The organism is Bradyrhizobium monzae (assembly GCF_021458635.1).
Classification (GTDB): Bacteria; Pseudomonadota; Alphaproteobacteria; order Rhizobiales; family Xanthobacteraceae; genus Bradyrhizobium.
In genome coordinates this window covers 800,304-857,974 of the sequence record NZ_JAIRDQ010000002.1, presented here as the reverse complement: position 1 = coordinate 857,974, position 57,671 = coordinate 800,304, and the positions used below count along the sequence as shown (strand labels likewise).

The following is a 57,671-nucleotide window of genomic DNA, read 5'->3' as shown; positions in this document are numbered from 1 at the left end:
CGCTCCGCGGTGCCGCTGTCGCTGGCGGCGATGGCGACTGCGGCCGGCTTCCTCTGTTTCCTGCCGACCGACTACAAGGGCATTTCCGAGCTCGGCCAGATCGCCGGCGTCGGCATGTTGGTGGCGTTCGTCTCCAGCATCACCGTATTGCCCGCGATGTTGAAGCTGCTGAATCCGCCCGGCGAGATGGAGCCGGTCGGCTATGCCTTCCTGGCGCCGCTCGATCATTTCCTCGAGAAGCACCGTGTGTTGGTCGTCGGCGGCACGCTGCTGCTGGCGGTCGCCGGCCTGCCGCTGCTCTATTTCCTGAAGTTCGACTTCAACCCGATGAACTTGCGCAATCCGAAGGCGGAATCGATCGCGACCTTCCTCGATCTGCGCCAGGATCCGAACACCGGCGCCAATGCCATCAACGTGATGGTCAAGTCGGAAGAGCAGGCCAAGCAGGTCGAGGCGAAGCTGGAGAAGGTGCCGGAAGTGCTGCGGGTGATGTCGCTCGACAGCTTCGTGCCGGAAGATCAGCAGCCGAAGCTGAAGCTGCTCGCGCAGGGCGCCAAGGTGCTGAACCCCGCGCTCAACCCGGACCAGATCGACGCGGCGCCTTCCGACCAGGAAAACGTCGAGTCGCTGAAATCATCGGTCGACAATCTGCGCCGCACCGCCGGCGACGCCAAGGGCGCAGGTGCGGTCGCCTCGCGACGGCTCGCGGACGCGCTCGAGAAGCTCGCCAATTCGGATGAGGCGACCCGCAACAAGGCGCAGGACGTGTTCGTGACGCCAATGAAGATCGTGTTCGACCAGCTCCGGAACGCGCTGCAGGCCGAGCCGGTCACCCTGAAGTCACTGCCGCCAGATCTCGTGAGCGTCTGGAAAAGCAAGGACGGCATTATTCGCGTCGAAGCTCAGCCAAAGGGCGATCCCAACGACAACGATACGCTGCGCAGATTCGCGGCGGCCGTCCTCGAGGCCGAGCCGACCGCCATCGGCGGGCCGGTCTCGATCCTGAAATCCGGCGACACCATCGTGAACGCGTTCATCCATGCCGGCATCTATGCGCTGCTGGTGATCGGCCTGTTGCTGTGGCTGACGCTGCGCCGCATCGTCGACGTGCTGATGACGCTGGTGCCGCTTCTGGTCGCGGGCGCGGTGACGCTCGAGATCTGCGTATTGATCGGCCTGCCGCTCAACTTCGCCAATATCGTCGCGTTCCCGCTGCTGCTCGGCGTCGGCGTCGCGTTCAAGATCTATTATGTCGTGGCATGGCGGTCCGGCAGGACAAACCTGCTTCAGACCAGCCTGACGCGGGCGATCTTTTTCAGCGCACTAACCACGGCGACGGCGTTCGGCAGCCTGTGGCTGTCGAGCCATCCGGGCACGTCCAGCATGGGCAAGCTGCTCGCACTTTCTCTGGTGACGACGCTTGCCGCAGTGCTGCTGTTTCAGCCGGCCCTAATGGGCAAACCCCGCAATCTCCGGGAGTAGGCAGATATCGCCGACGGAATCGGCGGCTGCGCTCTTCTGGCCAGGCTTGGCGGCGACTGCGCTCTTCGGAGCCGCCGTCGCCGGCGCAGGTGCTGCGGCGCCTGGCGCTGGCGCAGCCTTGGGCGCCGCTCCGGTGGTTTTTGGCGCACCCTTGGCCATGGCGTTGGCGGTGCTCAAAGGGATCGGCGGACCAACGCGGGTCCAGGTCTCTCCGCCGCATAGAAAGCCCATCACGCAGCCCTTGATTTCAAGCTTATCGGCGCCTGTGGGCGTGATGGTCGCGCTGTAGAGCTGGCCATCCTTCGCGTTGTAGACTTGGCCTTCCCACTGCTCGGCGCCGGCCGTTTTCTTCATGTCGATCAGGATCGCCATGCCCAGTGTCGGCCTGTTCTTTTTTGAGACATCCGGGTTGTTCTCGTCGCGTCCGCCGGACTGCTTTTCCCAGGAAACCGCGCCCCACATGCTGCCATTGCATTGAGCGACACGGACATTGGCAACGCCATCGGCGACCCGCCAGTCGCCGGTGGGATCGGCGGCGAGCGCCGGTGTCAGGCTGGCGTAACCGCCTGCCAGTATTATTCCGGTGTAAATGGCCAAACGCATGAGTGTTCCTTGGCAGTGCAACATGGTTTAAAGCTGTGCTTGCGAAGATGGTCCGAAAAAGGGCAAAAGGCCGCACAGACCCTTTTCCGTTTGCTGACCGTTTTCAGTTGACGAAGCGGCCCTCAACCGAAGTATGTAGCGGATGAACAGTCCAAATCCAGACATGTCTCAGTTGTTCGCGGACCGTCAGGCCCAGCGCAGCACCCTGCATAATCGGTATCTGAACGAGCAGTTCGTCCGGGTTCTCAAGACCATCGGCTACGATGTCGGTTTCCAGAGGGGGCAGGGGCAGTACCTCTACGATCGCGAGGGGGCGCGTTATCTCGACCTCTTGTCCGGCTTTGGCGTGTTCGCAATCGGGCGCAATCATCCGGTGATGCGCGACGCCCTGAAAAGCGTGCTCGATGCCGATCTGCCCAATCTTGTCCAGTTCGACGTTTCGGTGCTGGCCGGCGTGCTCGCCGAGCGGCTGTTGAAATACGTTCCCTACCTCGACAAGGTGTTCTTTGCCAATTCCGGCGCCGAATGTGTCGAGGCGGCGATCAAGTTCGCCCGCGGGGCTACGGGCCGCCCCGGCATCGTCTACTGCGCCCACGGCTATCACGGCCTGACCTATGGCGCGCTGTCGCTGACCGGTGATTCGAACTTCCGCACCGGCTTCGAGCCGCTGCTGCCGGGCTGCACCTCGGTTCCTTTCAACGATCTCGCCGCGCTCGAGAAGGCGCTGGCCTCGCGCGAGGTCGCGGCCTTCGTCGTCGAGCCGATCCAGGGCAAGGGCGTCAACATGCCCTCCGACGAGTTCCTGCCGGGCGCGGCCGCGCTCTGCAAGAAGTACGGCACTCTGTTCGTCGCCGACGAGATCCAGACCGGCATGGGCCGCACCGGCCGTTTCCTCGCCGTCGAGCACTGGAACGTCGAGCCCGACATGGTGCTGCTGTCGAAGTCACTGTCGGGCGGCCACGTGCCGGTCGGCGCGGTGCTGACGCGCAAGAGCATCTTCGACAAGATCTTCAACCAGATGGACCGCGCCGTGGTGCACGGTTCGACCTTCTCCAAGAACGATCTCGCGATGGCCGCCGGCATCGCCGCCCTCGACGTGATGGAATCGGAGAAGCTGATCGAGTCCGCCGCCAAGCGCGGCGCCGAGCTTCGCCTCGCGCTCACCCGCATGGTGCCCGGCTACGAGCTGATGAAGGAAGTGCGCGGCAAAGGCCTGATGATCGGCATCGAGTTCGGCCCGCCGAAATCGCTGCGGCTGCGGGCGTCCTGGAACGTGCTGGAGGCCGCCAACAAGGGCCTGTTCTGCCAGCTCATCACGGTGCCGCTGTTCAAGGATCACAAGATACTGACGCAGGTCGCCGGCCACGGCAGCCACACCATCAAGCTGTTGCCGCCGCTCACCATTACCGAAGAAGACTGCAGCTGGATCGAGCGCGCCTTCGACGACGTCATCGCCGGCAGCCACAAGGTCCCCGGTGCGATCTGGTCGCTCGGCAAGACGCTGGTGGATAACGCGGTGCGGCGGTCGGCCTGATCACTTGCCGAGGCGTCTCGGCCATCGTCATTGCGAGCGCAGCGAAGCAATCCAGAGTCTTTCCGCGATGACGGTCTGGATTGCTTCGCTTCGCTCGCAATGACGAGGTGACTGACGCTACCCCGCCACACTCGCCTTCATCCCAGCCTCGAACTTGTCGACGAATTCGGTGAGCTCGTCGCCGCCGATATCGCTGACGGCCCAGAAGTTCAGGCCGCGCTCGCCCCAGCGGCGGCAGTTGAAACCCTGCATGGTCTGCGTCTTCGGCGGCCGGTGCTCGCTGCTCGCGGTCTGCGAGACGAACAAATTGATGATGTGCTGCCGGCGTCGGTAGACGACGGCGCCGATAGCGCGCGCATCGACATAGTCGAGCCGGCCGCCGACCAGCGTAAAACCTTGCGCGGTGAGGTCGATCACGGGCGGGGCGACGTCGAGCTTGCCGTTGAACCAGGGCTTGACCGTGTGCTGGTCAGTCGAGACGACGTCGATGAGGTGGCCGGCCTGGAGCGAGCGCAGATGCGCGGAGACGACTTCCTCGAGGACGCGCTGCTGGTCGTCCTGGCGCAGCACGACGGCGACGACGCCGGAGGCGGCGAGCGCCGAGACCGCCGAGCCCATCGCGAAACCGCGCAGCACGGAACGTCGGCTCGGCTGCGGTCGCGCCTGCGGCATCGATGCCTCGATACGCGCGCGCAGGCTTGCCGGCGCGGTGTAGTGCAGCCTGGTATCGGCCAACACGCGCTTCATGTCGCGCTGTGCCGCCAACTCGGCCGTGCACGCTGGGCAGCCGGCGATATGGGCTTCGACCTCGCGCGCATGGCCGGCATCGAGTTCGTTGTCGAGCAGCGCGTGAAGCAGGATTTTTGCTTCGTCGCAGGTCATTTCGAGTGCTCCTCTTCCGCCGTCCAGGCCGCGCGCAGCATGGCGCGGGCGCGGGCGAGGCGGGACATCACGGTGCCGACGGGGGCACCGACGGCTTCTGCAATTTCACGATAGGACAGGTTATTGATCTCCCGCAGCACGAAGGTTTCCTTGAATGGCTCGGCGAGCGCGTCGATCATCTTGCGAATGGCGCCGGCGTCGCGGCTGCGCAGCACCTCCGTCTCCGGGCTCGCCTCGTTCTCCTGCCACATCGGCGTCTGGTCGGCGGCGGCGGGCGTGTCCTCGATCGCGGCGTGCGAGTGCGCGCGTCTGGCATATTCGGCGTTGCAGACATTGCGCAGGATCGCGAACAGCCACGGCTTCATCGCCGGCCCGCGATAGCTGTCGAAGTGCTTCAGCGCGCGCAAATAGCATTCCTGCACCGCGTCCTCCGCGTCGGAGGCGTCGCGCAGCAGGTAGCGTGCGAGCGTGTAGACGTCGTCGAGATAGGGGAGTGCCGCCTCGCGGAAGCGCTGCGCCTTCTGGAAATCGTCGCTGACGGGCATCGCCTCTCGCTTTGCCTCTTGCTGCGTTTCGTACGTCGTTGCGTGCTTCGTGTCGGTGTTGGGTTTGACCGAAGGCACGCGAGCCCGGCCGGCGTGGGACCACCGGCCGGGCAAGACAGAGATGCCTTGGTTGGAGACGTTACTCAACCTTGATCATCCCGGTCATGTGCGGGTGCAACGAACAAAAATACTTGTAGTCGCCCGCATTGGTGAAGGTGAACGTGAACTTGTCGTCGGTGTCCAGGGTCTTGGACCTGAACTTGCCGGCGGACACCACGGTGTGGGGGATGTCGTCCCGGTTGGTCCAGGTCACGGTCGTGCCGACCTTGATCTTGAGTTCCGGCGGCTGGAAGACGAAATTGTCGATATGCACCTCCATGTTGGTGTCGTCGGCACGAGCGGTCGTGACGGGTAGCAGGATGGCCGCGGCCACAGCGACCCCGAAGTCGCGGCGATTGAGTGTCTTCATTGTCAGCTTCCGTTCAACCCTGCAGCGGCGTGTCGATGATCGCGAGCCGCTGCTCGTTCTGCTTGAAGTTGATGCTGGCGACCCCGAGCATCGAACGGAGCTTGGCGTCCTCGACCTTCATTGGTCCGGGCGAGGCGGCGGTGCCCGGCGCCGGCTGCGGGAAGGCGGTCGAGCGCGCGGTGTGGAAGGTGACGTTGCCCTCGACCTTCTGCATCACCTGGTGGATGTGGCCGTTCAGTACCGTGACCGAGCCGAAACCCTTGACGTATTCGAGCGCGCGACCGCCGTCCTCGGTGCCCCAGCCCCATTCCGGATAGACGGTCCAGAGCGGAATGTGCGCAAACAGAACGACAGGCGTGGATTTCGACTTGCCGCGGAGGTCGTCTTCGAGCCAGGCGAGCTGCTCGGCGCCGAGATTGCCGAGACCGCCGCCCTTGAGGTCGACGACGTTGACGAGACCGACGAAGTGCACGCCGCCGGCGTCAAACGAGTACCAGCCCGCACCCTTGGTGCCGCGGCCGTAGCGATCGCGATAAAACTTCACTTCCTCGTCGAGGAAGTCGTGCTCGCCGGGCACGTAGTGCACGTCCAGCTTGGACTGCGAGATGATGCGATCGGCGTTGTCGAACTCGGAGGCTTTCGACAGATGGGTGATGTCGCCGGTGTGGATCATGAACGATGGCTTGACCGGCATCGCATTGATCTTGTTGACGGCTTCCTCCAGCGTACCCAGCGCATTGGGGTTGGCCGGCTTGTCGAAGCCGACATGGCTATCGCTGATCTGGAGGAAGGTCATGCCGGGCGCGGTGGCGGTTGCGGCCTCTGCGGAATCGATGATGCCGAGCGAGCGCGGCACGCCGCCCGTGATGGTCCAGAGCACCCCGGTGCCGGCCCAAGTCATGCATTCCAGCACCTTGCGGCGGCTGACGCCGTCTTCCCCGTGATCGTGTCCGCTCATCGCACGTCTCCTTTTGCCCGGAATTGGGCGTCGAGGAGGTGATCAGGGGAGGGGTGGGTTTATTCCTGGAGGCGATGACGTTTTCGTGAGGTGGGATCACACACGCCGTTTGAGCCCGTGGGGACATGAGCGGGGATCTACGCAGAAAATTCCCGGACCGCCTGCAGCACGAGGGGCGGGGGCTTCCTGCGCCACACAGTGGCCGGCGCCTTCGAAAGCAAGGGTCCGGGCCTGCGGGATGAGCGCCACGGCGCGCGCCGCCATCTCCTTATAGACCAGCCCCGAGGTCTCGGCGGCGGTCACCATCACGGGGCATTCGATCTCCCCGAACCAGGCGAACGGATTGCCGCGCGCGTCGCCGACGTAAACCTGCTCCATCGCCTCATAGATCGGACGCAGCATCGCCGACTCGATCTCAGGCGTGCAGCAAAGCCGCACCCGGCCATTGTCGAGTGGCGCAAAGCCGTGCCGCACATAGGCCCAGAGCGAAGCCTCGGTCCAATCCGCAAAAGCGGGCGCGGCACGGTAGCGCTTGAAGACGGCGTCGTGACTGTCGAACTCCGCCTGCCGGCGCAGCGCGCCCTGCACGCGGGACAGCGATTGTTCGCTCAATCCCACGGATGGATCGCGTGCCGCGTGTGGGCTCATCACGGTCGGCTCCATCACGAACAGGCGTGTGAAACATCCCGGCAGCAGCTTCGCTGCCAACAGCAGATCGGTCGCTCCTGCGCTGTGGCCGATGCCGTAGACGTCGCGCAAGCCCAGCGCATCGATCACCCGGCAGATGTCGTCGGCATAGTCCGCAAAGTGATAGGTGCGGGGCTTGTGGCTGGCGCCATGGCCGCGGCGATCGAGCCCATAGACGGTGTAGGTCGATGCGAGGTCGCGCGCGACCTCGTTCCAGACGTCGGCGACGAAGCCGGTGCCGTGCACGAGCAGAGCGGGTGGCTTGCCGCTCTCGCCCCACCGCAACATGGCGATCTCTGCGCCGGCCGGGCCGATGGAAAAGCGCTGACTGATCATGGTGATTGGATGCTACTTCGCATCCTCCATGATCATCGCAGCGCCCTTCTCGGCGATCATCGCGGTCGGGGTGTTGGTATTGCCCGAGGTGATCGTCGGCATGATCGAGGCATCGATGATGCGAAGGCCGCTGAGGCCATAGAAGCGCAGGCGCTCGTCGACCACGGCCATGGGATCGCTCACCGAGCCCATTTTCGCCGTGCCGACGGGATGGAAGATGGTGGTGCCGATATCCCCGGCGGCTTTTGCCAACGAGGCATCGTCATCGCCGACGGTGGGGCCGGGCAGGTATTCGCTCGGACGATATTTTGCCAGCGCCTTCTGCTGCATCAGGCGGCGCGTGGTGCGGATGGCGTCGGCGCCAACCCGGCGGTCGTCATCGGTCGACAGATAGTTCGGCGCGATGATCGGCTTTTCGTCCGGCGTCGCCGAGCGCAGCCGCACAGTGCCGCGCGAGGTCGGCTGGAGGTTGCAGGCGCTCACCGTGATCGCCGGGAAGCGATGCAGGGGATCGCCGAACTTGTCGAGCGACAGCGGCTGCACGTGGAACTGGATGTTGGCGCGCGCGCGTGTCGCGTCGGAACGTGTGAAAATGCCGAGCTGCGACGGCGCCATGGTCAGCGGGCCGCGGCGGCGGAAGGCGTAGTCGAGCCCCATCAGGCCGCGGCGGAACAGGTTGTAATAGGTCTCGTTCAGCGTCCGCACGCCCTCGACCTTGTAGATCGCGCGCTGCTGGAGATGGTCCTGCAGATTGCGCCCGACGCCGGGCTTGTCCATCACGATGTCGATGCCGAGCGGCGACAGCCAGTCGGCGGGCCCGATACCGGAGCGATGCAGCACCTGCACCGAGCCGATCGAGCCTGCCGAGAGAACCACCTCGCGCTTTGCACGCGCCTCGATGATCTCGCCCTTCTGGATGAAGCGCACACCGACGGCGCGGCCCTGCTCGATGATCAGGCGGTCGACCAGCACGTTCTTCTCGAGCCGCAGGTTCGGCCGGTTCAACGCCGGCTTGAGGAAGCCGCGCGCCGACGACCAGCGCCGGCCGCGCTTCTGGTTGACGTGGAAATAGCTCGTGCCTTCGTTGTCGCCGGTGTTGAAATCCGGGATGCGCTTGATGCCCATTTCCTCGGCAGCATCACCAACGGCATCGAGAACGTCCCAGGACAGCCGCGGCGCCTCGATGCGCCAGCCGCCGCCGGCGCCGTGATGCTCGCTTGCGCCCAGGAAGTGATCCTCGAGCCGCCGGAACAGCGGCAGCACGTCATCATAGCCCCAGCCGGTCATGCCGAGCTGGCGCCAGTGATCGTAATCGGCGGCCTGGCCGCGCATCGAGATCATGGCGTTGATCGCGGAAGAGCCGCCGATCACCCTGCCGCGGGGATAGGCGAGCGCGCGGCCGTTCAGCCCCGGCTCGGCCTCGGTCTTGAACATCCAGTCCGAGCGCGGATTGCCGATCGCGAAGAGATAGCCGACCGGAATATGGAACCAGATCCAATTGTCATCCCCACCGGCCTCGATAATGAGGACGCGGTTTTTGGGCTCGGCCGACAGCCGGTTGGCAACGATGCAGCCGGCCGTGCCGGCGCCCACGACAATGTAGTCAAACTCACCTTCGAGCCGCCTTGGCATTCTGCTTCCACCCGGATGATCTCTAAACGTTCCATCCTAATAGGCAGACGAAGACGACCGGGACAAGTCCGGCCATGCCGCATGGGCAGAGCTAGACCCGATTGCCGGCAGTTGGGTGGACTGGTGGTTGCATGGTAGACAGGCCTGCAATTTCAACAAAGCTCGAGTCCCTCCATGCCCATCGTGAATCGCGTCGCCGACCTTCAACCCGATATCCAGGCCTGGCGGCGGGACATCCACCAACACCCCGAGCTGCTGTATGATGTCCACCGCACCGCAGCATTCGTCGCGGATCGCCTGCGCGAGTTCGGTTGCGACGAGGTCGTGACCGGCATCGGCCAGACCGGCGTGGTGGGCGTGATCAAGGGCAACAAGCCGGCCGGCGAGGGGCTCAAGGTGATCGGCATGCGGGCCGACATGGACGCGCTGCCTGTCGACGAGCAGACCAACCTGTCCTACGCCTCCAAAACTCCTGGCAAGATGCACGCCTGCGGCCATGACGGCCACACCGCGATGCTGCTCGGCGCGGCGCGCTATCTCGCCGAGACCCGCAACTTCGCCGGCGACGCCGTCGTGATCTTCCAGCCGGCCGAGGAAGGCGGCGCCGGTGGCGCGGCCATGGTCAACGACGGCATGATGGAGCGCTTCGGCATCGAGCAGGTCTACGGCATGCACAACGGCCCCGGCATTCCGATCGGCTCGTTCGCGATCCGGCCCGGCCCGATCATGGCGGCGACCGACGAGGTCGATATCATGATCGAGGGCCTCGGCGGCCACGCCGCGCGTCCGCACAAATGTGTCGATTCCGTTCTGGTCGGCGCACAGCTGATTACCGCGTTGCAGTCGATCGTCGCGCGCAGCGTCGATCCCCTGGAATCGGCCGTGATCTCGATCTGCGAATTCCACGCCGGCAACGCCCGCAACGTCATCCCACAAACCGCCACGCTGCGGGGCACCATCCGCACGCTGACGCCGGAAGTGCGCAAGCTGGTCGAAAAGCGCGTGCGTGAAGTCGTGGCGGGCGTGGCGCAGATCACGGGCGCGAAGATCGATTTGCACTACAAGCGCAACTATCCCGTGGTGAACAATCACGCCGCGGAGACCGAGGTGGCGTCGCGGATTGCCAAACAGGTCGCGGGCGATTCCAATGTGCTCGAGATGTCGCCGCTGATGGGCGGCGAGGACTTTGCCTACATGCTGGAAGCGCGTCCCGGCGCGTTCATCTTCTGCGGCAACGGCGACAGCGCCGGCCTGCATCACCCCGCCTACAATTTCAACGACGCGGCGATCGTGTTCGGCACCTCGTACTGGGTCAAGCTGGTCGAGGAACAGCTCGCGGCGTCCTAAGCCAAAGACGCAGGCAGGAATGAAAAAGGGCCCGTGCGTCCCACGGGCCCTTTGACGTTTGCAAGCGGCGGTCTCTCAGAAGAGGTGAGAGAACAGATAATACAACGTGCCCGAGATGATCATCGCGGCGGGCAGGGTCAGCACCCAGGCCATCGCGATGTTGCGGATCGTGGCCCATTGCAGACCCGAGCCGTTGGCGGCCATCGTTCCGGCGATGCCGGACGACAGCACGTGAGTGGTCGACACCGGCAGGCCGTAGATGTCGGCGGCGGCGATGGTGGCGGCCGCAGTGATCTCGGCGCATGCGCCCTGTGCGTAGGTCAGGTGCGTCTTGCCGATCTTTTCGCCGACGGTGACGACGATGCGCTTCCAGCCGACCATGGTGCCGAGGCCAAGCGCGATGGCGACCGCGATCTTCACCCAGCCGGGGATGAACTTCGTGGCGCTGTCGAGCGAGCCCTTGTAGGCGTTGAGCACGGCGACGTCGTCGGCGCTGAGCTCGGCTTCCTTGTCCTTCATCAGGAAGCGGAGCGCTTCCGAGACGAGGTACATGTCGTTGCGGGTGTTGCCGACGAGGTCGGCCGGCACCTTGGCAAGCGAACCGTAGGTCGTCACCTGCTTGGCGATGTCGCGCACGAGCACGGCGAGCGACGGGAACGTGCCGCCGTTGACCTCATGCTGCGCGACATAGTTGGTCACGGCGGGCCGTGGATTGCCGATCACGCTGTAGCCGGCGGCCTTGCCTTCGATGATCTTGCTGGCGGCGTCCGAGTTCTGGATGAACGCAGCGATCTGGCTCTCCGGCAGCGCGCGGTTGAGCGCGTAGGCGGTCGGCACGGTGCCGATCAGGATCAGCATGATCAGGCCCATGCCCTTCTGACCGTCATTGGAACCGTGGAAGAAGCTCACCAGCGTGCAGGTGAGGACCAGGATGCCGCGGATCCACAGCGGTGGCGGCTGGTCGCCCTTCGGCTCGCCGAACAGGGCCGGCGTGGCGCGCAGCAGCGCGGTGCGCAGGATCAGCAGCAGGCCGGCGGCAAGGGCAAAGCCGAACAGCGGCGAGAGCAGCAGCGCCTTGCCGATATTGGTGGCCTGGGACCAGTCGACGCCCGAGGTGCCGCTGCGGCCGTGCAGGATTGCGTTCATGATGCCGACGCCCATGATCGAGCCGATCAGGGTGTGCGAGCTCGAGGCCGGCAGGCCGAAATACCAGGTGCCGACGTTCCAGATGATGGCGGAGATCAAGAGCGCGAACACCATCGCGAAGCCTGCGCTGGAGCCGACCTGGAGGATCAGCTCGACCGGCAGCAACGAGACGATACCGAACGCGACTGCACCCGAGGACAGCAGCACGCCGAACAGGTTGAACATGCCGGACCACACCACGGCGACGTGGGCGGGCAGCGAGCGGGTGTAGATCACGGTCGCGACCGCGTTGGCGGTGTCGTGGAAGCCGTTCACGAACTCGAAGCCGAGTGCGATCAGAAGCGCGACGAAGAGCAGGAGGAAGGGAGCGAGGCTCTTGACCTGCGCGCCGGCAGCATCGACGTCGACCCAGATGCTGTAGGCGACGAAGAGCAGTGCGGCGGCGATCACCCCCATGTAGATCACGCCGGTGAGCGGGTGGAATCCGCGATTAAGGTCTGGCCCCTTACTCAAGGCCGGCTCGATGGAGCCTGGCAAAGCAACGTCACTCATTGGAAATTCTCCTGTCCCAAGGCCCCGATCTTGCGCGCGGCATGTGACAGGCGGTTGAAATGGCCGGCAGGCAATTGAAATGACGGCGCTTATCAACGCTCTGTTGCTGTGCGTGACAGCCGTCTCAGGCGGCGTGGGCGGACTTCTTCTGCAAGCCGGCAGCGATCGTCAGGTCTTCGACAAAGCGCTGATATTCCAGCACCTTCGCTTCCGGATCGGGCAGCCGCAGCAGATAGGACGGATGCACCGTCACCAGAGCCTTGCGTCCGTCGGGGAGGTCTATGAGCCGGCCGCGAGTCTTGCCGATGGGCGTGATCTTGCCGAACACGCTTTGCGCGGCGGTGGCGCCCATCGCCACGATGAGCTCGGGCTGGATTGCCGAAACTTCCCGCTCATACCACTGCCGGCACGCTTTGATCTCCGGCGTTGCCGGTTTCTGGTGCAGGCGGATCTTTCCGCGGGGCACGAATTTGAAATGCTTCACCGCGTTGGTGACGTAGACCTTCTTGCGATCGACGCCGGCTTCCGCGAGCGCACGGTCGAGCATCTGGCCGGCCGGGCCGACGAAGGGATGGCCCGCGAGGTCTTCCTTGTCGCCGGGTTGCTCGCCGACCAGCATGATGGTCGCGTCTTTCGGGCCTTCGCCGAACACGGTCTGCGTCGCGTCCTTGTAGAGCGGGCAGGCACGGCAATGCGCGGCCTCCTCGCGGAGCGCGTCGAGATCGTTGACGGCAGTCTTGCGTGACATCGGAGCCTCCGGCCGCTTCTGGGGCTTGTGCGGATCGGTTGCGGCATTGGCGATCATGGCGCCGGTCATGCGCTCGGCGTCCTCGATCAGAGGTTTAATGATCGAAGCCTCGGGCAGGTTCCTCCAGTATTTCTTCGGCATCTCCGTCTGCATTGCCTTCACCTTCAACCGCGCCGGATTGAAGATGCTGGCGTAGTAACGCCGCCAGGTTTCCTCCAGCCGGTCTTCACCTGGTGCCTCGCTCTTGCTCACGCCCGGCGTGAACGACAGCGCGTGGCCATCCCAATGCGCGCAGAGATCCGGCGTCAGGATCGACCAGGGCATGTCGGCAAAGCGCTTGGCGAAGAACGGCGCGGCGAGCTCGACGATGTGATGCTCCGGCTCGAACCAGGCGACGTAATGCGCGGCGCGTTCGCGGCCGATCTCGCGGAAGCGCACGAAGGCGTGCATCTTGTGCTCGTCGCGATGGACCGCTCTTGCCATCGCCGTCACTAACGTGATGTCAGGATCGGTCGCGACCTCGATGAGATCGTGATTGTTCCTCAATCGCCATAGCAAGCGATAGAGGATCGCAAAGCGCTCGGGATCGCGATGCAGGATGGCGGACTGGGCGAGGTCGACGAATTTGCCTGATACGTTGAAGGTGCCGTCGTTCACCTCGAGGATCGGCGATGGCGCGGGCGGCGCGAACAACTCGGCTTCGCCGCCTTGCACGGCCCAGCTGACATCGGTGGGCTTCACATGATGAAGCACGAGCGTGCGGGCGGCTTTGCGCCAGCCGTCGAAATCGGTTTCGGTGTCGAGGGTGATGTACTGCATCAGAAGCCAAACCCCAGTTGCGTTGCTTTCGGCTTGAACCGTTCGATCAGCCTGGCAGCATCGAGATGCTGCGGCGTCGGCCGGTGATCGCTGAGCACGATGAACGGCAGCGCCTTGTTGCGGGGCACGTGCAGCCGCGCCAGATCGCAGAGACGGATCGTGGTGGTGCGCCGCGTGGCGATGATGCGCTCGACCGCCTTGGTGCCGAAGCCCGGCACGCGCAGCAGCTCCTCGCGGCTGGCGCGGTTGACGTCGAGTGGAAAACGGTCGCGGTGGCGCAGCGCCCAGGCGAGCTTTGGATCGATGTCGAGCGGCAGCATGGCGCTGTCGTCGACGATCTCGCCGACGTCAAAGCCGTAGAACCGCATCAGCCAGTCGGCCTGGTAGAGCCGGTGCTCGCGCAGCAAGGGCGGCTGTACCAGCGGCAATGCGCGGCTGGCATCGGGGATCGGGCTGAACGCGGAGTAATAAACGCGCCGCAGCCGGTATGAGCCGTAGAGATTGGCGCTGGTGTGCAGGATGGTGTGATCGTTCGCACTATCTGCGCCGACGATCATCTGCGTGCTTTGGCCGGCCGGCGCGAAACGCTGCGGTTTTGTCTTCATCTTTGTGCTGCGGCCTTCCTCCGCTTCATCGAGCTTCAACCGCAGCCGGCCCATGGTGCGGCGGATAGCGCGCACGTCCTTCTCCGGCGCGAATTGCTGCAGGCTGGTCTCCTCGGGCATCTCGATGTTGATGGAGAGACGGTCGGCATATTTGCCGGCTTCCGCGATCAGCGCGTCGTCGGCCTCCGGAATGGTCTTGAGGTGGATGTAGCCGCGGAAGTGATGCTCCTCGCGCAGTTTTCGCGCGACGCTGATCACTTGCTCCATCGTGTAGTCGGGGCTGCGAATGATGCCGGAGGAAAGGAACAGTCCCTCGATGTAATTGCGCCGGTAGAAGTCGAGCGTCAGCTTGACCACCTCGTCGATGGTGAAGCGGGCGCGCGGCACGTTGGAGGAGGCGCGGTTGACGCAATAGAGGCAGTCGTAATTGCAGGCGTTGGTGAGCAGCACCTTGAGCAGCGAGATGCAGCGTCCGTCCGGCGCGTAGGAATGGCAGATGCCCATGCCGGGCGCGGTCGAGCCCATGCCCTTGCCGTCGCTGGAATCCCGCTTCTCGGTGCCGCTGGAGGCGCACGACGCGTCGTATTTGGCGGCATCGGCCAGAATCTCCAGCTTGCGTTGTACGTCCATCCCGGAATCCCTTTGATTCATTTGATGAATCCGGATGAGCACCAATTCGATTGACTCACCGGCCGCCGTTAGCTTTATATTAGAACATATCATGAACAAATGAGCCAGCCGCAGGTTCTTATTTTTGAGAATCTCGGCAATCACCCCTGAAGGAGCGGCGAGCATGAGCGGCGCACGCACGAGCGCGCTTGCGACCTTGCGCAGCCAGATCGAACGGATCGAGACGGCGGAGGTCGTGCATCATCGCGACCGCGTCGCGCTCGGCCACGGCGAGGTGGACCGTGCGCTGAAAGGCGGGCTCGCACGCGCGGCGATCCACGAGGTGTTTTGCGAGGGGCGTCAGGGCGCGGCCGCGACGGGCTTTGTCTCCGGGCTTGCAGGCCGCGTCACGGTGCGCCGGCCGCTGCTGTGGGTGCGGCAGGATTTTTCGGAACTTGAAACCGGCGCGCTCTCGATGAGCGGGCTCGCCGAGCTCGGCCTCGATCCGCGCCGCGTGGTGATGGTGCGTGCGGCTGACGTGGAGAGCGCGCTGCGCACCTCGGCCGATGCGCTCGCCTGCGATGCGCTCGGCGCCGTCGTGCTCGAGCTTTGGGGCGAAACCAGGCAGTTCGATCTGGTGGCGAGCCGCAAGCTGACGCTGGCCGCGCAATCGTCCGGCGTCACCGGTCTGTTGTTGCGGATGGCGGCGCAGCCGCTGCCCTCGACTGCGGAGACGCGATGGATGCTGCGCGCCGCGCATTCGCCGCCGGGCGCAGCTTCAATGCCTGCGGCGCCGTGGAGTGCCTGGGGCGCGCCGCGCTTCGATGTCGAGCTGTTGCGCAATCGTCATGGCCCGTGTGGCCGGTGGATCATGGAATGGAAGTGTCATGAGTGCCAGTTCTCTGAACCGTCGGCGTATCCTCAGCCTGTGGCTGCCGCGCCTGCCCATCGACCGGATCCAGCGGTTCTTCGGCGCGCTGGGTAAAGCCAATGATCCCAGCATTGTCGTCATCAAAGACAACAACGCGCTGGTCATCCATGCGCTGGATGAAGCTGCCGAGCGCCTCGGCCTGCACATCGGCCAGCCTCTGGCCAATGCACGAGCGATGTGCCCGGATTTAAAAGTGTTCGACGCCGATGTCATGGCCGATGCGAAGACGCTCAGCGATATTGCCGACTGGTGCGACCGCTTCACGCCGCTGGTGGCGCTCGATCCGCCGCACGGGCTGTTCCTCGACATCACCGGCTGCGCGCATCTGTTCGGCGGCGAGGCTGCATTGTTGCAGACGCTGGTTCGCGCGCTCGCGCGCCAGGGCTTTGCCGTCGGCGCCGCGATCGCCAGCACCTCGGTCTGCGCGCGCACGCTGACGCGGCAGACCCCTGGCGTTATTGTTGCCGACGGCGGGGAGGCGGCGGCGATCGACCGGTTTCCGGTGTCCGCGCTTGGTGCGGACGAGACGATCACCACCGGTCTGCGCCGGGCCGGGCTGAAGACGATCGGCGATGTCGCCTCGCGCACGCCGAGCGAAATCACGGCGCGGTTCGGCGCGCGGTTCTCCACGCTGCTCGCGCATGCGCTGGGACATGGCGATGCGCCGATCAATCCGCGAAAACCGCTGCCCGACTACATCGTCGAAAAGCGCTTCGCCGAGCCGATCGCGACCGACACCATGATCGCGATGACGCTGTCGCGGCTGGCCGACACGCTGATCGCCTCCATGGAGAAGCAGGGCAAGGGTGCACGACGCCTGGAAGCCGCGTTCTTCCGCACCGATGGCGTGGTGCGCGCGATCATGGTCGAGACCGGGCGTCCCGTGACGCGAAGTGCTGTGATCGATCGGCTGTTCCGCGAGCGTCTCGATGCGCTCGCCGATCCCCTCGATCCCGGCTTCGGCTTCGACATGGTGCGCCTGTCGGCAAGCCGCACCGAGATCGTGGTGCAGGAGCAGCGCGATCTCGACGCTCATGTCCATGACAATGACGAACTCGCCGCGCTGATCGACCGCATCGCCGCGCGCATCGGCGGAAAACGCGTCGTCGTGCATCTGCCGCAGGACACTCATATTCCCGAGCAGGCGGTGCTGGCCGCGCCAGCGCAGCATCATCTCGCCGCCGCCATGCAGGCCGAATGGCCGGCGCGCGCCGAGAGCGAGCCGCCACTGCGTCCCCTGCGGCTGTTCGACAAACCGGAGCCGGTCACGGTGCCGTTCGCGACCGTGCCTGATGGCCCGCCGCATCAATTCACCTGGCGGCGCGCCAAACATGCGGTGGTGCGGGTGGAAGGACCCGAACGCATCGCGATGGAATGGTGGCGGCAGGACGGCAAGCAGCTGACGCGGGATTATTTCCGCATCGAGGATGCGGAGGGCCTGCGCTTCTGGATCTTTCGCGATGGTCTTTACGAGGGGGAGGTGTTTGACGCCGAAGGCAAGCCCGCTTCTCCCGGTTGGTATGTGCACGGTCTCTTCGCATGAATACGCCTGCTTATGCCGAGATCGGCATCACCACGAACTTCTCCTTCCTGCGCGGCGGCTCGGACCCGCGCTCCTATGTGCATCAAGCCAGCAAGCTCGGCATTCCCGTGATCGGCATCGCCGATCACAACACGCTGGCCGGCGTGGTGCGGGCCTGGAACGAGCTCGACAATGACAAGGTGCTGCACAAGCCAAAGCTCCTGATCGGCGCGCGTATCGTCTTCGTCGACGGCACGCCCGACATTTTCGTCTATCCGCGCGACCGCGCCGCCTATGGCCGGCTGTGCCAGCTCCTCACCAGAGGCAAACGCGGCGACGACATCACGCGGATCGAGAAGGGCGAATGCCGTCTCAGCTTCCCCGATCTTCTGGAGTTTTCGGAAGGTCAGCTCCTGGTCCTGACGCTGCCGCATCGGTTTGAGGATGCGAAAACGCTGGATGTACTTTCACAGCTCAAGGCCAGCCGCGCCGAAGGCGTGTGGCTGGCCGCGAGCCTGGTCTATCGCGGCGACGACCGTCGTCGCCTGGCGCGGCTCGACGATCTTGCCGCAAAAGCAAAAGTGCCGCTGCTCGCGACCAACGAAGTGCTCTATCACGATCCCGGCCGTCGTCCCCTCCAGGACGTGCTGACCTGCATCCGGGAAAAGACCACGATCGAGGCGGTCGGACGCAAGCTGGAAGCCAATGCCGAGCGCTTTCTGAAGACGCCCCGCGAAATGGTGCGGCTGTTTCGCGATTTTCCCGAGGCGATCGCGGAGACCATGCGCTTTGCCGACAGGATCGACTTCACGCTCGACCAGCTCAAATACCAATATCCGGACGAGCCGGTGCCGCCGGGCAAGACCGCGCAAGGGCATCTGGAGGATCTGACCTGGGCGGGCGTCGATAAGTATTTTGGTGGCATAACCAAGATCGACGCGAAGCTTCGCGCGACCTTGGAGAAAGAGCTCGCGCTGATCGCCGAGCTGAAATACGCACATTATTTCCTCACCGTGCACGACATCGTCCATTACGCGCGAAGCCAGAACATTCTGTGCCAGGGGCGGGGATCGGCGGCGAATTCGGCCGTGTGCTACGTGCTTGGCATCACCTCGGTCGATCCGACCAAGGTCGATCTGCTGTTCGAGCGCTTCATCTCCAAGGAGCGGCTGGAGCCGCCTGATATCGACGTCGATTTCGAGCATTCGCGGCGCGAGGAGGTGATGCAATATGTCTATCGCCGCTATGGTCGCCATCGCGCCGCGATCATCGCCACCATCATTCATTATCGTCCACGCAGCGCCATCCGCGATGTCGGCAAGGCGTTCGGGCTGTCCGAGGACGTCACTGCCGCGCTCGCCGACACGGTCTGGGGCAGCTGGGGCAAGGGCCTCAACGACATGCAGGTCAGGCAGGCCGGGCTCGATCCCAGCAATCCCATGATCAACCTCGCGGTCGAGCTTGCAACCGAATTGATCGAATTCCCGCGCCATCTCTCCCAGCATGTCGGCGGCTATGTGCTGACGCAGGACCGGCTCGACACCTATGTGCCGATCGGCAACGCCGCGATGGACGACCGCACTTTCATCGAATGGGACAAGGACGACGTCGATGCGCTCAACATGATGAAGGTCGACGTACTCGCGCTGGGCATGCTGACCTGCATCCGCAAGTGTTTTGATCTGATCGATCAGCACAAGGGCGAGCGTTGGGTTCTGGCGAGCGTCCCGCAGGACGATCCCAAGGTTTACGACATGCTGTGTGAAGGCGAGTCGCTCGGCGTGTTCCAGGTCGAGAGCCGCGCGCAGATGAACATGCTGCCGCGGTTGAAGCCGCGGACCTTCTACGATCTCGTTATCGAAGTCGCGATCGTGCGTCCGGGGCCGATCCAGGGCGACATGGTGCATCCGTATCTGCGGCGGCGGAACGGTGAGGAGAAGGAAAATTATCCGGCTCCGTCGCCTAAGTATGGAGAGGCAGACGAACTCTATAAGGTGTTGCACAAGACATTAGGGGTGCCCCTATTCCAAGAGCAGGCCATGCGGATCGCGATCGTGGCCGCAGAGTTTACCCCGGAAGAGGCCAACGGATTGCGGAGGGCCATGGCGACGTTTCGCAACGTGGGGACCATAGGAAATTTTGAAGAAAAGATGATCGGCAACATGATTCGCCGAGGCTACGATCCTCAATTCGCCAGAAATTGCTTTGACCAGATCAAGGGCTTTGGTTCCTACGGCTTTCCGGAGAGCCATGCCGCGAGCTTCGCGCAACTCGTCTACATCTCCTCATGGCTGAAATATCATCATCCTGACGCCTTCTGCTGCGGTCTTCTAAACTCGCAGCCGATGGGCTTTTACGCGCCGGCGCAGATCGTCGGCGACGCCCGCAAGAACGGCGTCGAGGTGCGCGAGATCGACGTGTCCTACAGCTTTGCGCAGAACACGCTGGAGAACACCGACAAGAAATATTGCGCCGTACGTCTCGGCTTCCGCCAGATCGACGGCTTCCATTGGCTCGATCCCGATGAGGAGTTCCTCAGAAAGCAGCAAGCGGAGCGCCAGGGCAAGACATATGTCGCGCAGGAAGACTGGGCCGACCGCATCATCAAGGCCCGCGACCGTCAGCGATTCACCTCGCTCGAAGACTTCGCCCGCGACACCCGTCTGCCCAAGCGCGCGCTGATCCTGCTCGCGGATGCCGATGCGTTCCGTTCGCTCGGGCTCGATCGCCGCGAGGCGCTATGGCAGGTGCGGCGGCTGCCCGACGACGTAGTTCTTCCATTGTTCGAGGCGGCCACCGCGCGCGAGCAGCCGGACGAACAGGCGAAACCATTGCCGGTGATGCCGCGTCCCGAGCAGGTCGTCGCCGACTACCAGACCATCCGGCTGTCACTCAAAGGCCACCCGATGGAATTTTTGCGCGAGACGTTTTCGCGCGAGCGGATCGTCGCCTGCAAGGAGATCAGTCATGAGAACGAGCGGCGCCGCGTCCGCTGCGCCGGCGTGGTACTGGTACGGCAGCGGCCTGGCAGTGCCAGCGGCGTGGTGTTCATGACGCTGGAAGACGAAACCGGCATCGCCAATGTCGTGGTGTGGCCCAAGGTCATGGAGCAGTACCGCAAAGAGGTGATGGGCGCGCGCCTGATCCTGGTCGAGGGCTATATCCAGAGCAGCCCCGAGAAGGTGACGCATCTGATCGCCCAGCGCATGATCGACCGCTCGCACGACCTGGTTGGGTTGGCCAATGATGCGCTGAGCCGCAAGCCTCCTGTCCCGGCAGGCGCCGCCGTGGTCGAGCCGCTCAACGAAGACCCCCGCGCCCTCGCGGACATGCCCGCGCAAAAAATCCGCCACCCCCGCAACGTCCGCATCCTGCCGCCGTCGCGGGATTTTCATTGAGAGGGAGTGCGGGATGTCGCCACACCTGTCATTGCGAGCGTAGCGAAGCAATCCAGACTGTCCCCGCGGAAGGATTCTGGATTGCTTCGCTGCGCTCGCAATGACGAGGGGAGAGTACCTTTTAGAAATTCACCCGGTTCGAGATCGCGCCGTCCACGACGAGATTGGAGCCGGTCGTGAACCCTGACACCGGGCTTGCCAGAAACACCGCCGCGCTCGCGATTTCCTGTGGCGTGGCCATGCGTCCCGTCGGATTGCGGCTCATCGCATCCTCGTAACGCTTGGGCATGTTCTGCTCGATCATGTTCCAGACGCCGCCCTTGAAATACACGGTGCCGGGCGACACGACATTCACACGGATCTTCTTCTTTGCGTATTGCCGCGCCAGTCCCTTGGCCATGTGGATCAGCGCCGCCTTGATCGGGCCGTAGGAGCTCGCGACATCGGCTTGCGCCGCCGAGATCGAGGAGATGATGACGAAGGCGGCATCGCCGCTCGTCTCGCCGCTGGTCTCGAGGAATGGCCGCGCGGCGTCGAACGCATGCACGGCGCCGAGCACGTCGAGCCGGAAATTCTGCTCCCATGATGCAGGATCGTGGCCTTGCGCCATGGCGCCGGCATTGGCGAACAGCAGGTCGATGCCGCCGAGCTCCTTTGCCGCGCCCTCGACCCACGCCTTCAACGCCGCGCCGTCGGTGACGTCGACCGTGCCGCCGGTGGCGCGGATGCCGCTGGCCTTCAGCTCAGTAACGGTGGCCGCGATTTGCTCCGCATTGCGCGCGCACACGGCAACATTGCTGCCTTCACCAGCCAGCGTCGCCGCAATTGCCCGCCCGATGCCGCGCGTGCCGCCGAGCACGATGGCGTTTTTCCCTTTGAGACCGAGATCCATTGTTTGGGTTTTCCCTTTTTGTTGGTCGTAACGAGTGTAACCGCGGAGGCGGAGAAAGTCCTCCCCTCACTCCGGCGAAGCCCCCACCGGCGGGCCGCCGGGCGGACGGTGCAGGAAGGTCAGCGAGGCGTAGGCGCCGACCCAGGAGCCGATCGCCGCGAAAGCGACATAGAAGGCGTTTTCGGTGTAGCTGATCACCGCGTAGGAGGAGAGCAGATACCAGACTGCGCTCCAGTTCGCCGCCGGGACGCGCTTGCGCGCAATCACGGCCGACGTGAACATCACATAGACTGCGTCGGTAGCCGCCGTCGCGACGAACACGGCGCCTGCGGTGAGGGGATCGATGGCGGCCATTGCATTTCCTCATGTGCTCATGAATGGTCGCAAAAACTAAGGGAGAGAAGAGGCCATGCAAAGCCCTACCGACATTCTCAGGAACGTCTGGACCTCCGCCGGCGGTGACCTGGCCGCGCTCGCGCGCGTGCGCCTGACCGGCGACGAGCCGCAGATCCCGTCCTCGTTCCGTGTCGCCGTCGCCGGGCAGACGACAATCGCCGCCGCAGGTCTCGCCGCTGCTGAAATCTGGCGGCTGCGCAGCGGCGAGGTGCAGGACGTGACCGTCGACATGCGTCACGCCGTCGTCGAATGCCGTTCCGAGCGCTATCTGCGCCTCGACGACAAGCCACCGCCGCCGGCCTGGGACGCCATCGCCGGCGTCTACAAGACCGGCGACAACCGCTTCGTCCGCTGCCACACCAATTTTCCGCATCACCGCGACGCCGTCTGCAAGGTGCTTGGCTGTGTGCCCGAGCGCGAGAAAGTGCAGGCTGCGCTGATGCAATGGAAGGGCGAGGATTTTGAGGCCGCGGCCTATGCTGCCGGCGGTGTCGTCGCGCTGATGCGTTCCTACGACGAATGGTCGGCGCTGCCGCAGGCGCGCGCGCTCGCCGAGCTGCCGCTGATCTCGATCGAAAAGATCGGCGATGCCGCGCCCAAGCCTTGGCCTGACGGCGATCGCCCGCTCTCTGGTCTTCGCGCGCTCGATCTCTCCCGCGTCATCGCCGGTCCCGTCGCGGGGCGCACGCTCGCAGCGCACGGCGCGGATGTGCTGCTGGTCTCGGGGCCTGAGCTGCCCGCGATTCCGTGGCTCACCATCGATACCGGCCGCGGCAAGCTCACCACCTTCATCGAGCTGAAGAGCGAAGCGGGCCAGGCGCAGATGCGCGCGCTGTTGAAGGACGCCGACATTGTCTCGCAAGGCTATCGCCCGCGGGCGCTCTCGGCCCTCGGCTTCTCGCCGGAGCAGGCCGCCGAGGTCAATCCCGGCATCGTTTACGTCACGCTGTCGGCCTATGGCCATTCGGGTCCTTGGGCCGAACGGCGCGGTTTCGATTCGCTGGTGCAGACCACGACCGGCTTCAACGATGCGGAAGGAAAGGCTGCCGGCATCGACGGTCCCAAGGAATTGCCGGCGCAGATGCTCGACCACGCCACAGGCTATCTGATGGCGTTCGGCGCGATGATGGCCAAGGCGCGCCAGGCCCGTGAAGGCGGCAGTTGGCACGTGCGCGTGTCGCTGGCGCAGACCGGACGCTGGCTGTGGAATCTCGGTCGGCTCGAGGGCGGTCTCAATACCCCGGATATTACGGGCGAAGCTGTACATGCAGCGTTCATGGAGACCGTGTCATCTGGCTTCAGCATGTTGACGGCAGTGCGCCATTCGGCCGTGCTGTCACGGACGCCGGCGCAATGGAGCCGTCCGGCAATGCCTCTCGGCAGCCATCCGCCGCAATGGCCTGCGCAAAGCTGACGTGAAGCTGACGTGTCGCAAAATTTTAACGCAAACCGAAGGACGGCCAGCGTTTTTTAGGTTGTTTGAAATCTCAATTCGGCACTATTAGCGCGATCGATGAGGCAGTTGTCTGCCGAGATCGTCGCAGACATAACCGGGCCCCATGGTAGCTGAAAATACCAAGCGATTGCAGGTGCTTACAAAACGGCGGGTGATCGCATCCGTAGTTTTACTGGCGCTTGCCGGCGCCGGCGCCTACGGCTTCCTGTTTGCGGGCGCCAATGACAAGAAGCACTCCGAAATCTCCAGCCAGTCGCGCAGGAATGCCCAGAATTTTACGCCGACGCCGTCTGAATGGGCGACGCTGACGATCGAGCCGGTCAATGCCAAGGCCTTCCGCGCCGAGTACGTCACCGAAGGCAAGGTCGCGGTGGATGAGGACCGCTCGACGCCGGTGTTCTCGCCCTATGCGGGCCGCGTGACCAAGCTGCTCGCCAAGCCGGGCGAGAGCGTGACCCAAGGTCAACCGCTATTTACAATCGAGGCCGCCGACACCGTGCAGGCCCAGAATGAATTCATCGCGGCGATGACGTCGCAGAACAAGGCAAAGTCGGCGCTCGAGCTCGCCGACATCCAGTACCGGCGCGCCAAGGATCTCTACGAGGGCCGCGCCATTCCGCTCAAGGATTATCAGCAGGCGGAAGCGACCCAGGTCCAGGCGCAGAATGACATGCGCTCTTCGGTGACGGCGCTGGAGGCCGCAAACAACAAGCTGCGCATCCTCGGTTTTACCGACGAGACGATCAAGGCGTTCCAGAGCAAGGGCACTATCAATCCGGAGATCACGATCTATGCGCCGATCTCGGGCACGGTCGTGCAGCGCAAGATCGGCCCCGGCCAATACGTCAATTCCGGTGCCAGCGATCCGGTCTTCGTGATCGGCGATCTCTCCACGGTCTGGCTCACCGCGTTCGTCCGCGAGAGCGACGCTGCCCAGGTCTGCGTCGGGCAGGACATCAGCGTCAACGTGATGGCGCTGCCGGGCCGTCCGCTGACCGCCAAGATCAACTACGTCGCCGCCGCGATCGATTCCAATACCCGCCGTCTGCTGGTCCGCGCCACCATCGACAACAAGGATGGCCTGCTCAAGCCGGAAATGTTTGCCAACGTCACGATCTATTCGGCCGGCGACCGCGCGGCGCCTGCGGTGCCGAAGCAGGCGCTGATCTACGAAGGCGACCAGGTCCGCATCTGGGTCGCGCGCGAGGACAAGTCGGTCGAGCTGCGCCAGATCAAGATCGGCCTCATCAACGGCAACCTCGTCGAGGTGACCAGCAACCTGAAGCCCGGCGAACGGATCGTCGTCAAAGGCAGTCTGTTCATCGACCGCGCGGCGTCCGGCAGCTGATCGACGACCCAAGAAACTGAAGCCAAACTGAAGCCCTGAATGGATCGCCTCGTCGCCCTTGCCGTCAACCGGCGCTTCCTGATGGTCGGCATGTTCGTCGCCGTGCTCATCGGCGGCCTGATCGCGTTCAACCAGCTCAACATCGAGGCCTATCCCGATCCGACCCCGCCGATGGTCGACATCGTCACGCAGAGCCCGGGCCTGTCGGCGGAGGAGATCGAGCGCTACATCACGATCCCGATCGAGACGCAGGTCGCGGGCCTGAAGAACCTCACGACCATCCGCACCATCTCGCTCTACGGCCTCTCCGACGTCAAACTGCAGTTCTCCTTCGCCTACACCTATGACGAGGCGTTGCAGCAGGTCCTGAACCGCCTGGCGCAGCTCGCGCCGCTGCCGGGCAATGTGCAGCCGCAGATCTCGCCGCTGAGCCCGATCGGCGAGATATTCCGCTATCGGCTGGTCGGCCCGCCGAACTACAGCGTGCTCGACCTCAAGACCATCCAGGACTGGATCCTGCAGCGCCGCTTCCGCGCCGTGCCTGGCGTGATCGACGTGACCGGGTGGGGCGGCAAGAGCAAGACCTATGAGCTTCAGGTCGACAACAACAAGCTCGTCGCCAACGGCCTGACGCTGCCGCAGCTGCTCCAGGCGGTCAGCAACTCCAACGTCAATGTCGGCGGCAACACCGTCAATATCGGCCAGCAATCAGCCGTGGTGCGCGGCGTCGGCCTGATCAAGTCGATTGACGACCTCGCCAACACCATGATCGCCCAGACCAACGGCAATCCGGTGCTGGTCAAGGACGTCGCCACCGTCACCGTCGGCCAGAGGCCGCGTCTCGGCATCGCCGGCATCGACGATTCCGACGACATCGTGCAGGGCATCGTGCTGATGCGCCGCGGCGAGCAGAGCTCGCCAACCATCAAGCGCGTCCACCAGCTCGTTCAAACCATCAACGAGTCCAGCATCCTGCCGCCCGGCGTGCGCATCGAGCGCATCTATGACCGCGGCGACCTGATCGAGCTCACCACCCACACCGTGCTGCACAACATGGTGGTCGGCATCCTCCTGATCGTGCTGTTGCAGTGGATCTTCCTGGGCGATCTGCGCAGCGCGCTGATCGTCGGCGCCACGATTCCGTTCGCGCTGTTTTTCGCCGTGATCATTCTGGTGTTGCGTGGGGAATCGGCCAATTTGCTGTCGGTCGGCGCCATCGATTTCGGCTTGATCGTGGATGCCACCGTCATCATGGTGGAGGCCATCTTCCGCCGCCTGACGCAGACCACGCCGCTGACGGAATCCGAGCAGATGTCGCCCGAGACGCTGTTCGGCATGAAGAGCCACGCCATCCTCAGCGCCGCGGCCGACGTCTCGCGCTCGATCTTCTTTGCCGCCGCGATCATCATCGCAGCCTTCCTGCCGCTGTTCACCCTGTCCGGCGTCGAGGGCAATATTTTCGGTCCGATGGCGCGCACCTATGCCTATGCGCTCGCCGGCGGCCTGCTCGCGACCTTTACCGTCACGCCGGCGCTATCCGCGATCATCCTGCCTGCACATGTCGAGGAAACCGAGACCAGGGTGATGCAGATCCTGCATCGGATCTATATGCCGGTTCTGAATTGGGCCGTCGCCAACCGCAACATCATGCTCGGCGCCTCGGTCGGCCTCGTGCTGATGACGGTCGCGCTCGGCCGGTTGCTCGGCCTCGAATTTCTGCCCAAGCTCGAAGAGGGCAATCTCTGGATCCGCGCTACGCTGCCGCCGACCATCTCGCTCCAGGAGGGCAACTCCTACGTCAACGAGATGCGCAAGCTGATCCGCGCCCGGCCCGAGGTCGAATCCGTGGTCTCGCAGCACGGCCGTCCCGACGACGGCACCGACGCCGCCGGTTTCTTCAATGCCGAGTTCTTCGCGCCGCTGAAGCCTGCGAGCGAGTGGCCAGGCACGCATGATAAAGAGGTGCTGACCGCGGAGCTGCTCAAGCAGCTTGACGATCGCTTCCCCGGCGTCGAGTTCAATTTCTCGCAGTATCTCCAGGACAACGTCTCCGAAGCCGTCTCCGGCGTGAAGGGCGAGAACTCGATCAAGCTGTTCGGCAACGATCTCCAGGCGCTGACCGACACCGCCAACAAGATCAAGTCGGTGCTGGCAACCGTGCAGGGCGTCACCGACCTCGCGGTCTTCACCTCGCTCGGGCAGCCGACCGTGCAGATCGACATCGACCGCGCCAAGGCGGCGCGCTACGGGCTCGCCCCCGGCGACATCAACGCCACCATCAAGGTCGCGATCGGCGGCGACACCGCGGGCGATATCTATGAGCCGGGCTCCGATCGCCACTTCCCGATTATTGTTCGCCTCGCGCCGGAATATCGCCGCAGCGCCGAGGCGATCCAGAACATACGGATCGGTGCGCCCGGGCCGAACGGCTCCGTCACCCAGATTCCGCTCAGCGAAGTCGCCACGATCAGCCTCGTCTCCGGCGCCGCCTACATCTATCGCGAGCAGCAGGAACGCTATCTGCCGATCAAGTTCTCGGTGCGCGAGCGCGATCTCGGCAGCGCCATCCGCGAGGCGCAGCAGAAGATCGCCGACCAGGTTCAGCTGCCGCCCGGCTCGCACATGGAATGGGTCGGCGAGTTCGGCAATCTCCAGGACGCGATCCGACGGCTGTCGATCGTGGTTCCGATCTCGCTGGCGCTGATCGGCATCCTGCTCTGGTTCAATTTCGGCTCGATGACCGACACCCTGCTCGCCATGAGCGTGATCCCGATGGCGATCTTCGGTGGCGTGCTCGGCCTGCTGATCACCGGCACCGCCTTCAGCGTCTCGGCAGCGATCGGGTTCATCGCGCTGTTCGGCATCGCGGTGATGGACGGCATCATCATCCTGTCGCAGTTCAACCAGCTGATCGACGAAGGCATGGACCGCGTAAGCGCGGTGATCCGCACCGGCGAATTGCAGCTCCGGCCCGTGCTGATGACGTGCGTCGTCGCCGGCGTCGGCCTGCTGCCGGCCGCGCTGTCCGCGGGCATCGGCTCGCAGGTGCAGAAGCCGCTCGCGGTCGTCGTCGTCACCGGCATGATGCTGGCGCCGATCGTGATCCTGGTGACGCTGCCAGTGCTGATCTCCTTCTTCTCCCGCCGCGCGCGCTAGTCTAGAGACCCTCAGAAGCCGTAGAGTCGCGCCGGATTGTCGACCAGGATTTTCTTGCGTACATCGGCATCCGGCGCCCACACCGGAAGCTGGTTGAGCAGGCGGCCATCGTCGATCGCGTGGAACGGTGCGAGGTCGGTGGCCTTGCGGCCCTCGACTTGCGCCGAATCCGGATGGGGCCAGTCGGTGCCCCAGACGATGCGATCGGGGTTCGCAGCGATGAGTGCGCGCGCAAAAGGCAACATGTCCTGATAGTCGGGCGCGAGATTCGACGAGCGATAGGCGCCCGAAATCTTCACATAGGCTTTGCCGGATTTGACCAGCGCGACCAGGTCGGCAAAGCCGGGCTGCTCCAGTCCGCGCGAGGCCGCGAGCCCGCCAAAATGGTCGAACACCGCGGGCACAGGTGAGGCCAGCACGAGATCCTTGATGGCCGAGATCATCGACAGCGTGGTGTAGAGCTGCACATGCCAGCCGCGCGCCGTCATGCGCTCGATGGCGGCGGTGAAGCGGGCGCGGCCGACTTCGGGATTGTTGACGCCGTCGGTCGCAAGATTGATGCGGATGCCGCGAAAGCCGTCCGCATGCATCGCATCGAGCTGAGCTTCCGTGGTCTTGTCGTCGATCACGGCCACCCCGCGCGCGGTCGCGCCGCGCGCTTTCATCCCGAACAGGCTGGAGGAATTGTCGGTGCCGTAGACGCTCGGCGTGACGATCACCACGCGCTCGATATGCAGCGCCTTGTGCAGCGCCGCCATCTCTTCGGGGCTTGCCGGTCCCGGCGTATAGACGCGCCCCGTGAAGAATGGATATCTCTCGACGTCGCCATGAATATGGGTGTGACAGTCGCAGGCATGCGCCGGCACGTCGAAATTGATCGGCGTCGCGGGTTGCGCTGCGTGCGCGTAGATTTTGTCGATCATGGCTGCTCCGGCGGCGGGGAAGGCGCGCGCACGTTATCACATCAGCCGGGCAGTCCCGCCACGTCGGCGCATAGCTGCTCGACCAGCTCCGCAACCGGCCGCGCGCCGTCGACGCGGACGAGCGGGCAGGGCAGACCCGCAAGCCACGCCTCATCTTTTGCGAGGCTGCGGCCGTCGCGATCACCGGCTTCGTAGTGCGCGGCCCAATCGACGAACGACGCCGTCTCCTGGTAACGCCAGCCGCCCTGTGCGACGGCATCAGCACCGAAATGCGCAGCCTCACGGGCACGCAGGCGCTGCATACGAAGCTCGCGCGGCGTGGTCACGAAGACAACGAGATCGAAGAGCGGGACGAGCTCGTCGCCCCAGCCGGTGACGGTTCCGCTCAACACCCAATCGAGACGCGGCAGAAACATCTCGCGCATCAGGCGCAGGCGGTCGGCGGCGGGGCGTGTCGTCTGGTAGGGCGGCGCCGTCGGCAGCCAGAAATAATCGTCACTGTCGTGATGCGGCAGCGCCAGCCGGCCGGCAAGCGCACGTCCGAGCGTCGTCACGCCGGATCCCGAAGCTCCCATCAGATGGATGCGGCGGCTCTTCATGGGTGTCGGCCGGAAGACTTGAAGTTACTGCCCGGACGGCGTGCGCAGGCCGTGCCAGGCGTCGCGGACCTGGTGGTAGTGCACCTCGGGCAGATAGTCTGGCGTGTTCAGGCTCAGCGTCTTGACGTCGAGATGGCCGACGGCGCTGAGCAGGGTGTAGGAGGCGATCACGCGGTCGCGCAGCGCGCCGATCAGGCGGGCCCTGGCCTGGATCAGATCGGCCTGCGAGTTCAGCACGTCGACAGTCGTGCGCTGTCCGCCGGCGGCCTCGCGCTGCACGCCCTGGAGCGCGACGGTGGCGGCCTTCACCTCGGACTCCGAGGCCGAGACCGCGATCTTGGCGCCTTCATTGGCGACCCATGCGCTGACCGCTGCGGTGCGCGCCTGGTTGCGCACCTGGTCGAGCACGAGCCGGCTCTGCGCCGTGACTTCCTTGGCCTGCCTTGTCTGCGCGGCGGCCTGGCCGCCGTCATAGATCGGCACGGTGACGTTGGCGACGATCGAGGCTTGGTCCTCGGCGAAAGTTCCGAGCGTCGGGTCGTTGTTGCGGCTTTTGCTGGCGCTGCCCTGGACGCTGGCGCTCGGCAGCAGCGCGCCTTCGGCGACTCGGATATTGGTCGAGGCGACGTCGACGTCGAAGCCGGCGGCCATCACCGCCGGGTGCTCGCGAATCGACATCGCGATCGAGTCCTCGCGGGTCTTCGGCAGATAGCGATCGACCACTTCGGCGGGGCGAAGAGCCGAAGGCGCATTGCCGATCACCTGGGAATAGGTCGCCTGGCTCACTGCGAGCGCGACCTCGGCCGCATTGAGATCGGCAAGGCCGCGATTGAGGCGCGCCTCGGCCTGGGCGCTGTCGGTCGGGGTGACGTCGCCGGCGTTGAGGCGGCGCTGGGTGATGGACAGCGTCTCGCGCAGGAAGGCGACGTTGGAGCGCTGGGCCTCGACCAGCGACTGATTGGCGAGTACGTTGGTGTAGGCCGTGACGGCGTCGAGCAATACGCCCTGGCCGACATTGCGCAGCGCCTCGCGGCCCGACTGCACCTGGAGCTCGGCGGCGCGCACGTTGTTGGCGGTGCGGAAGCCGTTGAAGAGGGTCTGCGTCACGGTGACGCCGATGATCCACGGCTTGAGATTGGCGGTCTGGATGGTGTTGTCCGGAAGCAGGTTGCGCACCGCCTGCAGGCCGGCGCTCAGGCTCGCCACGATCTGCGGCCGGTAGCCGGCGAGCGCCTGCGGCACGGTCTCGTCGGTGGCGCGCTGTCGCGCTCGCTCGGCATTGAGCGCCGGGTTGGTCTGGTAGGCTTTGACCAGCGCCTCCGGCAGGGCCTCCGCGTAGGCCGCAGCGGGCAGCGCGCAACAGAGCACCACCGTGGTCCATGCCGTCAGGACAGGACCCACGCCCGATCGACGCCGCGTCAACACGCGACCAGCTCTGGCGGCACGCCCAATCATGTAATCCCGCAAAATCCCGGCTGTCCGCCCCCGCCGACGGCGGCTCTCTTAACTGTTTACCCAGCGCCGGTCCCGCAGGCAAACTGCCGCGGGGGAAACCCCCATGAATTCCGTGCTTGTTGCAGGTGCGTCACACACGAATCCTGCACCGAATGCGCTATAGGGACCTTTGGCGGTTTCAATCCGTCAGGCGCCTGTCATTCTGGTCCGGACTCTACGGATGAAGCCGAAATTCTTCTCCGATCCCGATGCGCTCGCGGAGGAGATCATTCGCGACGTCGGAACCGATCTGGTGGTCGGTTTGCCGCTCGGTCTCGGCAAGGCCAATGATGTGATCAACGCCCTCTATGCGCGGGCCTGCGCGGATCCTTACATCAAGCTGACGTTGCTGTCGGCGCTGACCCTGGAAAAGCCGAAGCCGAAGGCCCTGATCGAACGCCGGTTCATCACGCCCGTGATCGACCGCCTGTTCGGATTGTACCCCGATCTGGCTTATGCCGCGGCGCTGCGCGAAAATCGGCTGCCGCCCAACATCAGCGTGGTCGAATTCTTCTTTCTTGCCGGACGCTGGCTGCATGTGCCGGTGGCGCAGCAGAATTACATCTCGGCCAATTACACCCACGCGGCAAGCTATCTGCTGACACGCGGGATGAACGTGGTGACACAACTGGTGGCCAAGCGCGTCGTCGATGGCGTGCCGCGCTACAGCCTGTCCTGCAACACCGATACGACGCTGGACGTGCTGCGCGAGCGGCACGCCGGACGCGCGTCGTTCAAGCTGGTCGCGCAGGTGAATTCCGAGCTGCCGTTCATGCCGGGCCCTGGCGATCTTCCAGCCGAGGAGTTCAGCGCCGTGCTGGACAGCGCGGCGACCGACTTCCCTCTGTTCGCGCCGCCGTCCGAGCCGATCTCCGATACCAAATACGCCATCGGCCTGAACGCGGCATCGACCGTGGCCGATGGCGGCACGCTTCAGATCGGCATCGGGCAGATCGGCGATGCGCTCGCGCAGGGCCTGATCCTGCGTCATCGCAATAGCGCAGCGTTTCATGATGTTGTCACGCGGCTGTCTCCGGCGCGACCGGCCGTTGCGCAGGAGGCCGGCGCCTTCGAGGCTGGCCTCTACGGCGTCAGCGAGATGGTGACCGAGGCATTCATCGGCCTGATCGACGCTGGCATTCTCAAGCGCGCCGTCGATGGCGTGGTGCTGCACGGCGCCTTCTTTCTCGGTCCCAAATCCTTCTATCGCGCGTTGCGCGAGATGCCGCCGGACCAGATCGCGCGCATCCAAATGATGCCGGTCTCGTTCACCAACGAGCTCTATGGCGAGGAGGATCGGAAGCGCCGCGATCGCGTCGATGCACGCTTCATCAACAACGCGATGATGGCGACGCTGCTGGGCGCAGCGGTCTCCGACGGTCTCGACGACGGCCAGGTCGTGAGCGGCGTCGGCGGGCAATACAACTTCGTGGCACAGGCCTTCGCGCTTCACGGCGCGCGATCGGTTCTGACGCTCGAAGCCACGCGGCAGGGCGGCACTGCGCTGAAATCCAACATTCTCTGGCGCTACGGACACGAGACCATTCCTCGCCATCTGCGCGATGTCTTCGTCACCGAATACGGCGTTGCCGACCTCAAGGGAAAGTCGGATGCCGATGTGATCGCGGCCATGCTCGAGATCGCCGACTCGCGCTTCCAGGACGAGCTCGCGCGTGTTGCGAAGGCCGCCGGCAAACTGCCGCGGGGCTACGAAATTCCGGCGGCCCATCGCGAAAATCATCCCGAGCGGATCGCGGCAGCGCTCAAGCCCGCGCGCGAGGCCGGGCTGTTGCCGTCGTTCCCGTTCGGCTGCGATTTCACCGAGGTGGAGCAGCGCCTCATTCCGGCGCTGGAGATTCTCCAGGGCGCGCAACATTCGCTGCGCGCGCTGGCGGATCTTCTGTGGCAGGGCTTGTTGCAAAAGCCTGATACAGACGCCGAGGCGTGTCTCGCACGCCTCGGCCTCGATCGCCCAAAAACGTGGGCCGAGCGATTCTATCGCGCGCTGGTCAGCGCGGCGCTGCTGCAGAGTCGCGCCGCATGAAGCCTACCGGTTCTTGTTCACCGGCTTTCGCTTCTCGATGAACGCCGCCATGCCTTCGGAGCGGTCTTCGAGCGCGAACGTCGAGTGGAACAGATTGCGCTCGACGCTCATGCCTTCGGCAAGCGTGGTCTCGAAGGCGCGGTTGACCGCTTCCTTGGCCATCGCCACCGCGGGCCGCGACATCGAAGCGATCTTCTCGGCCGCCGCCATGGTCTCGTCCATCAGCTTGTCGGCCGGCACGATGCGGCTGACGAGGCCCGAGCGTTCGGCCTCAGCTGCATCCATCATGCGGCCGGTGAGGCAGAGATCCATCGCCTTGGACTTGCCGATCGCGCGGGTGAGGCGCTGGGTGCCGCCGATGCCGGGAATGGTGCCGAGCGTGATCTCGGGCTGGCCGAATTTGGCGGTGTCGGCGGCGATGATGAAGTCGCACATCATCGCGAGCTCGCAGCCGCCGCCGAGCGCATAGCCGGCGACCGCGGCAATGGTCGGCTTGCGGCAGCGTGCGACGCGGTCGCCGCCGATCGCGGCAAAATCCTCGGAGAACATGTCGATGAAGCCCTTCGGCTGCATCTCCTTGATGTCGGCGCCGGCGGCAAAGGCCTTCTCGCTGCCGGTCACGACGATGCAGCCGATGGCGTCATCGGCTTCGAGATCATCGACGGCCGCCGCGATCTCGCGAAAGACGCCGAAGGAGAGCGCGTTGAGCATTTTCGGCCGGTTCAGCTTGATGATGCCGACCGCGCCTTTGCTTTCGACGATGATGTGTTCGAACGTGCTCATGCTCCACCCACGCGTTTGATTGGGCGGGCAATGTGCCCGCTGGCGCGGATGCCTTCAAGGGGGCCAAAAGCCGCCGGGACGCGCACGCAACGCGCGCGCCCTCAAAATGAGCCGTAGGCCAAGACCTCGGGCCAAGACCTCGGCCGAGACCCAGGCCGAGTATTAGGCCATGAACATGCGCGCGGCCGAGGCCAGCGTCAGCAGCGTACCGACGCCAATGAAGATCTTGCCGATCAGGGAGCTCTGGTCCCAGGCCGAACTCGGCTGGCTGCTTGCCATCATGGGCGCCGGACGCGGCTGGGCGTCGGTCGCGGCGACCACCGCTTTCTGCGCGGGCGGATTGTCCTGTTGCAGGGAGCGATCGAGGTCGTTGAGCTGGTCAGGTGGGACGACCTGGTTTTCGGCGCCGGGCGCGGCGGGACTATCAGCCGCGGCCTGCACATTGTCGTTGGCGCGGCCTGTCATCGCCGAGGCTGCGGCCGCAGGCGGCGTGTCGGCCGCCGCGAGTTGCGCGTTCGCATTGGCGACTTCCGGCGGCATCTGGCCCGAGGCCGGGACGTCGGTACTGGCCTCCTTGCCGGTCTTGTTGGCGGCCTTGGCTTCGTCGACTTGCGTCGTGGCAGCCGTCTTGTCGTCGGATTTCTGCGCCGTCTTGCTGTCGGTGTGGCGGCGCGACGAATGGCGTTGCTGCTTGCCCGGCTTGACTGCTTCGGCCTGTTTGCTTGCGCCGTCCGGGTTGGTGCTCGCAGAGCTCGGCGCGGCTTGCACCGAAGCTCCAAACAGCAGCAATAGTCCGGCAAGAGCGACCAATGCCGCGCGCGCGCTGGCTTTCATCATGTTGACGATCTCCCCAATTCGCCCGTCCCGGGAGCGAACAGAGACCCCGGCCCATGACGACAGCGGGGCAAAAAATGGGAATCTTCGGGCCACACTGGGCAAAACCGGGGCAAACCCGCCGGGCGTATCGGCCCGCCGGGTGCGGCAGGGACCGATCGGTGTTATGAGCCCTGACAGAGTTTCTGCGGCTGCTTCGGGGGCACGGATCAGTGTTGATCACGATTTCGTGATTAAGCGGATCGCGGCGTAACAAATTGAAAGAGCGGCCGAATTGCAATGGTGAGGGGCGCGCGTGCGCGGACGTGAGGACGAGTGGACCGGCCTGATGCGGTCGGCCATGGCAGGCGATGATGCGGCGTATCATCGCTTGTTGAGAGAAATCACGCCTGTGCTGCGCGCTGCCGCGAGGCGCGGTTTGGCGCGTGCCGGGCAGCCTCCCGACCAGGCCGAGGATATCGTGCAGGAGATTTTGTTGGCGGTGCATCTGAAGCGGCACACCTGGGACAGCGAAGCGCCCTTCGCCCCCTGGCTGTTCGCGATCGGGCGCAACAAGCTGATCGATGCGCTCCGGCGTCGCGGCCGCCGCGTCTTCGTCAACATCGACGATTTCGCCGAAACGCTGCCCGGCGAGACGCCGCAGGAGACGGCCTCGGCAGGCGAGGTCACCGCGCAGCTCAACACGCTGCCGCAGCGCCAGCGCGACGTGTTGCAATCGATCGCAGTCGACAGCGCCTCGATCAAGGATACGGCGACAAAGTTCTCGATGAGCGAAGGTGCCGTGCGGGTCGCACTGCATCGGGGGCTCGCGGCCCTGACTGCCAAACTACGGGACCACTAGTCATGGAAACCGACCAACTCATTCGTAGCCTTGCGGCCGATAACACCCATCGCGCCCCCCGTGTCGGCGCGATGCTGACCATGGCTCTTCTCGTGATGGCGCCGCTATCGATCCTGATCTTTGCGACGTTCCTCGGTGTGCGGCCGGACGTGACGAGCGCCATGCACAACCCGTTCTTCGACATGAAGTTCGCAGTCACGCTGTCGCTGGCGATCCCCGCGATCATCATCAGCCTGCATCTGTCGCGGCCCGAGGCCTTGATGCGCGGTTGGGGCTGGCTCTTGCTACTCCCCGTCGGGCTGCTTGCGGTCGCGATCGGCAGCGAGGCGATGATGGCGCCGGCCATGCCGGTGACGATGCGGCTCGTCGGTAAGAACTCGCGGTGGTGCATGTTGGCGATCCCCGCGATGTCGCTGCCGCTGCTCGCCGGCGCCCTGTTCGGTCTGCGCCACGGCGCGCCGTCGCGGCCGGCGCTTGCCGGCGCGCTCGCCGGCCTGCTGTCGGCCGGGCTCGCCGCGACGCTCTATGCGTCGCATTGCACGGACGACTCGCCGCTGTTCGTCGCGACCTGGTACACGATCGCGACCGCGGTCGTGACCGCGATCGGCGCGGCGGTCGGGTCGAGAGTCCTGCGGTACTGAGGCGACGACCACGTCGAGACGCTCTTCGAAAGGAGAGCGTCGGTGCATGCTTCGGTTTTGTGACCGCGCGTCTGGTTGTAAATCCTTGATTGGAGTTTGCTGATACCCTAATACCGCTACGGACAGGTACGACACGGGTGCGGTGGTGAGGACGATCATTGCTGACGACCACGCCATCATGCGGGAAGGCCTGAAGCAGCTTCTGTCGACCGTGGACGAGTTTGCTGTCAGTGGAGAAGCGGCGGACGCTGAAGGTGTCCACCGGTTGCTGAATGAACGCGGCGCCGATCTTCTCATCCTCGATCTCGGCATGCCGGGTGTGAGCGGGTCTCAGTTCATAGCCAGCCTGAGAGCCGCATGGCCGGAGCTGCGGGTTCTTGTCCTCACCGCCAATGTCGAGCCGCGTTCCGTTCGAACAGCTCTTTCCGCAGGCGCGAATGGCTACTTGACCAAGAGCGGCGATCCATCCGAGCTGATAGCTGCGATCGATGCCATCCGAAAAGGCAACATCTACGTCGCGGAGGAAGTTCGTTTTGCGGTGGACCAGCATGACGGCGCGGGCGAAACCATGGAACTTGCGGGTGCGGTCATGTCTCCCGTCACGCTCACACGGCGTGAGCGGCAGATCCTGGGGATGATCGCTCACGGCGTCACCAGTCGCGACGTCGCCAGCCGTCTCGGCATCAGCCCGCTGACCGCCCGGAAGCATCGCGAGAATCTCATGCGCAAGCTTGATCTGCATAGTGGTGCTGAATTGACCGCCTATGCGGTTCGTCTCGGCCTTCCGGCGGGCTAGCCCGACGGCAATTCGCGAACGAAGCCGCCGCATCCGCCGGCGTGCGGAGAGATTTCGATGCAGGACGACAAGATACGCGCAGCGCTCGTCGAGCTCTTGTATCGCAATTCCTATGGGGTGGTGGTCGCCAACGTCCTCATCTCGCTGACGGCAGCGTACGTGCTGAAGGGCACGGTAACGGCGAGCTGGCTGATCGGATGGCTCGGCGCGGTATATCTGCTCACCGCCATACGCGTCCTGGCGGCGCGCCGGTTCTTCAGTCGGGATCGAGAGCCGGCGTCCGTGTTGCGATGGGCCTGGCTTGCGGCTGCATTTTCCTGCGTGTCGGGCCTCCTGTGGGGGATGCTCGGCTGGGTTGGGTTTCTTCCTCAAGAGCCCGTTCCGTTTTCATTCACCGTCATTGCTTTGACCGGCTTGATCTGCGGCACGGTTCCGTCGCTCTCGGCGTTTCCGCCGGCTCTCGTCGGTTCGATCATCGCAACGGTGCTTCCGATCACGGTCCGCTCCATCACCAATGGCGGGGATATCTCCGGCGCATATCTCGCCCTGCTTGCGGGGCTTGTGACCATTAATTTCTATTACTGCCGCACAACGTACCGGATGCTGCGCGAGTCCATCAGGTTGCGCCTGGAAAATGTCGAGCTGGTCAGCCACCTCCAGGAAGAACGCGACCGCGCGCAAGCCGCCGATCGTGCGAAAACGCGCTTCCTTGCAGCCGCCAGTCATGACCTGCGCCAGCCGATCCATGCCTTGAGCCTGCTGATCGCAACGCTCGCGGCGCTGGGCCAGCGCGGCGTCGTCCAATCCGGCGATGCACGCGATCTGGCCGGCAAGGCCAAATCCATTGTTGGAAACCTCGGCGCCCTTCTGAATGGACTGCTCGACATCTCCCGGCTCGATGCCGGTGTCGTCACCGTTGCCAGGGAGACAGTGAATCTGTCCCAACTGTTCTCGCAGCTCGGCAACGAATTCGCGTCGGCGGCGAAGGATCGTGGCCTTGATTGGCGCGTCGTCGAGAGCCGTCTACAGGTGGACAGTGATCCCATGATGCTGAAGCGGGTCCTGGGCAATCTGCTGTCGAACGCCTTTCGATACACGGGATCCGGCGGCGTCCTGCTCGGCTGCCGCAGGCGCGGCACGTCGGTGGAAATCCAGGTTTGGGATACCGGTCCCGGCATCCCCGCAGATCAACAAGCCATGGTGTTCGAGGAGTTCGTGCAATTGCACAACCCGGCGAGGGATCGCACGCAAGGCCTTGGCCTCGGCCTCGCCATTGTTCGCCGCACTGCCGTGTTGCTGCAACATCCGCTGAAGCTGGTCTCCGTCACCGGGCGTGGTTCGATGTTTTCCGTTACGGTTCCGAAAGCCAGCGCGGTGGCAGCTCCCTTGCGCGATGGCAAGCCATCGCCCGCAGGCATCGCCGTAGGCATCATGGTCGTGGAGGACGAGAAGGATATTCTCGATGTCATGGTGCACTTGCTCACGCTGCAGGGGCATCGGGTCTATGCCGGCCGATCTGCCGCCGAGGTGCTGCAGCGTCATGCAGAGGCGATGATGGCCGGCGATGCACCGGTCGATTTGATTGTCGCCGACTACCGCCTCGGAGATGGTGTTACGGGCCTCGACGCAATCGAGGCTCTTCGCGCCGATATCGGCCGGCGGGTTCCTGCCGTTATCGTGACCGGCGATACTTCGCCGTCGCGCATCAAGGAAGCCACCGCCAGCGGTCATCGCATTCTGCACAAGCCGGTTACCGGTGAGGAATTGCACGAAGCGATCGTTGCGACCTGCCTTGGCGATAAGGAACTTGGCGACACGGAATCGGTCGACAACGGTCGCTAACGAGAGGACTGGCTGTCCCCAGCCTCCTCATCGGCGGCGAAATACGACATCTGCCGTATCGCTCGCGAATGAACCCGGCGATATCTTTCGACTCAACAGGACGCGCTCGAACGACAGCCGATCTTGAAATCGGCAGTTGGTGCAGGAGCATGCCATCAACGGGCCTATCAAGACGGGCAGCTTCGCTTCGGGAAGTCTCGCACGGCGGCGGTGAAGCTGATGGGTTCCGATAGAGCGACGAATGTGCCGACGCGCGCGCTCCGCTTGCGCTCCCATGCCTCAAGGCAAAGAAAGCACCCCTTTTCGATCAAGGTCGCGTTGGCGAGTACGGCCATCGTGCGGGCCGGGGTGACGGGGCTGATCCTCGCCGGCACATGCGTTGCGGCTCATCTTGCGATAACGCCCGCGTTTGCCGATGGCGGCCAGGGCGGCGCTCCACCGATCGGTGTTTCCGGCGGCGCCGGCGGTACCGCGACATCGCCAACCGGCGGTCATGGAAGCGATGAGGACCCCGCAACCTTGCTTGGCGCCGGCGGTGGCGGCGGCGGCGGCGTCAGCCTCAGCACAGGCGTTGGTGGCGCCGGCGGCACCGGCGGCACAGTCGACCCGGCTAGCGGCCATACGGCCGGTGGCGATGGCGGCGCCGGGGGTAATTTCGGCCTGGTGACACCATCAGCGGCGATCGTTGCTCCGGTATCCGGGACGGTCGGCGGCACTGGCGGGAGTACCGCCGGTACCAACTTCGGTAGTGGTGGCGGTGGCGGCGGCGGCGAAGGCGGTGGCGGCGCCCTGTTGACCGGGGCCGCCGCAAGTTCGAACGCCTCGACCATTGCCGGCGGCAGTGGCGGCGCCGGCGGTGCTTCCGGGGACACTTTGGTCATCTCGGGTTCAGGCGGCGGCGGCGGCGCCGGAGGCGTCGGCGTGGCACTGACCGGTGGCGCGAACTTCACCAATAATGCGGGGGCAACGGCTCAGGGCGGCGCCGGCGGTGCCGGCGGCGCCGCCGGCTTCTCGATAAACGACATTGCCGGCAACGGTGGCAATGGTGGCAATGGCGGTACGGGTGTGTCGCTGGTCAATGGCGGCACCCTGACAAACGCCGGCACAATCACCGGCGGTGCGGCCGGGGCGGGTGGGCTTGGCGGAGTGGGGGCCGTTAATGGTGCCAATGGCGTCAATGGTCTCGGCGGCACCGGCGTCTCGGGCACGAACATCACTGTCGTCAATAGCGGGACGATTTCCGGCGGCGCCGGTGGCGGACTTGCCATCGCCTTCACCGGCGGCATCAATACGCTGGCGCTGCAGGCAGGATCGACCATCACCGGCAATGTGGTGGCATTCAGCAGCGCCGACACGTTGCGGCTCGGCGGCACCACGAATGCCACGTTTGACATCTCCGGCGTCGGTGCGGCAGCCCAGTATCGTAGCTTCGGCATTTTCGAGAAAGCAGGCTCCAGCACCTGGACGCTGACCGGCACGAGCACCTTTAGCGGCTCGACGGTCGTCAACGGCGGGACCCTGCTCGCCGGCAGTGCCGGCGCGTTCAGCGCCACCAGCGCAACGACGATCAATGGCGGCGCCGTCGACCTCGGCGGCACTGCGCAGACTATCAACAACGTGGCGCTGGCGGGCGGCGCGCTGAAGAACGGTTCCCTGACCGGCACGGTCATCTCGACCGGCGGCGGGATCGGCGGTCTTGGCGGCACCATGAGCCTGGTCGCGAACGGCGGCACCACGGTCGTCAACCCCGGCAACACCTATACCGGCACGACCACAGTCAATAGCGGTGCGATCCTCTTCACCCCCAACGACAATTCGTTTAGCGCGGCCAGCGCGGTGACGATCAACAGCGGCGGCAGCTTCCTTCTGACCGGCTCCCTTCAGACCATCAACACGGTGACACTGGCAGGCGGATCGCTGGAGGGAGGCATACTGAACGGCGCGGTGACCTCGACCGGCGGCACGCTGATCAACATGTTCGGCAGCATGAGCCTGACCGCGAACGGCGGCACCACCACCGTGGGTGGCTTCAATAGCGGGTATACCGGTGCGACCACGGTCAACGGCGGCGCGACGCTGCTCGGCGGCGTCGCCAATGGGTTCAGTGCCGTCAGCGCCACGACCATCAACACCGGAGGCACGGTTAATCTCGGCGGCCTTGCGCAGACCATCAACAGTGTGACGCTGGCGGGTGGCTCGTTGGGCAATGGCGCGTTGACCGGCGCGGTGATCTCGACCGGCGGCACGATCAGCAGCACGAGCGGCAGCATGAGCCTGACGGCGAATGGCGGCACCACCTTTTACGTCGGCAACACCTACACTGGTGCCACCACGGTCAACAATGGCGCCACCCTGGTCAGTATCTTCGGCTTTGGGTTCAGCGCTGCGAGCGCGATGACGATCAACACCGGCGGCACCGTCGATCTCGGCGGGACTACGGAGATCGTCAACGCGGTGGCGCTGGCGGGCGGGACGCTGAAGAGTGGCGCGTTGTTCGGCGCGGTGACCTCGACCGGAGGCACGCTGGACAGCCTCAACGGCACCATGAGCCTCACGGTGAACGGCGGCGCCACCAACGTCACCGGCACCAACAGCTATACCGGCCCGACCACCGTGAATGGCGGCCTGCTGTCGGTCAACGGTTCTGTTTCCAGCGACGTGACAGTGAATGCCGGCGGCACGCTCGGCGGCAATGGCACCGTCGGCAACACCATTATCAATGGCGGTGCGTTGGCGCCGGGCAATTCGATCGGTCTGTTGACCGTCAATGGCAACCTCTCGTTCACGGCGGCATCGAGCTACATGGTGCAAGTTTCGCCGGCCAATGCCGACCGTACCAACGTCACCGGCGTGGCGACGCTCGGCGGCGCGACGGTGAACGCGAGCTTTGCGCCGGGCACTTATGTCGCCAGGCAATACACGATCCTCAATGCGGCCGGCGGCGTGAACGGCACATTTTCGTCGCTGGTCAGCACCGATCTGCCGTCGGGCTTTAGCTCAAGCCTCAGCTACGATGCTCATAACCATGACGTGTATCTCAACCTCGTGCTCGGCTTCATCCCACCGTCGGGCGCAGGCCTGAACGCCAACCAGCAGAATGTCGGCAACGCCCTCGTCAATTTCTTCAATAGCACTGGCGGCATTCCGATCGTGTTCGGCGGCCTGACGCCCGCCGGGCTCACGCAGCTTTCCGGCGAAGCCGGCACTGCGCCGCAGCAGACCACCTTCAATGCGATGAACCAGTTCATGGGCGTGATGACCGATCCGTTCGTCGCTGGCCGCGGCGACGGCGTCTCGTCCGGGGGCACGCCTGCCGGTTACGCCGATGAGCAAGCCTCGGCCTACGCGCAAAAACGCAAGCCGGCCGACGCATTGGCTGCAATCTATGCCAAGGCACCACCGCGCGCGCCGACATTCGAACAGCGCTGGAGCGTGTGGGCCGCGGCATTTGGCGGATCACAGAGCACCGACGGCAATGCGGCGCTCGGGTCGAACAACACCACCAGCAGCATCTATGGCACCGCGGTCGGCGCCGACTATCGCATCTCGCCGGACACGCTGGTCGGCGTTGCGCTCGCCGGCGGCGGCACCAATTTCTCGATTGCAAATAATCTCGGCGGCGGACGCTCCGACCTGTTCCAGGCCGGCGCGTTCATTCGACACAACATGGGTGCGGCTTATCTGACCGGTGCGCTGGCCTATGGCTGGCAGGACATCACCACAGACCGCACGGTCACCATCGCGGGCGTTGACCGGCTGCGCGCTGAGTTCAAGGCCAATGCCTGGTCGGGGCGGCTCGAAGGCGGCTACCGCTTCGTGGCGCAAGGTTTCGGGCTCACGCCTTATGCCGCCGGGCAGGGTACGACCTTCGACCTGCCGAACTATGCCGAAACCGCGATCGTCGGTTCCAACATGTTTGCGCTCGCTTACAATTCGAAGAGCGTCACCGATACCCGCAGCGAGCTCGGCCTGCGCACCGACAAGTCCTTTGCGATTCAGGACGGCATCCTGACGCTGCGCGGCCGTGCCGCCTGGGCGCACGACTTCAATCCGGACCGCGCGATTGCAGCAACCTTCCAGACGCTGCCCGGCGCGAGCTTCGTCGTCAGCGGTGCGGCGATGGCGTCCGATTCGGCGCTCGTCACTGGCTCGGCAGAGATGAAGTGGCTCAGCGGCTGGTCGACGGCCGCGACCTTCGATGGCGAATTTTCCAACGTGACGCGTTCCTATGCCGGCAAGGGCGTGGTGCGGTACGCGTGGTGAGAGAATAGCGCTTGGGCTTGCCGGCTAAACGGCCGGCGCCGGGCTTCCCGTGCCCTGCTGCATGCGGTGGAAGCGCAACACCTGCTGCGCCGTCGAGCCGCGCAGGGCCTCGTAGGTATCGCGCAGGGTCAGCATGTCGGTCTGCGAGCCGCCGGACAGCTTTTCGCGCATGGCGATGATCGCGCGCACGCCCGACCATTGCATGCCGGCGACCTTGGCGAGGATCATCACGCCCTCGGTGCGGCTCTCGATCATCATGTTCTCGGCGGTCTCGACCGAAACGCCGGCGAGCGCTGCGAGCCCTGCATTGGTCTCATCGAACTTGCCCTGTTCGGCGAAGGCCGTGACCTGGAATTCGTTGAGGCGGCCGTCGTCGTGGAGCGACTTCACCAGCGCGCGTGCCATCTCGGTCTGCCGGCTCATGGCGGCGGCACGGACGCGCTGCGCCGCTTCCTGGACCACGCTCGACACCTCGTCGGCGAGTTCGGGATGAGCGGCCTCCAGCTTCCTGCGCACGCTCAGCGAGGCCTTGGCAATCAGCTTCAGATAATGATGGCGCGGCAGGTCGGGCCGCACGCCGATGCAGGTGGCAAGATCATCGTCACGTTCGGCGCGCGTCACGAGGTCGGTGAGGCTGCCCTCGGAGAGCCGTGCGCCCGGATTGCCGACGGTCGACTGCACCACGTCTTCGTTGCCACGCGCCACCAGCACGTCCGTCAGCGCTTCCGACAGCACCCGCCGCAACGAGATCGCCTTGAGGTGGGCCTGGCTCTTGCTGCGCGCGATCTCGATCAGGGTCGTCTCGTCAAGCCGCTCCGACTTCGTCAGCACTGGGCCGGCGACCTCGATCACATCGTCGAGTGCGAGGGTACGGATGATCTGGGGCGGTGCGGCCGGGACCGGCGCGAGCCGGTCGGCGAGCAGCGCTTTTGCCGAGGTCTCGATCTGCCCGACCAGGCATTGGAAGACGTCGTCGAACACGCGGATATGGTCGTCGGAATAATCCACCGCATTGTTGACGAAGAGGTCGGCGACCCGGCGCAGCGTCTCGACCCGGCGGGCGACGGTGCCGTGCGAGAGTGCAGACTGCAATTCCTCAAGCAAATTCTCGGATGACTTGACGGATTTGGTTCTCATGGCCCTGTCCTGGAGCATTCGATCCGGCGGCGTCTTCTCACGCGCCGGCAGCAAATGGATTAGTCAACTGGTTGCAATACGGTTGCGCCCTTGCGCCTTGGCGGAATAGAGCGCGCTGTCGGCGCGCGCGAGAAACGTGTCGGCAGTATCATTGTCGCGCAGCGTCACGACGCCGGCGGAAATCGTCACGTGCATACCGGGCGAGAATGCGCTCCAGTCGAGTTCGGCGACGATGCTGCGCAGCCGATCGAGCGTGCGCGATGCGGCCTCGCTTGCGGTGCCGGGCAGCAGCAGCAGAAACTCCTCGCCGCCATAGCGGCCGAAACGGTCGTCGGGCCGGATATTGGCGAAGATGGTGATGGCGAAGGTCCGCAGCACCTCGTCGCCGACGGGATGGCCGTGGGCGTCGTTGATGCGCTTGAACCAGTCGAGATCGATCAGGGCGATGGCGCACGGTGCGGATGCCTGCCGCGAGTTTTCCATCTCTGCGTCGAGCAGCCGCATGATGCAGCGGCGGTTGAAGGAGCCGGTCAGCTCGTCGAGCTCGGCGAGCTCCTCGATGCGCTGATAGGCATCTTTCAGCTCGATGCTGCGCCGGTACAGGATCTTGCGCAGCGTGGCACCGAACAGGCCGAGGAAGGCGCACTGGCCGATCACCAGCATGAAGCACAGCATCGAGGCGGTCCGCTGCAGCCGCGTCGCCACCGGCATGCCGATCGGCAGGTCCGAGCCGAGGAATACGGCCGCAAGCGCGGCGGAGGCGAGCGCCCAGGTCAGCATCGCCTGGGCCGAGGTCATGCGCAGCGTGCCGAATGCGAAGATCAGGAACAGCACGCTGATGAACGCAATTCCGATTGTCGGCACCGACACCAGGAATATGAATTGCAGCGCCATATGCGCCGAGATCTGGAACACCGTGAGATAATGGTCGGTGCGCTTGTCGCCGACGCCGGCCTCCGACATCACGACGAAGATGCCGATGATCAGGAGGCCGCCGACCCAGAACAGCGACGGAACGTTCATGTGAACGGCGCCGTCATAGGCGTAGATCAGCAGGACCGAGGCGCCGAGGGAGTAGCTGACGACCTGGCCGAGATACATCTGCCGGCGCTGGCGGACCCGCCGTGCCAGCACTTCGGGTGGGGCCGCCTCGGACGTGAGGACGAGATCCGCGACCTCGGCGGCATTCCTCTCCGGAAAGGACGTCGCGGCCGTGCTCATGGTCCCGCCAATGGTGGATGTCAGCCGAAAAAATCTACGTGGCAAGCCTTTAGGTTTGGTATCCTTTTGCACCGAATCCGGGGAATGCGGCACGGTGAGGGGCTCGTGCAGCGCGGAATTTTGCAGCCAGTTAGGCATCGCAGGCGATATCGCGGACCAAAGCCGGTCCCGTGCGACATAAGGTGCACAGGGCCGTGTTATGGACCGGGCTCGACTGGGCCGTATGCCGGCTCTCGGCAAATCCACGAGAGAGTGTTTCCGTATTATGTTACCGTTCTGGAAAGATGCGGCCGACCGCCACGGGTGGGACAAGGAAATTGCGCGTATGTGGGGTAAATCACACGGATCCCCGTATGACTGCGGTAGGTTGAAGAATTTCACCCCTCCCGTCGAACCGTCCCCCGCATCGCCCCGACCAACTTTGCGAGACGGCCTTTGAGCGTGACACAGGCGGCTACGGACGAGGTCCTTATCGCCAGGATCGCCCAAGGCGACCGGCTTGCCATGCAGGTGCTGTACGGGCGGCACCATGTCAGGGTGTATCGGTTCGGGCTGAGGCTCGTGCGGGACGAGCAGATGGCGGAAGACCTCATCAGCGAGGTATTTCTCGACGTCTGGCGTCAAGCCGGCAAGTTCGAGGGCCGATCCGCCGTTTCAACCTGGCTGCTGGCAATCACCCGATTCAAGGCCCTGTCTGCGCTTCGGCGCCGAAAGGATTTTGAATTGGACGACGAGGCCGCCAATGCGATCGAGGATTCGTCCGACAATCCGGAAACGGCGGTTCAGAAGAAGAATACCAGTGAAGCGTTGCGGGAGTGTCTGACGGGCCTCTCGCCTGACCATCGGGAAATCGTCGACCTCGTCTACTACCACGAGAAGTCCGTGGAAGAGGTGGCCGAGATCGTCGGGATCCCGGAGAACACTGTGAAGACGCGCTTGTTCTATGCGCGCAAGAAATTGGCCGAACTGCTGAAGGCAGCCGGCATTGAGCGAGGCTGGCCATGATGGCACTGAGCAAGAAGATGCTGGAGCAAGAGCCCAGTGAGATCGAGATGCTGCTGCCGTGGCATGCCGCCGGCACGCTGAACGCGCGCGATGCCCGCCGCGTCGAGGAAGCGCTCGCCAGCGATCCGGCGCTCGCCAGGCAATATGCGGCGATCCGCGGCGAATACGAAGAGACCATTCATCTGAACGAGAGCCTGGGCGCTCCGTCGGCGCGCGCGATGCAGAAGCTGTTCGCCGCGATCGACGCCGAGCCGGCGCGGGCCATCGGTTCGCTGCCGCTGTCGGCGCGCATTGCCACCTTCTTCGCGAGCCTGTCGCCGCGCACGCTGGCCTGGTCGGCGAGCCTTGGCGCCGTCGCGCTGCTGCTGCAGGCCGGCATCATTGGCGCGGTGCTGATGAAGACCCAGACCTCGACCTTCCAGACCGCATCGCTCTCGACCGGCGCGCCGATCACGCGCGAGCTCGGGGCGGCAGCACCTTCGCGGGCGCTGGTGCGCTTCACGCCCGAGGCGCGCGTCGCCGACATCACCGCGCTGCTCGACAGCTACCAGGCCTCGATCATCGGCGATGCCAGGGGCGGCATGTTCCGCCTGCAGTTCGACAAGGCGATGAGCCAGGACGAGCTCACTGCGCTGCTCGGCAGGATGCAGCGCGAGAAGTTCGTCAACCTCGCCGTGGCGGCGCCTTAAGCGCGCCGCTGCACCAATGAGGCGCAAGTCCGAGAGTCAGTTGCGAGCCGGGGCCTATGCTTCGCCGGTCGGAGCCGCGCTCCTGCTCGCCGCCTCCCTCGGCATCGAGGTGGCGCACGCCCAGGCGATCATGCGCACGCCGACCATCAGCGTTCCCTCGCGGACGCCGACCATCAGTCCCAGCATTGCGGCCAGGGCGGTGAGTGTCGATCACGGGCCGCATGTGGTGACGACCGCCCGGATCTCGGCGCGGATGGCGACGAACCCGGTGCTGCCCTATGCGCGCTACTCGCCGAACCTCTATCCGGCCTGCACGGCTGCCTATCGCGATGCTGACGGCGAATGCCTGGCGCAGGCGAATGGAAGCGGCGACGGCTCCGGCAAATCGGCCAGGAAGAGCGTTGGCAAGGCGCGGGGGAATACTACGCCCGTCGCCGTCAATCTGCGCAGCTTCGCCAACGAGTTCGTGGCCGAGATCGACAGCGCGCTGTCGCTGACCGAGGCCGATGAGCTGGCGCGGCGCCACGGTTTGAGGCGTGTCTCTTCGGAAAGCTTTCCGCTGATCGGAGCCACGGTCGGCCTGTTCCGTATCGCCGACGGCCGGCCGTACGAGACGGTGCGGCGCGAATTTGCCGCCGACGGCAGCGTGCGTTCGCTGCAGCCGAACTTCCGCTACGTGCTCCAGGACCAGAAGTCGGCGGTGCCGACCGAGGGCGATCCGGCGCAATATGTGCTGTCGAAGCTGCGCCTGCCGCAGGCGCACACGCTGGCGCACGGCGCCAATGTCACCGTCGCGGTCATCGATTCAGGCATCGACGCCAGGCACCCCGAACTCGCCAACTCCATCGCCGACAATTTCGACGCGCTCGGCAGCAGCGAGGGCCCCCATATCCACGGCACCGGCATTGCGGGGGCGATCGTGGCGCATGCGAGGCTGATGGGTAGCGCGCCGGAAGCGCGCATCATCGCCATTCGCGCCTTCGGCGGCACCACCGGCAGCGCCGAGAGTTCGTCCTACGTCATCCTGCGCTCACTCAATTACGCGGCCGAGCACGGCGCCCAGATCGTCAATATGAGCTTTGCCGGTCCGAAGGACGCGGTGATCGAGCGTGCGATCGCCGCAACGGCCGCGCGCGGCCTGGTGCTGGTCGCGGCCGCCGGCAACGCCGGCGCCAAATCGCCGCCACTTTACCCCGCCGCCAATCCCAATGTGATCGCGGTCAGCGCGACCGACCAGCAGGACAAGCTGTTCACCGCGTCCAACCGCGGCAATTACATCGCGCTGGCGGCGCCCGGCGTCGACATCTTCCTGCCGGCGCCGGATGGCAAATACCAGATGACGTCGGGCACCTCGTTCTCGGCCGCCTATGTCTCCGGCGTTGCGGCCTTGCTGCTCGAGCGCAACTATTCCCTGAAGCCGGAAGCGCTGCGCATGACGCTGTCGAAGACCGCGCGTGACCTCGGTTCACCCGGGCGTGATGATCTCTACGGCGACGGTGAGCCCGATGCGTTTGCCGCGGTGATGGCTGTTCCGGCCGACAGCGCGACGCCGGTCGCGGCTGCCTCAGGTACAACTAAACGTGAAGATGCCGAGAAGCGTCGCGACGACCCTGGCATCCGCGCGATCGAGCAGCCCTCGCTGTCGAGCGCGGGCGATAAATCCACGGTTTCTCAGGCGGATAGACCGGCGGCGCGATAGCGCCTGCGACAACCTTGCGCGTCGGCCAAAGGTTAAAAAATCGAAGGCCGCTTTGAACGTTCAGCCAGCTGCCACGACCAATTTATGTGGGAGCGGTCATCCCTCCCCATCAGTCATATTAGGCGCGAGCGCCCATCCACCCCAAGCGCCCATATGGCTCGACCCGTCCGGTTGTCCCCCCGGACGGGTCTTTTCTTTTTGGGCATCCGATTTCTCGAAGCGTGATGCGAGATCAGCTTGCGGTTGAGCCCGCGGGCGCGATCGTCGTGATGACTCGGCAATGGCACGTGGCAAGCCCGCTATGCTTGCGCGAAGCTTGACTCGAAAAGCCCTGAAAACTCCGCGCGACTACGGTCTTTCGTGACGACGGCCGTGTCGTTGCTGGACAAGTCAAAACTTTTCCACAAAATATTCATGTCGCTCCTAAATTGATTCGCGTGCGTTGCGTCGCGTCCGTATTCTCTCCTGACGGGCTGATTTATGACTCATCGCCAAAGCGCGGCGGGAAGCCGCGAGCTTGCAGCACGCTGGTGCGCTCTCGCCGAACAGCGGCTGGAACATCTTTCCGAAATGTTCGAGACCGGACGCTGGCGCCGCTATCATTCCGAACTCGCATTCCTCGAAAACATCCAGGAAGCCAAGCGCGCGGTCCAAACCTGGCGCGCCCTTGCGAATGGCGGAGACGTCGCCGCGGCTGCCGCGAGCGTGACCTCTGCATTCGGCTGGTCGCCCGCGACCATGCCGCGCGTGTTTCCGCGCGAGCAGGCCCAGACCGCGCAGCCGCAGGCCTTGCAGCCCAAGGCCGTGCACATCGCGCCCGCGACCGCCGTTCCGGTCAGGCTCGAACCCACGCTGGACGTGCTTGCCGAAATCCTCGAGGCGCCGATTGCACCGGTGGCCGCGCCCGCGTCGCCCGCGGTGTCTGCTCTGATGGCGTCGTTCGCCGCACCTGCCGAGATGCCGCCACTCAAGGCGCCCGCCGCAAGGGCACCGGTCGCCGCACCTGTCACGAGGCCACCTGTTGCCGCCCCCGCCGCAGGAGCATCGCGCACTGCCCCTGTGGTGAAGCCGCCGCGCCTTGCAACTGCAGTGTCACCGGCCGCCGCGCCCGTGGTGAGACCACCAGTCGTCACACCTGCTTCAATGGCGACGCTGCTGCCGCAATTCGCCCCGCCGGCCGAGGAAATCGTCGCATCGCCCGAGCGCGTCGTCGAGTTCACCTTCAGCCTCGACGGCCTGCAAGCAAGGTACCCGCTGCTCAGGAACGCTTTCTAGGGTCTGGGAGCCGGAGGCGAGGGCGGCACCTACTGCCGCAACGCGTTCCCGCCGACCAGCACCTGCGCGAAACGTTGCGCGCCGTCCGCCGACAGGTCCGCCGTCACGGCTCGCGCATGGTCCAGCCCGACCACAGCGCCGCGCGGGGTTTCCGAGATCATGTTGTTGGTGACGAGCGCGGTGCCCGCGCCGGGCACCACGGAGACGCCGACGCCGGCCAGCGCCTTGCGGATCACATTGCCCGAGATCACGACGTCGCGCAGATATTTGCCCCAGCCGGCGACGATGCCGTAGGATGGCGCGTTCTCGATCACATTGCCGGTCACCGAGGTGTCGGCCTCGATATAGATGCCGACGCCGGCATCGTCGTCGGGCGCGGTGCCGATCGGCCGCTTCGGGATCAAATTGCGGATGACGTTGCCCTGAACCACCGCGATGCGGCCGCCTTCGTTGAAATTGCAGACGGAGACGCCGACGGCGGCGCCATCCACAATGTTGTTGGCGATCACCGCGGCTTCGAACGCGAACTCGGAATAGAGCGCGACCTCGCGCACGTCGCTGACGCTGTTGCCTGATATCTGGATGTTCGAGGCCGAGTTGCTGCGCACGGCGGAGTAGTCGCAGTTCCTGATGCGGTTGCCGCGCACGATCACGTTGCCGGCGCGGAAGGCGTTGATGGCGTTGCCGTACTGGCCTGAGCCGCCGGGGCCGGCCTTGATGTCCTCGATGCGGTTGTCGGCGACCAGCGTGCCGTCATCGCCAATCGCGGTGCGCAGGATTTCGATGCCGTTGTCGTTGGTGCCGACAATGGTGTTGCGGGATACGCTCAGCCCCCTGGCATCGAACGAAACCACCGCCGTCACGGCGATGTTGGTGAAGATGTTGCCGGAGATGTCGCCGGACACCTGCTCGAGCCAGATGCCGCTGCCGCCGGAACCGGTGATCTCGCAATCGGTGATGCGGACGTCGCGGCCGCCGAGGATTTGGATCAGCCCGCGCCGCGTCGGCAGCGGAATGCCGCCACCGTCGAAGGTGAGGCCGGTCAGACCGATCGAATCGGATCCGTCGCTCTGGATCGCAGACGCGCCGCCGGTGAAGATGAGCTTTGTCGCGCCGCGCACGCCGATCAGTTGCGCGCCATTCGGCAGCCGCAGCAGTCCGGTTCGGTAGATCCCGGGCGGAAGCGCAAGCGGCATCTGCGCGCGCGCGGCCTCGTCGATCGCGCGCTGGAGCGCGCGCGTCTGATCCTCGGCTGCACCGGGGCGCACGCCATATTGGGTCGCATCGCGGCCAAGCAGCGACGTCAGCGGCGCTGCGCGCGCAGCGTCAACAGGCATGGCGAGCGCACCGGCGATGCCGGCGGTCGAAGCTCCGATGAGATGACGGCGATTGAGGTTCATGGCGCGTCCTTCTGCGGACGCGGGGTGTCCGCGGAAGTTAGGTAGCGCAGGGCGGGAGGCACCGTGAAGATTGTTCGCGGTAGGGTTAAATGTTTACGCAGAGACGGTGCCGTAGGGTGGGCAAAGCGCAAGCGTGCCCACCATTCGCCATGAATCTGATAGGTGGTGGGCATGGCGCAACGGCGCCTTTGCCCACCCTACGAGATCTCTGCGTTTCGCTGCTTCCTGGCGAGCTGCACCATCTCCATCAGCATCGCTTCCCCCGCATCTACCAGCTCCTCGAGCGTAATCCGCGGCGCGCCCTTGCGCCGCACGGCGCCGCTGCGCGCAAGCAGGGGAATGTGGATGAACGCCGCAAGCGGCGGCCCGCCCGCTTTGACGTTCTCGATCGCGCGCCAGCTCAGATAGTTGCAGAGATAGGCACCGGCATCGCGGGAGGGCCGCGCGTCGATGCCGGTGAGGCGCGCGGCGCGCAACAGTCTTGCCGTGTGCGGGCCGAACGTCATGGCGTCCGCATGACCGACGATGCCGCGTTTGCTCGAGCGGGTGTTGGCGGCATCGGGCCAGAGCATGGTGACGGCGTTGCGCGCGCGGCTCTCGATCCGCAAATACGGCGTGCGCGCGGCGAGGCCGAACATCAGCAGCGCATCCGGCTTCACTTTCGCCAGCACTTCCGGCAATTGCCGGTCGACCGCGGCGTAAGTCACCGGAAAGACATGGCGCGACAGCGCGACGTCATCGAGCGCTGGCCGGCGCAATTGCGCCAGCCGTGCCACCAGCGGCTGGGTCGGGTTATGCGGCGCGCCGGGAAACGGGCCGAAGCCGGTGAGGAGAATGCGGAGCTTGTCGCTCATTGCAGCAACTCCAATATCTGTTCGGCGGCAAGCGCCGGGGTGAGATGACCGCCGGCGACCTCCGCCTCGATCTTCTTCACCCTGGCCCGCACCGATGCCTCGCTGCGCAGCCGCGCTAGCATGCGCTGCTCAAGCATCGACCACATCCATTTCACCTGCTGGTCGCGCCGGCGCGCGGCGAACTCGCCGGACGCGTTCATTGCCGTGCGGTGTTCGAGGATTTTCTGCCAAAGCTCGGCAATGCCGGTGCCGGCCAGCGCCGAATAGGTGACGACCGGTGGGTGCCAATATTCGGACCTCGGCGCCAGAATATGTAGCGCACCGCGATAGTCGGCCGCGGTGGTGTTGGCGCGCTTGAGATTGTCGCCGTCGGCCTTGTTGATTGCGATCATGTCGGCAAGCTCGACGAGGCCCTTCTTGATGCCTTGCAGTTCGTCGCCGCCGCCCGGCAGCATCAGCGCGAGGAAGAAATCGGTCATGTCGCAGACCGCGGTCTCGGACTGACCGATGCCGACGGTCTCGACCAACACGACGTCGAAACCGGCGGCCTCGCACAGCAGCATCGCCTCGCGCGTCTTGGCAGCGACGCCGCCGAGAGTGCCTGACGACGGCGAGGGGCGGATGAAAGCATTGCCGGACGCCGACAGCTGCGCCATCCGCGTCTTGTCGCCGAGGATCGAGCCGCCGCTGCGTGCCGAGGACGGATCGACCGCGAGTACCGCGACCTTGTTGCCCTGCTCGATCAGATAGGTCCCGAGCGCATCGATGGTGGTGGATTTGCCGACGCCGGGCGAACCGGTGATGCCGACGCGAACTGCCTTGCCGGTATCGGGCAGGAGCATCTGCACCAGCTCACGCGCCTGCGCCTGATGATCGCCGCGCCGGCTCTCAACGAGCGTAATGGCGCGCGCCAGCGCCGCGCGATGGCCGGCACGGAGGTCGCGGGTGAGGGCGGTGATGTCGTGCGACTTCTTCTTCTCAATCATGCCCTGCTTTACAACGACGGACGCAGGCAGGCGAGGGCCCCCGGGCGGGAAGCGCACGCGCGGTCACATCAGGCCTTGGCAAAACCTGCCGCTTTCATCGCCTGGCCCATCTGGCTATCTGCCTGGTTCATGAAAGTCTCGAACTGGCCGGCATCGCGCCAGACGGTGCCGAAACCGCGTCCGGTCATGAAGTCCTTGAATGCGGAGGAATCGTACACCTTCTTCAAGGCCGCGGTCAGCGTAGCGGTGATGTCCGGAGGCAAGCCCCTGGGGCCGCCGATGCCGCGCCATGAGCTGGTGGAATAATCGATGCCGAGAATCTCCTTCAGCGTCGGGACGTCGGGGAAAATCGGATTGCGCGCGTGCGCCATGATCGCGAGGCTCCGGGCCTGGCCAGCCTCGATGGTGGCGCGCGCCTCCGGCACCGAGCAGGTGGTGAGATCGAGGCTGCCCGCGGCGAGATCCTGCATGGCCGGTGCCGCGCCATTCGACGCCAACCACGCCACCTGGTTTGCCGGCAATCCCATCGCCTGCATCCAGCCGACGAGGGCGAGATGCCAGATGCCGCCTTGTCCGGTGCCCGAGGCCTTGAACCGTCCCGGAGGCGCCAGCTTGATGGCGTCCATGAGCTCCTTCACCGTCTTGTATGGCGAGGACGCGGACACCTGGATGCCCGGCGGGTCCTCGTTGACCAGCGCCAGCGGCGTGAAATTTCGCGGCGTCAGATGCGTCAGGGCTTGCCAATGCAGCATCGCGATTTCCACGGTCAGCATGCCGATCGTGTAGCCATCTGGAGACGCGGCCGCGATCTCGGCATGGCCGACGGCGCCGGATCCACCGGTGCGGTTGACGACGTTGAACGGTTGGCCGAGCTCCTTCTCCAGCAGCGCCGCGACGATGCGCGCAGTCGCATCCGTGCCGCCGCCCGCGCCCCACGGCACGACCAAGCTCACCGGCCGAGTCGGATAGGCTTGTCCGCGCGCAGGCGTCACTAGAGCGGACGTGGCTGCAACCACTGAAGAGGCCGCGAAAGCGCGGCGCGTAATTCTTGGCATCAATATTCCCGGCGGCCCTCGGGAATCGGGCTCGTGTCAATGCGACATGCTAAGCGGCTTTGCATGGATGTCGCAAGCGGCTGCTCCGCGGCGCGACGAGCAGCGAGTTCCGTCAGAATCCATTACTGTTCGTCGGCATCGCCCTTTGGCCGCGCGCCGCCGAAGATGCGTGCGCCCTCCGGCGTGAGATAGGGCTTCAACGTCTCCCACGGAACGAATGCGACATATTGGCCCTCGGCGTAGGGGCCGACCGCATAGGGCGGGTAGTGGAAGGTGAGGCCGGAGCTCTTGCCTGTTTCGGTCGACGGTGCGAGCGTCGCAGCGCCGATCTTGAGCAGGCTCGGCGCGACGCCCTTGAACCATTCCTCGGTCGCGGTTTCGCTGGTGTCGCGCTTCTTCTTCTCGATTCGGAGTGAGGCGATCACGGCCTTCACCATCGCCTTCATGGTCGGGCCATTGTCGGCGGTCTCGGTGAAGAACGGGCGGATCGAGATGCGCTTGTTCTCGGACTTGTCCCACAAGACCGTGTTCACGTCCGAATTGGGATGGGCGCCATGGGTGTCCATATAGTCGTCACGCAGGACGCTGACATAGCGGTCGGCAACGACGGAGCGGATCGAATATTTGCGCTCGAAATCCCAGCCGCCATCCTTGAAGAATTGCGGATCCTGCTTGCGCGAGGCGGCAGCGTCGGCTGCGTTCTTGTCGAGCCATTTCTTGCCGTCAGCGAGGCAATCGGCGGCGAGCGCCGCGTCGGCCTTGATCTTGTCGTCGAGGAAGACTCGGGCGTCGATGTTCCTGTTCTTGACGACGGCGTCGGGCTTGGGGTCGGCGGCGAGAGAGGAACAAATGCTAACTGCGCTTAGCAACAGCGCCACGGCTAGTTTCAAGACGAGCTTCAAGGCTTCCGCTCCTCGACGATGGTTTGGATGAAGGTCTCAAGGGGCGGGAGATCGTGCTCGATCATGTCCCATAGCAAGTCTGCGTCGGTCCGATGGTAGGCATGGCGCAGCCAGTTTCCCAAGTCGGCCAGCCCTCTCCAATTGATGGCAGGGTTCTTCGCTTTGACGTCGTCTGGAATGTAGCGCGACGCTTCACTCACCACCTGGACAGTCGCTCGACCGCCAGGCGCATGAATATATCTTGGGTGAAGCTATCTCGGGTGCGGCCTGCTACGGCCGTCCTGATCTTGTCGGTTGCATCAAGGATATGGCCGATCCGGTCAGGAAACGTCGGGCGCACGTCAAAATACTTCGAGGATGTCGTCTGCGATGCGCTGCGCAAAGCGGGGGGAAATGGAGCGGCGGACGGTTGCCTGGGCTTGCAAGCCGGTTGCATCCTCGATGATGTGCTCGACGTCGATCAGGTTGAGCAGCGAAAATGAGGTGTCTGGTTCGATCTCGACCAGGACGTCGATGTCGCTGTCCGGACGATAATCGTCGCGGGCTCGCGAGCCAAAGATGGCAAGCTTCGACACGCCCCTGCCTTTGATGGCATCGGCGTTCTTGCGTATCGCAGCGATGATGTCGTCACGTGTCATGGACACAACCTGACCAGCTACCCCGGCAAGTGTACCATTTACTCCGCCGCCTCGCTATGCCCGAGCCGGGCGTTCAGCTTGCGGATCAGCTCTTCCGCCGCGTCCGCAATCACGGTGCCGGGCGGGAAGATGGCTTCGGCGCCGGCGGCATAGAGCGCGTCGTAATCCTGCGGCGGCACGACGCCGCCGACGATGATCATGATGTCCTCGCGGCCCTGCTTCTTCAGCGCGGCCTTCAGCTCCGGCACCGCGGTGAGGTGGGCGGCGGCGAGCGAGGAGACGCCGAGGATGTGGACGTCGTTCTCGACGGCCTGTCGTGCGGCTTCGTCGGCGGTGGCGAACAGCGGCCCGATGTCGACGTCGAAGCCGATATCGGCGAAGGCCGACGCGATCACCTTCTGGCCGCGGTCATGGCCGTCCTGGCCGATCTTGGCGACCAGGATGCGCGGGCGGCGGCCTTCGGCCTCCTCGAACGTGTCGATCAGCGCCTGAACTTTCTCGACCTGGTTACCCATGCTGGACGCCTCCCGCTTGTAGACCCCGGTGATGGATTTGATCTCGGCGCGGTGCCGGCCGAACACTTTCTCCATTGCGTCAGAGATTTCGCCGACGGTGGCCTTGGCCCGCGCCGCGTCGATCGCGAGCGCCAGCAGATTGCCGTTGCCTTCGCCGGCCGATCGCGTCAACGCGGCGAGCGCGGCCTCGACGTCCTTCTGGCTGCGCTCGGATTTCAGCCGCGTCAGCTTGTCGATCTGCAAGCGTCGGACATTGGTGTTGTCGACCTTGAGGATGTCGATCGCGGCCTCGTCGGTCGGCTTGTATTTGTTGACGCCGATCACCGCCTGCTTGCCGGCATCGATGCGCGCCTGGGTCTTGGCCGAGGCCTCTTCGATGCGCAGCTTCGGCACGCCGGCTTCGATCGCCTTGGCCATGCCGCCGAGCTCCTCGACCTCCTGGATATGGCCCCATGCTTTCGCGGCGAGGTCGCGCGTCAGTCGCTCGACATAGTAAGAGCCGCCCCAGGGATCGATGATGCGGTTGGTGCCGCTCTCCTGCTGCAGGAAAAGCTGGGTGTTGCGGGCGATACGTGCCGAAAAATCGGTCGGCAGCGCCAGCGCTTCGTCGAGCGCGTTGGTGTGCAGCGACTGGGTGTGGCCTTGCGTCGCCGCCATCGCCTCCACGGTCGTGCGCATCACATTGTTGAACACGTCCTGCGCGGTCAGCGACCAGCCCGATGTCTGCGAATGCGTGCGCAGCGACAGCGAGCGCGGATCCTTTGGATTGAATGGCTTGAGCAGCTTCGCCCACAGCAGGCGCGCGGCGCGCAGCTTGGCGACTTCCATGAAGAAGTTCATGCCGATCGCCCAGAAGAACGATAGGCGCGGCGCGAAGCGGTCGACATCCAGGCCAGCGGCAAGACCGGCGCGCAGATATTCGACGCCGTCGGCGAGCGTATAGGCGAGCTCGAGATCCTGCGTCGCGCCGGCCTCCTGCATGTGGTAGCCGGAGATCGAGATCGAATTGTACTTCGGCATTTTTTGCGAGGTATACGCAAAAATGTCCGAGATGATCCGCATCGAGGGCGCTGGCGGATAGATGTAGGTGTTGCGCACCATGAACTCTTTCAGAATGTCGTTCTGAATGGTGCCCGACAGCTTCTCCGGCGCGACGCCCTGTTCGCCTGCGGCCGCCACATA

Annotated in this window: 46 protein-coding genes (2 of these 46 cut by a window edge); 19 read left to right on the top strand and 27 right to left on the bottom strand. The window is 64.8% G+C overall.

Translation table 11 applies throughout. The features are described 5' to 3' along the window. Window positions 1-1,482, top strand: partial view of a hopanoid transporter HpnN gene (gene hpnN / locus K3F49_RS13035; protein ID WP_234681314.1) — the 3' portion only. The gene continues 1,107 nt to the left of window position 1, outside the view; 1,482 of the gene's 2,589 nt are visible here — the last part of the coding sequence; the start codon falls outside the window, past its left edge; the stop codon is at window positions 1,480-1,482. Here hpnN and K3F49_RS13030 read toward each other — a convergent pair. Next, window positions 1,450-2,085 carry a DUF2147 domain-containing protein gene (locus K3F49_RS13030; protein WP_234681313.1) on the bottom strand — a complete coding sequence of 212 codons (636 nt, stop codon included), beginning with the start codon at window positions 2,083-2,085 and terminating at the stop codon, window positions 1,450-1,452. The genes hpnN and K3F49_RS13030 overlap by 33 nt on opposite strands. Before the next feature lie 142 nt (window positions 2,086-2,227). Here K3F49_RS13030 and hpnO point away from each other — a divergent pair, with 142 nt between their 5' ends. After that, window positions 2,228-3,619 (top strand): aminobacteriohopanetriol synthase HpnO, encoded by a 1,392-nt coding sequence (hpnO, locus tag K3F49_RS13025; RefSeq protein ID WP_234681312.1) that lies wholly within the window; start codon window positions 2,228-2,230, stop codon window positions 3,617-3,619. Between the two features lie 117 nt (window positions 3,620-3,736). On the opposite strand, the gene K3F49_RS13020 is transcribed toward hpnO, so the two are convergent. From K3F49_RS13020 to K3F49_RS12995, 6 genes are all read right to left on the bottom strand, one after another. Continuing rightward, complete coding sequence (locus tag K3F49_RS13020; protein WP_234681311.1) at window positions 3,737-4,501, bottom strand: anti-sigma factor family protein; 765 nt, start codon at window positions 4,499-4,501, stop codon at window positions 3,737-3,739. Continuing rightward, a complete protein-coding gene (locus K3F49_RS13015; RefSeq protein ID WP_234681310.1) occupies window positions 4,498-5,046 on the bottom strand; it encodes a sigma-70 family RNA polymerase sigma factor in 549 nt (182 codons plus the stop codon). Before K3F49_RS13015 ends, K3F49_RS13020 begins: the two co-directional genes overlap by 4 nt. A 139-nt stretch (window positions 5,047-5,185) precedes the next feature. Continuing rightward, the gene (locus K3F49_RS13010; RefSeq protein ID WP_234681309.1) at window positions 5,186-5,515 is read right to left on the bottom strand and encodes a cupredoxin domain-containing protein; all 330 of its coding nucleotides are present in this window, start codon (window positions 5,513-5,515) and stop codon (window positions 5,186-5,188) included. A 13-nt stretch (window positions 5,516-5,528) separates the two neighbouring features. Next, window positions 5,529-6,473: a metallophosphoesterase family protein gene (locus K3F49_RS13005; protein ID WP_234681308.1), complete on the bottom strand. Its 945-nt coding sequence runs from the start codon at window positions 6,471-6,473 to the stop codon at window positions 5,529-5,531. A gap of 96 nt (window positions 6,474-6,569) precedes the next feature. Next, on the bottom strand, window positions 6,570-7,496 hold the full coding sequence (locus K3F49_RS13000) for an alpha/beta fold hydrolase (protein ID WP_234681307.1): 927 nt from the start codon (window positions 7,494-7,496) through the stop codon (window positions 6,570-6,572). Between the two features lie 12 nt (window positions 7,497-7,508). Next, complete coding sequence (locus K3F49_RS12995) at window positions 7,509-9,128, bottom strand: GMC family oxidoreductase (protein WP_234681306.1); 1,620 nt, start codon at window positions 9,126-9,128, stop codon at window positions 7,509-7,511. A 174-nt stretch (window positions 9,129-9,302) separates the two neighbouring features. Here K3F49_RS12995 and K3F49_RS12990 point away from each other — a divergent pair, with 174 nt between their 5' ends. Continuing rightward, window positions 9,303-10,475: a M20 aminoacylase family protein gene (locus K3F49_RS12990; RefSeq protein WP_234681305.1), complete on the top strand. Its 1,173-nt coding sequence runs from the start codon at window positions 9,303-9,305 to the stop codon at window positions 10,473-10,475. 75 nt (window positions 10,476-10,550) lie between these two features. Here the strand turns inward: K3F49_RS12990 and K3F49_RS12985 are convergent, their stop codons facing one another. From K3F49_RS12985 to K3F49_RS12975, 3 genes are all read right to left on the bottom strand, one after another. Then, window positions 10,551-12,173, bottom strand: a complete 1,623-nt coding sequence (locus K3F49_RS12985) for an inorganic phosphate transporter (RefSeq protein WP_234681304.1) — start codon at window positions 12,171-12,173, stop codon at window positions 10,551-10,553. A 124-nt stretch (window positions 12,174-12,297) separates the two neighbouring features. Beyond that, window positions 12,298-13,740, bottom strand: a complete 1,443-nt coding sequence (locus K3F49_RS12980; RefSeq protein WP_234681303.1) for a UdgX family uracil-DNA binding protein — start codon at window positions 13,738-13,740, stop codon at window positions 12,298-12,300. Beyond that, window positions 13,740-14,975, bottom strand: coding sequence for a putative DNA modification/repair radical SAM protein (locus K3F49_RS12975; RefSeq protein WP_234681302.1), 1,236 nt, complete (start codon window positions 14,973-14,975; stop codon window positions 13,740-13,742). The genes K3F49_RS12980 and K3F49_RS12975 overlap by 1 nt, the downstream gene beginning before the upstream one ends. Before the next feature lie 163 nt (window positions 14,976-15,138). On the opposite strand from K3F49_RS12975, the gene K3F49_RS12970 reads away from it, so the two are divergent. Genes K3F49_RS12970 through K3F49_RS12960 form a run of 3 tightly spaced genes read left to right on the top strand, consistent with a single transcriptional unit; the run spans window position 15,139 to window position 20,805 of the window. After that, entirely contained in the window at window positions 15,139-15,939 is an 801-nt protein-coding gene (locus K3F49_RS12970; RefSeq protein ID WP_234681301.1) for an ImuA family protein, read from the top strand. Continuing rightward, complete coding sequence (locus tag K3F49_RS12965) at window positions 15,842-17,428, top strand: Y-family DNA polymerase (protein WP_234681300.1); 1,587 nt, start codon at window positions 15,842-15,844, stop codon at window positions 17,426-17,428. The genes K3F49_RS12970 and K3F49_RS12965 overlap by 98 nt, the downstream gene beginning before the upstream one ends. After that, window positions 17,425-20,805: an error-prone DNA polymerase gene (locus K3F49_RS12960; protein WP_234681299.1), complete on the top strand. Its 3,381-nt coding sequence runs from the start codon at window positions 17,425-17,427 to the stop codon at window positions 20,803-20,805. The genes K3F49_RS12965 and K3F49_RS12960 overlap by 4 nt, the downstream gene beginning before the upstream one ends. A gap of 121 nt (window positions 20,806-20,926) precedes the next feature. Here the strand turns inward: K3F49_RS12960 and K3F49_RS12955 are convergent, their stop codons facing one another. Both K3F49_RS12955 and K3F49_RS12950 read right to left on the bottom strand, forming a co-directional pair. Further along, window positions 20,927-21,697: an SDR family NAD(P)-dependent oxidoreductase gene (locus K3F49_RS12955; protein WP_234681298.1), complete on the bottom strand. Its 771-nt coding sequence runs from the start codon at window positions 21,695-21,697 to the stop codon at window positions 20,927-20,929. Window positions 21,698-21,763: 66 nt separating this feature from the next. After that, window positions 21,764-22,051: a hypothetical protein gene (locus K3F49_RS12950; protein WP_234681297.1), complete on the bottom strand. Its 288-nt coding sequence runs from the start codon at window positions 22,049-22,051 to the stop codon at window positions 21,764-21,766. 55 nt (window positions 22,052-22,106) lie between these two features. Here K3F49_RS12950 and K3F49_RS12945 point away from each other — a divergent pair, with 55 nt between their 5' ends. The 3 genes from K3F49_RS12945 (at window position 22,107) to K3F49_RS12935 (ending at window position 28,053) form a co-directional block, all read left to right on the top strand. Further along, window positions 22,107-23,507, top strand: coding sequence for a CoA transferase (locus K3F49_RS12945; protein WP_234681296.1), 1,401 nt, complete (start codon window positions 22,107-22,109; stop codon window positions 23,505-23,507). A 145-nt stretch (window positions 23,508-23,652) separates the two neighbouring features. Beyond that, window positions 23,653-24,897, top strand: coding sequence for an efflux RND transporter periplasmic adaptor subunit (locus K3F49_RS12940; protein ID WP_234681295.1), 1,245 nt, complete (start codon window positions 23,653-23,655; stop codon window positions 24,895-24,897). Between the two features lie 39 nt (window positions 24,898-24,936). Next, window positions 24,937-28,053 (top strand): efflux RND transporter permease subunit, encoded by a 3,117-nt coding sequence (locus tag K3F49_RS12935; protein ID WP_234681294.1) that lies wholly within the window; start codon window positions 24,937-24,939, stop codon window positions 28,051-28,053. Between the two features lie 11 nt (window positions 28,054-28,064). On the opposite strand, the gene K3F49_RS12930 is transcribed toward K3F49_RS12935, so the two are convergent. From K3F49_RS12930 to K3F49_RS12920, 3 genes are read right to left on the bottom strand one after another with little or no spacing between them, the layout of a single operon-like run. Further along, the gene (locus K3F49_RS12930) at window positions 28,065-28,976 is read right to left on the bottom strand and encodes an amidohydrolase family protein (protein ID WP_234681293.1); all 912 of its coding nucleotides are present in this window, start codon (window positions 28,974-28,976) and stop codon (window positions 28,065-28,067) included. 41 nt (window positions 28,977-29,017) lie between these two features. Next, on the bottom strand, window positions 29,018-29,575 hold the full coding sequence (locus K3F49_RS12925) for a P-loop NTPase family protein (RefSeq protein WP_234681292.1): 558 nt from the start codon (window positions 29,573-29,575) through the stop codon (window positions 29,018-29,020). A gap of 24 nt (window positions 29,576-29,599) precedes the next feature. Continuing rightward, window positions 29,600-31,030 (bottom strand): TolC family outer membrane protein, encoded by a 1,431-nt coding sequence (locus tag K3F49_RS12920; RefSeq protein ID WP_234681291.1) that lies wholly within the window; start codon window positions 31,028-31,030, stop codon window positions 29,600-29,602. A gap of 220 nt (window positions 31,031-31,250) precedes the next feature. On the opposite strand from K3F49_RS12920, the gene K3F49_RS12915 reads away from it, so the two are divergent. Beyond that, window positions 31,251-33,113: an acetyl-CoA hydrolase/transferase C-terminal domain-containing protein gene (locus K3F49_RS12915; protein ID WP_234681290.1), complete on the top strand. Its 1,863-nt coding sequence runs from the start codon at window positions 31,251-31,253 to the stop codon at window positions 33,111-33,113. A 3-nt stretch (window positions 33,114-33,116) separates the two neighbouring features. On the opposite strand, the gene K3F49_RS12910 is transcribed toward K3F49_RS12915, so the two are convergent. Further along, complete coding sequence (locus K3F49_RS12910; RefSeq protein ID WP_234681289.1) at window positions 33,117-33,896, bottom strand: enoyl-CoA hydratase; 780 nt, start codon at window positions 33,894-33,896, stop codon at window positions 33,117-33,119. 162 nt (window positions 33,897-34,058) lie between these two features. Beyond that, on the bottom strand, window positions 34,059-34,733 hold the full coding sequence (locus K3F49_RS12905) for a hypothetical protein (protein ID WP_234681288.1): 675 nt from the start codon (window positions 34,731-34,733) through the stop codon (window positions 34,059-34,061). 292 nt (window positions 34,734-35,025) lie between these two features. Between K3F49_RS12905 and K3F49_RS12900 the strand changes: the two genes are divergently transcribed. The 5 genes from K3F49_RS12900 (at window position 35,026) to K3F49_RS12880 (ending at window position 43,113) form a co-directional block, all read left to right on the top strand. Next, window positions 35,026-35,571: a sigma-70 family RNA polymerase sigma factor gene (locus tag K3F49_RS12900; RefSeq protein WP_234681287.1), complete on the top strand. Its 546-nt coding sequence runs from the start codon at window positions 35,026-35,028 to the stop codon at window positions 35,569-35,571. Between the two features lie 2 nt (window positions 35,572-35,573). Then, on the top strand, window positions 35,574-36,212 hold the full coding sequence (locus tag K3F49_RS12895) for an NrsF family protein (RefSeq protein WP_234681286.1): 639 nt from the start codon (window positions 35,574-35,576) through the stop codon (window positions 36,210-36,212). A 145-nt stretch (window positions 36,213-36,357) separates the two neighbouring features. Beyond that, window positions 36,358-37,008: a response regulator gene (locus tag K3F49_RS39395; RefSeq protein ID WP_234681285.1), complete on the top strand. Its 651-nt coding sequence runs from the start codon at window positions 36,358-36,360 to the stop codon at window positions 37,006-37,008. A gap of 57 nt (window positions 37,009-37,065) precedes the next feature. Beyond that, on the top strand, window positions 37,066-38,850 hold the full coding sequence (locus tag K3F49_RS12885) for a hybrid sensor histidine kinase/response regulator (RefSeq protein WP_234681284.1): 1,785 nt from the start codon (window positions 37,066-37,068) through the stop codon (window positions 38,848-38,850). Window positions 38,851-39,168: 318 nt separating this feature from the next. Beyond that, the gene (locus tag K3F49_RS12880; RefSeq protein WP_234681283.1) at window positions 39,169-43,113 is read left to right on the top strand and encodes an autotransporter domain-containing protein; all 3,945 of its coding nucleotides are present in this window, start codon (window positions 39,169-39,171) and stop codon (window positions 43,111-43,113) included. Between the two features lie 24 nt (window positions 43,114-43,137). Here K3F49_RS12880 and K3F49_RS12875 read toward each other — a convergent pair whose 3' ends face one another. Together K3F49_RS12875 and K3F49_RS12870 are read right to left on the bottom strand one after the other, a co-directional pair. Continuing rightward, window positions 43,138-44,250 carry a DUF2336 domain-containing protein gene (locus K3F49_RS12875; protein WP_234681282.1) on the bottom strand — a complete coding sequence of 371 codons (1,113 nt, stop codon included), beginning with the start codon at window positions 44,248-44,250 and terminating at the stop codon, window positions 43,138-43,140. A gap of 63 nt (window positions 44,251-44,313) precedes the next feature. Beyond that, entirely contained in the window at window positions 44,314-45,471 is a 1,158-nt protein-coding gene (locus K3F49_RS12870; RefSeq protein ID WP_234681281.1) for a GGDEF domain-containing protein, read from the bottom strand. Between the two features lie 435 nt (window positions 45,472-45,906). Here K3F49_RS12870 and K3F49_RS12865 point away from each other — a divergent pair, with 435 nt between their 5' ends. The 4 genes from K3F49_RS12865 (at window position 45,907) to K3F49_RS12850 (ending at window position 50,139) form a co-directional block, all read left to right on the top strand. After that, window positions 45,907-46,476 carry a sigma-70 family RNA polymerase sigma factor gene (locus tag K3F49_RS12865; protein ID WP_234681280.1) on the top strand — a complete coding sequence of 190 codons (570 nt, stop codon included), beginning with the start codon at window positions 45,907-45,909 and terminating at the stop codon, window positions 46,474-46,476. Further along, entirely contained in the window at window positions 46,473-47,165 is a 693-nt protein-coding gene (locus tag K3F49_RS12860; protein WP_234681279.1) for a hypothetical protein, read from the top strand. The genes K3F49_RS12865 and K3F49_RS12860 overlap by 4 nt, the downstream gene beginning before the upstream one ends. Window positions 47,166-47,181: 16 nt before the next feature. Continuing rightward, window positions 47,182-48,864: a S8 family serine peptidase gene (locus tag K3F49_RS12855; RefSeq protein WP_234681278.1), complete on the top strand. Its 1,683-nt coding sequence runs from the start codon at window positions 47,182-47,184 to the stop codon at window positions 48,862-48,864. Between the two features lie 480 nt (window positions 48,865-49,344). Then, entirely contained in the window at window positions 49,345-50,139 is a 795-nt protein-coding gene (locus K3F49_RS12850; protein WP_234681277.1) for a TIGR03809 family protein, read from the top strand. Window positions 50,140-50,168: 29 nt separating this feature from the next. Here the strand turns inward: K3F49_RS12850 and K3F49_RS12845 are convergent, their stop codons facing one another. The 8 genes from K3F49_RS12845 to scpA all read right to left on the bottom strand — a co-directional run. Further along, entirely contained in the window at window positions 50,169-51,539 is a 1,371-nt protein-coding gene (locus K3F49_RS12845; RefSeq protein WP_234681276.1) for a TIGR03808 family TAT-translocated repetitive protein, read from the bottom strand. A 197-nt stretch (window positions 51,540-51,736) separates the two neighbouring features. Further along, entirely contained in the window at window positions 51,737-52,393 is a 657-nt protein-coding gene (locus K3F49_RS12840) for a pyroglutamyl-peptidase I (RefSeq protein WP_234681275.1), read from the bottom strand. Then, window positions 52,390-53,379, bottom strand: coding sequence for a methylmalonyl Co-A mutase-associated GTPase MeaB (meaB, locus tag K3F49_RS12835; RefSeq protein ID WP_234681274.1), 990 nt, complete (start codon window positions 53,377-53,379; stop codon window positions 52,390-52,392). The genes K3F49_RS12840 and meaB overlap by 4 nt, the downstream gene beginning before the upstream one ends. 68 nt (window positions 53,380-53,447) lie before the next feature. Continuing rightward, entirely contained in the window at window positions 53,448-54,434 is a 987-nt protein-coding gene (locus tag K3F49_RS12830) for a tripartite tricarboxylate transporter substrate binding protein (RefSeq protein ID WP_249794704.1), read from the bottom strand. 122 nt (window positions 54,435-54,556) lie between these two features. After that, a complete protein-coding gene (locus K3F49_RS12825) occupies window positions 54,557-55,324 on the bottom strand; it encodes an RsiV family protein (protein ID WP_452101029.1) in 768 nt (255 codons plus the stop codon). 8 nt (window positions 55,325-55,332) lie between these two features. After that, window positions 55,333-55,536, bottom strand: coding sequence for a HepT-like ribonuclease domain-containing protein (locus tag K3F49_RS12820; RefSeq protein WP_234681271.1), 204 nt, complete (start codon window positions 55,534-55,536; stop codon window positions 55,333-55,335). Window positions 55,537-55,677: 141 nt separating this feature from the next. Continuing rightward, window positions 55,678-55,974 (bottom strand): nucleotidyltransferase family protein, encoded by a 297-nt coding sequence (locus K3F49_RS12815; RefSeq protein ID WP_234681270.1) that lies wholly within the window; start codon window positions 55,972-55,974, stop codon window positions 55,678-55,680. A gap of 38 nt (window positions 55,975-56,012) precedes the next feature. Continuing rightward, window positions 56,013-57,671, bottom strand: the 3' portion of a protein-coding gene (scpA, locus tag K3F49_RS12810) for a methylmalonyl-CoA mutase (RefSeq protein ID WP_234681269.1). Its footprint extends 498 nt past the window's final position; the window shows 1,659 of its 2,157 coding nt (coding positions 499-2,157); its start codon lies off the right edge, out of view — the gene reads right to left on this strand; the stop codon is at window positions 56,013-56,015.

Bases quoted from the DNA above. Each gene is read 5' to 3' on its own strand.
- K3F49_RS13030 (WP_234681313.1), bottom strand. From the start codon at position 2,085: ATGCGTTTGGCCATTTACACCGGAATAATACTGGCAGGCGGTTACGCC.
- hpnO (WP_234681312.1), top strand. From the start codon at position 2,228: ATGAACAGTCCAAATCCAGACATGTCTCAGTTGTTCGCGGACCGTCAG.
- K3F49_RS13020 (WP_234681311.1), bottom strand. From the start codon at position 4,501: ATGACCTGCGACGAAGCAAAAATCCTGCTTCACGCGCTGCTCGACAAC.
- K3F49_RS13015 (WP_234681310.1), bottom strand. From the start codon at position 5,046: ATGCCCGTCAGCGACGATTTCCAGAAGGCGCAGCGCTTCCGCGAGGCG.
- K3F49_RS13010 (WP_234681309.1), bottom strand. From the start codon at position 5,515: ATGAAGACACTCAATCGCCGCGACTTCGGGGTCGCTGTGGCCGCGGCC.
- K3F49_RS13005 (WP_234681308.1), bottom strand. From the start codon at position 6,473: ATGAGCGGACACGATCACGGGGAAGACGGCGTCAGCCGCCGCAAGGTG.
- K3F49_RS13000 (WP_234681307.1), bottom strand. From the start codon at position 7,496: ATGATCAGTCAGCGCTTTTCCATCGGCCCGGCCGGCGCAGAGATCGCC.
- K3F49_RS12995 (WP_234681306.1), bottom strand. From the start codon at position 9,128: ATGCCAAGGCGGCTCGAAGGTGAGTTTGACTACATTGTCGTGGGCGCC.
- K3F49_RS12990 (WP_234681305.1), top strand. From the start codon at position 9,303: ATGCCCATCGTGAATCGCGTCGCCGACCTTCAACCCGATATCCAGGCC.
- K3F49_RS12985 (WP_234681304.1), bottom strand. From the start codon at position 12,173: ATGAGTGACGTTGCTTTGCCAGGCTCCATCGAGCCGGCCTTGAGTAAG.
- K3F49_RS12980 (WP_234681303.1), bottom strand. From the start codon at position 13,740: ATGCAGTACATCACCCTCGACACCGAAACCGATTTCGACGGCTGGCGC.
- K3F49_RS12975 (WP_234681302.1), bottom strand. From the start codon at position 14,975: ATGGACGTACAACGCAAGCTGGAGATTCTGGCCGATGCCGCCAAATAC.
- K3F49_RS12970 (WP_234681301.1), top strand. From the start codon at position 15,139: ATGAGCGGCGCACGCACGAGCGCGCTTGCGACCTTGCGCAGCCAGATC.
- K3F49_RS12965 (WP_234681300.1), top strand. From the start codon at position 15,842: ATGAGTGCCAGTTCTCTGAACCGTCGGCGTATCCTCAGCCTGTGGCTG.
- K3F49_RS12960 (WP_234681299.1), top strand. From the start codon at position 17,425: ATGAATACGCCTGCTTATGCCGAGATCGGCATCACCACGAACTTCTCC.
- K3F49_RS12955 (WP_234681298.1), bottom strand. From the start codon at position 21,697: ATGGATCTCGGTCTCAAAGGGAAAAACGCCATCGTGCTCGGCGGCACG.
- K3F49_RS12950 (WP_234681297.1), bottom strand. From the start codon at position 22,051: ATGGCCGCCATCGATCCCCTCACCGCAGGCGCCGTGTTCGTCGCGACG.
- K3F49_RS12945 (WP_234681296.1), top strand. From the start codon at position 22,107: ATGCAAAGCCCTACCGACATTCTCAGGAACGTCTGGACCTCCGCCGGC.
- K3F49_RS12940 (WP_234681295.1), top strand. From the start codon at position 23,653: ATGGTAGCTGAAAATACCAAGCGATTGCAGGTGCTTACAAAACGGCGG.
- K3F49_RS12935 (WP_234681294.1), top strand. From the start codon at position 24,937: ATGGATCGCCTCGTCGCCCTTGCCGTCAACCGGCGCTTCCTGATGGTC.
- K3F49_RS12930 (WP_234681293.1), bottom strand. From the start codon at position 28,976: ATGATCGACAAAATCTACGCGCACGCAGCGCAACCCGCGACGCCGATC.
- K3F49_RS12925 (WP_234681292.1), bottom strand. From the start codon at position 29,575: ATGAAGAGCCGCCGCATCCATCTGATGGGAGCTTCGGGATCCGGCGTG.
- K3F49_RS12920 (WP_234681291.1), bottom strand. From the start codon at position 31,030: ATGATTGGGCGTGCCGCCAGAGCTGGTCGCGTGTTGACGCGGCGTCGA.
- K3F49_RS12915 (WP_234681290.1), top strand. From the start codon at position 31,251: ATGAAGCCGAAATTCTTCTCCGATCCCGATGCGCTCGCGGAGGAGATC.
- K3F49_RS12910 (WP_234681289.1), bottom strand. From the start codon at position 33,896: ATGAGCACGTTCGAACACATCATCGTCGAAAGCAAAGGCGCGGTCGGC.
- K3F49_RS12905 (WP_234681288.1), bottom strand. From the start codon at position 34,733: ATGATGAAAGCCAGCGCGCGCGCGGCATTGGTCGCTCTTGCCGGACTA.
- K3F49_RS12895 (WP_234681286.1), top strand. From the start codon at position 35,574: ATGGAAACCGACCAACTCATTCGTAGCCTTGCGGCCGATAACACCCAT.
- K3F49_RS12885 (WP_234681284.1), top strand. From the start codon at position 37,066: ATGCAGGACGACAAGATACGCGCAGCGCTCGTCGAGCTCTTGTATCGC.
- K3F49_RS12875 (WP_234681282.1), bottom strand. From the start codon at position 44,250: ATGAGAACCAAATCCGTCAAGTCATCCGAGAATTTGCTTGAGGAATTG.
- K3F49_RS12870 (WP_234681281.1), bottom strand. From the start codon at position 45,471: ATGAGCACGGCCGCGACGTCCTTTCCGGAGAGGAATGCCGCCGAGGTC.
- K3F49_RS12860 (WP_234681279.1), top strand. From the start codon at position 46,473: ATGATGGCACTGAGCAAGAAGATGCTGGAGCAAGAGCCCAGTGAGATC.
- K3F49_RS12855 (WP_234681278.1), top strand. From the start codon at position 47,182: ATGAGGCGCAAGTCCGAGAGTCAGTTGCGAGCCGGGGCCTATGCTTCG.
- K3F49_RS12850 (WP_234681277.1), top strand. From the start codon at position 49,345: ATGACTCATCGCCAAAGCGCGGCGGGAAGCCGCGAGCTTGCAGCACGC.
- K3F49_RS12845 (WP_234681276.1), bottom strand. From the start codon at position 51,539: ATGAACCTCAATCGCCGTCATCTCATCGGAGCTTCGACCGCCGGCATC.
- K3F49_RS12840 (WP_234681275.1), bottom strand. From the start codon at position 52,393: ATGAGCGACAAGCTCCGCATTCTCCTCACCGGCTTCGGCCCGTTTCCC.
- meaB (WP_234681274.1), bottom strand. From the start codon at position 53,379: ATGATTGAGAAGAAGAAGTCGCACGACATCACCGCCCTCACCCGCGAC.
- K3F49_RS12830 (WP_249794704.1), bottom strand. From the start codon at position 54,434: ATGCCAAGAATTACGCGCCGCGCTTTCGCGGCCTCTTCAGTGGTTGCA.
- K3F49_RS12815 (WP_234681270.1), bottom strand. From the start codon at position 55,974: ATGACACGTGACGACATCATCGCTGCGATACGCAAGAACGCCGATGCC.